Origin of the sequence: Microbacterium sp. LMI1x-1-1.1, from assembly GCF_040676205.1 — a bacterium.
In the GTDB taxonomy this organism is placed as follows: Bacteria; Actinomycetota; Actinomycetes; order Actinomycetales; family Microbacteriaceae; genus Microbacterium; species Microbacterium aquilitoris.
This window is the reverse complement of record NZ_JBEGHM010000001.1, coordinates 942123-999793: the sequence shown is the minus strand read 5'-3', so window position 1 is coordinate 999793 and position 57671 is coordinate 942123. Positions and strand designations below refer to the sequence as shown.

48 protein-coding genes (2 of these 48 cut by a window edge) are annotated in these 57671 nt (G+C 71.0%); 24 read left to right on the top strand and 24 right to left on the bottom strand.

The window, feature by feature from the left end:
- On the bottom strand, window positions 1-106 hold the start of the coding sequence (locus tag MRBLMI1x_RS04810) for a carbohydrate ABC transporter permease (protein WP_018185588.1). 830 nt of this gene lie to the left of the window's left edge; 106 of the gene's 936 nt are visible here — the first part of the coding sequence; its start codon is at window positions 104-106; its stop codon lies off the left edge, out of view.
- Complete coding sequence (locus MRBLMI1x_RS04805) at window positions 103-2118, bottom strand: beta-galactosidase (protein WP_311868983.1); 2016 nt, start codon at window positions 2116-2118, stop codon at window positions 103-105. The genes MRBLMI1x_RS04810 and MRBLMI1x_RS04805 overlap by 4 nt, the downstream gene beginning before the upstream one ends.
- A 223-nt stretch (window positions 2119-2341) precedes the next feature.
- On the opposite strand from MRBLMI1x_RS04805, the gene MRBLMI1x_RS04800 reads away from it, so the two are divergent.
- From MRBLMI1x_RS04800 to MRBLMI1x_RS04790, 3 genes are all read left to right on the top strand, one after another.
- Window positions 2342-3376: a LacI family DNA-binding transcriptional regulator gene (locus tag MRBLMI1x_RS04800; RefSeq protein ID WP_018185590.1), complete on the top strand. Its 1035-nt coding sequence runs from the start codon at window positions 2342-2344 to the stop codon at window positions 3374-3376.
- Between the two features lie 165 nt (window positions 3377-3541).
- Window positions 3542-6025: an alpha/beta hydrolase-fold protein gene (locus tag MRBLMI1x_RS04795; RefSeq protein ID WP_363456651.1), complete on the top strand. Its 2484-nt coding sequence runs from the start codon at window positions 3542-3544 to the stop codon at window positions 6023-6025.
- A 52-nt stretch (window positions 6026-6077) separates the two neighbouring features.
- Complete coding sequence (locus tag MRBLMI1x_RS04790) at window positions 6078-7121, top strand: LLM class flavin-dependent oxidoreductase (RefSeq protein ID WP_363456648.1); 1044 nt, start codon at window positions 6078-6080, stop codon at window positions 7119-7121.
- Window positions 7122-7145: 24 nt separating this feature from the next.
- Here the strand turns inward: MRBLMI1x_RS04790 and pheA are convergent, their stop codons facing one another.
- Both pheA and MRBLMI1x_RS04780 read right to left on the bottom strand, forming a co-directional pair.
- Window positions 7146-8108, bottom strand: coding sequence for a prephenate dehydratase (gene pheA / locus MRBLMI1x_RS04785; protein WP_363456645.1), 963 nt, complete (start codon window positions 8106-8108; stop codon window positions 7146-7148).
- Window positions 8105-9028, bottom strand: coding sequence for an EamA family transporter (locus MRBLMI1x_RS04780; RefSeq protein WP_363456642.1), 924 nt, complete (start codon window positions 9026-9028; stop codon window positions 8105-8107). Before MRBLMI1x_RS04780 ends, pheA begins: the two co-directional genes overlap by 4 nt.
- A 73-nt stretch (window positions 9029-9101) precedes the next feature.
- Here MRBLMI1x_RS04780 and MRBLMI1x_RS04775 point away from each other — a divergent pair, with 73 nt between their 5' ends.
- From MRBLMI1x_RS04775 to galE, 3 genes are all read left to right on the top strand, one after another.
- Window positions 9102-10037: a LysR family transcriptional regulator gene (locus MRBLMI1x_RS04775; protein ID WP_018185594.1), complete on the top strand. Its 936-nt coding sequence runs from the start codon at window positions 9102-9104 to the stop codon at window positions 10035-10037.
- 62 nt (window positions 10038-10099) lie between these two features.
- Window positions 10100-11740 (top strand): phosphoglucomutase (alpha-D-glucose-1,6-bisphosphate-dependent), encoded by a 1641-nt coding sequence (pgm, locus tag MRBLMI1x_RS04770; protein WP_363456638.1) that lies wholly within the window; start codon window positions 10100-10102, stop codon window positions 11738-11740.
- 62 nt (window positions 11741-11802) lie between these two features.
- On the top strand, window positions 11803-12780 hold the full coding sequence (gene galE, locus MRBLMI1x_RS04765; protein WP_363456635.1) for a UDP-glucose 4-epimerase GalE: 978 nt from the start codon (window positions 11803-11805) through the stop codon (window positions 12778-12780).
- Window positions 12781-12802: 22 nt separating this feature from the next.
- Here galE and MRBLMI1x_RS04760 read toward each other — a convergent pair whose 3' ends face one another.
- Window positions 12803-13741: a LacI family DNA-binding transcriptional regulator gene (locus tag MRBLMI1x_RS04760; protein WP_311858837.1), complete on the bottom strand. Its 939-nt coding sequence runs from the start codon at window positions 13739-13741 to the stop codon at window positions 12803-12805.
- Window positions 13742-13862: 121 nt separating this feature from the next.
- On the opposite strand from MRBLMI1x_RS04760, the gene galT reads away from it, so the two are divergent.
- From galT to MRBLMI1x_RS04745, 3 genes are all read left to right on the top strand, one after another.
- Window positions 13863-15053 carry a galactose-1-phosphate uridylyltransferase gene (gene galT / locus MRBLMI1x_RS04755; RefSeq protein ID WP_018185598.1) on the top strand — a complete coding sequence of 397 codons (1191 nt, stop codon included), beginning with the start codon at window positions 13863-13865 and terminating at the stop codon, window positions 15051-15053.
- Window positions 15050-16228, top strand: a complete 1179-nt coding sequence (galK, locus tag MRBLMI1x_RS04750) for a galactokinase (RefSeq protein ID WP_363456631.1) — start codon at window positions 15050-15052, stop codon at window positions 16226-16228. Before galT ends, galK begins: the two co-directional genes overlap by 4 nt.
- Before the next feature lie 80 nt (window positions 16229-16308).
- On the top strand, window positions 16309-17970 hold the full coding sequence (locus MRBLMI1x_RS04745) for an ABC transporter ATP-binding protein (protein WP_363456628.1): 1662 nt from the start codon (window positions 16309-16311) through the stop codon (window positions 17968-17970).
- A 248-nt stretch (window positions 17971-18218) separates the two neighbouring features.
- Here MRBLMI1x_RS04745 and MRBLMI1x_RS04740 read toward each other — a convergent pair whose 3' ends face one another.
- The 3 genes from MRBLMI1x_RS04740 to MRBLMI1x_RS04730 all read right to left on the bottom strand — a co-directional run bounded on the left by MRBLMI1x_RS04740 (window position 18219) and on the right by MRBLMI1x_RS04730 (window position 21935).
- Window positions 18219-19178, bottom strand: a complete 960-nt coding sequence (locus MRBLMI1x_RS04740) for an ABC transporter permease (RefSeq protein ID WP_020097904.1) — start codon at window positions 19176-19178, stop codon at window positions 18219-18221.
- Window positions 19175-20179 (bottom strand): ABC transporter permease, encoded by a 1005-nt coding sequence (locus tag MRBLMI1x_RS04735; protein ID WP_363456623.1) that lies wholly within the window; start codon window positions 20177-20179, stop codon window positions 19175-19177. The genes MRBLMI1x_RS04740 and MRBLMI1x_RS04735 overlap by 4 nt, the downstream gene beginning before the upstream one ends.
- Window positions 20180-20264: 85 nt before the next feature.
- Window positions 20265-21935, bottom strand: a complete 1671-nt coding sequence (locus MRBLMI1x_RS04730) for an ABC transporter substrate-binding protein (protein WP_336125866.1) — start codon at window positions 21933-21935, stop codon at window positions 20265-20267.
- Window positions 21936-22084: 149 nt separating this feature from the next.
- Here MRBLMI1x_RS04730 and MRBLMI1x_RS04725 point away from each other — a divergent pair, with 149 nt between their 5' ends.
- The 3 genes from MRBLMI1x_RS04725 to MRBLMI1x_RS04715 all read left to right on the top strand — a co-directional run bounded on the left by MRBLMI1x_RS04725 (window position 22085) and on the right by MRBLMI1x_RS04715 (window position 24096).
- Window positions 22085-22948 carry a spermidine synthase gene (locus tag MRBLMI1x_RS04725; RefSeq protein ID WP_363456619.1) on the top strand — a complete coding sequence of 288 codons (864 nt, stop codon included), beginning with the start codon at window positions 22085-22087 and terminating at the stop codon, window positions 22946-22948.
- Window positions 22949-23036: 88 nt separating this feature from the next.
- The gene (locus MRBLMI1x_RS04720) at window positions 23037-23564 is read left to right on the top strand and encodes a hypothetical protein (protein WP_363456616.1); all 528 of its coding nucleotides are present in this window, start codon (window positions 23037-23039) and stop codon (window positions 23562-23564) included.
- Window positions 23565-23607: 43 nt separating this feature from the next.
- The gene (locus tag MRBLMI1x_RS04715; protein WP_018185607.1) at window positions 23608-24096 is read left to right on the top strand and encodes a SprT-like domain-containing protein; all 489 of its coding nucleotides are present in this window, start codon (window positions 23608-23610) and stop codon (window positions 24094-24096) included.
- Here MRBLMI1x_RS04715 and MRBLMI1x_RS04710 read toward each other — a convergent pair.
- Together MRBLMI1x_RS04710 and MRBLMI1x_RS04705 are read right to left on the bottom strand one after the other, a co-directional pair.
- Window positions 24083-24742 (bottom strand): 2-phosphosulfolactate phosphatase, encoded by a 660-nt coding sequence (locus tag MRBLMI1x_RS04710; protein ID WP_020097901.1) that lies wholly within the window; start codon window positions 24740-24742, stop codon window positions 24083-24085. The two genes, MRBLMI1x_RS04715 and MRBLMI1x_RS04710, sit on opposite strands and share 14 nt — an antisense overlap.
- Window positions 24739-27198, bottom strand: coding sequence for a glycoside hydrolase family 3 protein (locus MRBLMI1x_RS04705; protein ID WP_363456611.1), 2460 nt, complete (start codon window positions 27196-27198; stop codon window positions 24739-24741). The genes MRBLMI1x_RS04710 and MRBLMI1x_RS04705 overlap by 4 nt, the downstream gene beginning before the upstream one ends.
- A 91-nt stretch (window positions 27199-27289) precedes the next feature.
- On the opposite strand from MRBLMI1x_RS04705, the gene MRBLMI1x_RS04700 reads away from it, so the two are divergent.
- The gene (locus tag MRBLMI1x_RS04700) at window positions 27290-27796 is read left to right on the top strand and encodes a hypothetical protein (RefSeq protein WP_020097899.1); all 507 of its coding nucleotides are present in this window, start codon (window positions 27290-27292) and stop codon (window positions 27794-27796) included.
- Between the two features lie 55 nt (window positions 27797-27851).
- On the opposite strand, the gene MRBLMI1x_RS04695 is transcribed toward MRBLMI1x_RS04700, so the two are convergent.
- The 6 genes from MRBLMI1x_RS04695 to MRBLMI1x_RS04670 all read right to left on the bottom strand — a co-directional run bounded on the left by MRBLMI1x_RS04695 (window position 27852) and on the right by MRBLMI1x_RS04670 (window position 33544).
- The gene (locus MRBLMI1x_RS04695) at window positions 27852-29318 is read right to left on the bottom strand and encodes an FtsX-like permease family protein (protein ID WP_363456608.1); all 1467 of its coding nucleotides are present in this window, start codon (window positions 29316-29318) and stop codon (window positions 27852-27854) included.
- Complete coding sequence (locus MRBLMI1x_RS04690; protein ID WP_311858819.1) at window positions 29315-30076, bottom strand: ABC transporter ATP-binding protein; 762 nt, start codon at window positions 30074-30076, stop codon at window positions 29315-29317. Before MRBLMI1x_RS04690 ends, MRBLMI1x_RS04695 begins: the two co-directional genes overlap by 4 nt.
- Before the next feature lie 89 nt (window positions 30077-30165).
- Entirely contained in the window at window positions 30166-30807 is a 642-nt protein-coding gene (locus MRBLMI1x_RS04685) for a response regulator (protein ID WP_018185613.1), read from the bottom strand.
- Window positions 30804-32003, bottom strand: coding sequence for a sensor histidine kinase (locus tag MRBLMI1x_RS04680; RefSeq protein ID WP_363456603.1), 1200 nt, complete (start codon window positions 32001-32003; stop codon window positions 30804-30806). The genes MRBLMI1x_RS04685 and MRBLMI1x_RS04680 overlap by 4 nt, the downstream gene beginning before the upstream one ends.
- A gap of 58 nt (window positions 32004-32061) precedes the next feature.
- Window positions 32062-33003, bottom strand: a complete 942-nt coding sequence (locus MRBLMI1x_RS04675) for a diacylglycerol/lipid kinase family protein (protein WP_116228059.1) — start codon at window positions 33001-33003, stop codon at window positions 32062-32064.
- Between the two features lie 82 nt (window positions 33004-33085).
- Window positions 33086-33544 (bottom strand): Lrp/AsnC family transcriptional regulator, encoded by a 459-nt coding sequence (locus MRBLMI1x_RS04670; RefSeq protein WP_018185616.1) that lies wholly within the window; start codon window positions 33542-33544, stop codon window positions 33086-33088.
- 129 nt (window positions 33545-33673) lie between these two features.
- On the opposite strand from MRBLMI1x_RS04670, the gene MRBLMI1x_RS04665 reads away from it, so the two are divergent.
- Entirely contained in the window at window positions 33674-35086 is a 1413-nt protein-coding gene (locus MRBLMI1x_RS04665) for a DUF6421 family protein (RefSeq protein WP_363456598.1), read from the top strand.
- 68 nt (window positions 35087-35154) lie between these two features.
- On the opposite strand, the gene MRBLMI1x_RS04660 is transcribed toward MRBLMI1x_RS04665, so the two are convergent.
- Window positions 35155-36576 (bottom strand): MFS transporter, encoded by a 1422-nt coding sequence (locus MRBLMI1x_RS04660; protein ID WP_363456595.1) that lies wholly within the window; start codon window positions 36574-36576, stop codon window positions 35155-35157.
- Window positions 36577-36641: 65 nt separating this feature from the next.
- Between MRBLMI1x_RS04660 and MRBLMI1x_RS04655 the strand changes: the two genes are divergently transcribed.
- Window positions 36642-37709 (top strand): threonine aldolase family protein, encoded by a 1068-nt coding sequence (locus tag MRBLMI1x_RS04655; RefSeq protein ID WP_020097891.1) that lies wholly within the window; start codon window positions 36642-36644, stop codon window positions 37707-37709.
- An 18-nt stretch (window positions 37710-37727) separates the two neighbouring features.
- On the opposite strand, the gene MRBLMI1x_RS04650 is transcribed toward MRBLMI1x_RS04655, so the two are convergent.
- Complete coding sequence (locus tag MRBLMI1x_RS04650; protein WP_020097890.1) at window positions 37728-38354, bottom strand: NUDIX hydrolase family protein; 627 nt, start codon at window positions 38352-38354, stop codon at window positions 37728-37730.
- 84 nt (window positions 38355-38438) lie between these two features.
- Between MRBLMI1x_RS04650 and MRBLMI1x_RS04645 the strand changes: the two genes are divergently transcribed.
- The 4 genes from MRBLMI1x_RS04645 to MRBLMI1x_RS04630 all read left to right on the top strand — a co-directional run bounded on the left by MRBLMI1x_RS04645 (window position 38439) and on the right by MRBLMI1x_RS04630 (window position 46588).
- Window positions 38439-39098 (top strand): alpha/beta hydrolase, encoded by a 660-nt coding sequence (locus MRBLMI1x_RS04645; protein WP_336125852.1) that lies wholly within the window; start codon window positions 38439-38441, stop codon window positions 39096-39098.
- A 284-nt stretch (window positions 39099-39382) separates the two neighbouring features.
- Window positions 39383-41059, top strand: a complete 1677-nt coding sequence (locus tag MRBLMI1x_RS04640; protein WP_363456590.1) for an ABC-F family ATP-binding cassette domain-containing protein — start codon at window positions 39383-39385, stop codon at window positions 41057-41059.
- A gap of 59 nt (window positions 41060-41118) precedes the next feature.
- Window positions 41119-45822 (top strand): ATP-dependent helicase, encoded by a 4704-nt coding sequence (locus MRBLMI1x_RS04635; RefSeq protein WP_363456587.1) that lies wholly within the window; start codon window positions 41119-41121, stop codon window positions 45820-45822.
- Window positions 45815-46588 carry a DNA-formamidopyrimidine glycosylase family protein gene (locus MRBLMI1x_RS04630; protein ID WP_116228053.1) on the top strand — a complete coding sequence of 258 codons (774 nt, stop codon included), beginning with the start codon at window positions 45815-45817 and terminating at the stop codon, window positions 46586-46588. The genes MRBLMI1x_RS04635 and MRBLMI1x_RS04630 overlap by 8 nt, the downstream gene beginning before the upstream one ends.
- A 12-nt stretch (window positions 46589-46600) precedes the next feature.
- Here the strand turns inward: MRBLMI1x_RS04630 and MRBLMI1x_RS04625 are convergent, their stop codons facing one another.
- Window positions 46601-46900 carry a putative quinol monooxygenase gene (locus MRBLMI1x_RS04625; protein WP_231370926.1) on the bottom strand — a complete coding sequence of 100 codons (300 nt, stop codon included), beginning with the start codon at window positions 46898-46900 and terminating at the stop codon, window positions 46601-46603.
- On the bottom strand, window positions 46900-47547 hold the full coding sequence (locus tag MRBLMI1x_RS04620) for a YitT family protein (protein WP_376716646.1): 648 nt from the start codon (window positions 47545-47547) through the stop codon (window positions 46900-46902). Before MRBLMI1x_RS04620 ends, MRBLMI1x_RS04625 begins: the two co-directional genes overlap by 1 nt.
- A 114-nt stretch (window positions 47548-47661) precedes the next feature.
- On the opposite strand from MRBLMI1x_RS04620, the gene MRBLMI1x_RS04615 reads away from it, so the two are divergent.
- From MRBLMI1x_RS04615 to MRBLMI1x_RS04600, 4 genes are all read left to right on the top strand, one after another.
- Window positions 47662-48069 carry a UDP-3-O-(3-hydroxymyristoyl)glucosamine N-acyltransferase gene (locus MRBLMI1x_RS04615; RefSeq protein ID WP_018185630.1) on the top strand — a complete coding sequence of 136 codons (408 nt, stop codon included), beginning with the start codon at window positions 47662-47664 and terminating at the stop codon, window positions 48067-48069.
- Between the two features lie 78 nt (window positions 48070-48147).
- On the top strand, window positions 48148-48660 hold the full coding sequence (locus MRBLMI1x_RS04610) for a thermonuclease family protein (RefSeq protein ID WP_363456581.1): 513 nt from the start codon (window positions 48148-48150) through the stop codon (window positions 48658-48660).
- A gap of 59 nt (window positions 48661-48719) precedes the next feature.
- Complete coding sequence (locus MRBLMI1x_RS04605; protein WP_363456578.1) at window positions 48720-49454, top strand: LysR family substrate-binding domain-containing protein; 735 nt, start codon at window positions 48720-48722, stop codon at window positions 49452-49454.
- Between the two features lie 42 nt (window positions 49455-49496).
- Entirely contained in the window at window positions 49497-50222 is a 726-nt protein-coding gene (locus tag MRBLMI1x_RS04600; RefSeq protein WP_363456575.1) for a glutamine amidotransferase-related protein, read from the top strand.
- Between the two features lie 4 nt (window positions 50223-50226).
- Here MRBLMI1x_RS04600 and MRBLMI1x_RS04595 read toward each other — a convergent pair whose 3' ends face one another.
- Entirely contained in the window at window positions 50227-51045 is an 819-nt protein-coding gene (locus tag MRBLMI1x_RS04595) for a tryptophan-rich sensory protein (protein ID WP_363457818.1), read from the bottom strand.
- Window positions 51046-51244: 199 nt separating this feature from the next.
- Here MRBLMI1x_RS04595 and MRBLMI1x_RS04590 point away from each other — a divergent pair, with 199 nt between their 5' ends.
- On the top strand, window positions 51245-52561 hold the full coding sequence (locus MRBLMI1x_RS04590) for an HNH endonuclease signature motif containing protein (protein ID WP_363457815.1): 1317 nt from the start codon (window positions 51245-51247) through the stop codon (window positions 52559-52561).
- A gap of 189 nt (window positions 52562-52750) precedes the next feature.
- On the opposite strand, the gene treZ is transcribed toward MRBLMI1x_RS04590, so the two are convergent.
- The 3 genes in view from treZ to glgX are tightly spaced (each overlapping or abutting the next) and all read right to left on the bottom strand, a layout consistent with a single transcriptional unit that may run on beyond the window.
- The gene (treZ, locus tag MRBLMI1x_RS04585) at window positions 52751-54469 is read right to left on the bottom strand and encodes a malto-oligosyltrehalose trehalohydrolase (protein WP_363456572.1); all 1719 of its coding nucleotides are present in this window, start codon (window positions 54467-54469) and stop codon (window positions 52751-52753) included.
- Window positions 54466-56814, bottom strand: a complete 2349-nt coding sequence (treY, locus tag MRBLMI1x_RS04580; RefSeq protein ID WP_363456569.1) for a malto-oligosyltrehalose synthase — start codon at window positions 56812-56814, stop codon at window positions 54466-54468. Before treY ends, treZ begins: the two co-directional genes overlap by 4 nt.
- Window positions 56814-57671, bottom strand: the 3' portion of a protein-coding gene (gene glgX / locus MRBLMI1x_RS04575) for a glycogen debranching protein GlgX (RefSeq protein WP_018185638.1). 1353 nt of this gene lie beyond the right edge of the window; 858 of the gene's 2211 nt are visible here — the last part of the coding sequence; its start codon lies beyond the right edge, outside the window; its stop codon occupies window positions 56814-56816. The genes treY and glgX overlap by 1 nt, the downstream gene beginning before the upstream one ends.

Genomic DNA, 57671 nt, shown 5'->3' with positions numbered 1-57671 from the left:
GGAAGACCGCGATCGCCCCCTTGTGCGGGGTCTTGGCCCGCGGGATCCGCTTCGCGCGCGGCGGCTTCGCCGTCGAACGCGTCACGAGGACTTCCGTGGCGGTCATACGGCCGCCTCCTCTCTGATGATGCGCACCGCGCCGGCGGGCACGATGGCGCGACCGGCGACGGACGTGCCGGTCACGAGGTCCACACCGTCGGAGTCGACGTGGACGTCGGTCTCGCCGTGATTGATCACGAAGAGATAGGACGCGAGCTCGCCGCGTCGGCGGACGATCTCGAGATCGCGCGTACGGGGCTCGACGACGGCGGCAGGAGCGACTCCGGCCTCGTCGGCGAGGCGCGCGACGAGGTCACGGTAGTCGGCTTCGCTGGGAAGAGTCGCGAGGTACCAGGCCGCACCCTCACCCGAGGCGTTGCGGGTGAGCGCCGGCATTCCGGCGGCGGGACCGTCGGTGAAGGATGCCTGGACCTCGGCGGTGGTGGTGCGGGACCGCTCGGACCACAGCCGCGCGGTCGACCCGTCACTCAGGGTCAGCGCCGCCTCCGGGGCGACGGGGGCGAACTCCTCGATGTGGAGGCCGATCGCCTCGCGGAGGGGTCCGGCGTAGCCGCCGGTGTAGACGCGGTCGTTCTCGTCGACGATCGCCGTCGAGAAGGTGATGAGTGCGGTGCCGCCGTCGGCGATCCACGAGGTGAGGACCGCGGCATCCGCTTCGGTCATGAGGTGAAGGCCCGGGACGACGACGAAGCGGTAGTCCGACAGGTCGGCGCCCGGGGCCACCACGTCGACGGTGAGCCCGTTCGCGTGGAGGGCGCGGTGCGCCGCGTGCACCTGGTCGAGGTAGCCGAACGCTTGGCTCGGGCGGGTCTCGCTCTGGGTCGCCCACCAGGACTCCCACGAGAAGAGGAAGGCGACGTCGGAGACGACGCGGGAGCCGGCGACCTCGCCGAGGCGCTCGACGATGCCGCCGAGCTCGACGACCTCGCGCCAGACGGCGGAGTCGGTGCCGGCGTGGGGAAGCATCGCGGAGTGGAACTTCTCGCTGCCCTGCACCGAGGCACGCCACTGGAAGAAGCAGACCCCGTCGGCGCCGCGTGCGACGTGCGTGAGCGAGTTGCGGATCATCTCGCCCGGAGCCTTGGGCTTGTTGAGCGGCTGCCAGTTGACGGCGCCGGTCGAGTGCTCCATGAGGAGCCACGGCGACCCCTGCGCGAGACCGCGGGAGAGATCGGCGGCGAAGGCGAGCTCGGACCGGGGGTCGCCGAGGCGATGGTCGAGGTAGTGGTCGTTCGCGATGATGTCCATCTCGGCCGCCCACGACCAGTAGTCGAGGTTCTCGATGTGCGCGGTGACCATGAAGTTCGTCGTGATCGCGACATCGCTGTGCGCACGGATGGCGTCGGCTTCGGCGCGGTAGTGAGCCAGGAGGGCGTCGCTGCTGAAGCGGTGGTAGTCGAGGACCTGGCCGGGGTTGCGGCTGGAGAGCGTCGCCTTCGGGGTGAGGATCTCGTCCCACTCGTAGTAGGTCTGGCTCCAGAACGCGGTCCCCCATGCGCGGTTGACCTCGGCGACCGTGCCGTAGCGCGCCTGCAACCACTCGCGGAAGGCCGCGGCGCTCTCGTCGCAGTGGCAGAGCGCGTTGTGGCAGCCGAGCTCGTTCGACACGTGCCAGAGCGCGACGGCCGGGTGCGAGCCGTAGCGCGCCGCGACGGCGTCGACGAGGGCGAGGGCGGCCTCGCGGTAGACGGGCGAGCTCGGGCACCACGCCTGGCGTCCACCGGGGTAGCGGCGCGTCCCGTCCTCGACGACGGGCAGGATCTCGGGGTGGGCGGTCGTCAGCCATGCGGGGGTGGAAGCGGTGCCGGTGCCGAGGTTGATCCGGATGCCGGCGGCGTGGAGGCGCCCGATGATGTCGTCGAGACGGGCGAAGTCGTGCTCGCCGGCGCGCGGCTCGATGTGCGCCCAGCCGAAGATGTTGATGGCGACCAAGTCGACACCGGCTTCGCGCATCAGCGCGATGTCCTCGTCCCAGACGTCCGGCGTCCATTGTTCGGGGTTGTAGTCACAACCGAACGCGATGCCGTCGTGCGCGAAGGGGCGGGCGGGGGCCGACATGTTCTCCTCAGATCCTGTGAACGTGCACAGGTCTGCGCGGTGTTCCTCCGCGTTGAGGCTCTGTGAACGTGTACAGAGTAGGCAGACGCGATTCGGATGTCAACACGACCCCGCAGGGCGCCTGGGTTCCCGGGACTCCCGGGGATCACGGGCATCCGTACCCTCGGCGGGCGGCGCGGGCGGTGCGTGTGAGCAAGTGTGTGCGTGCACATACGATGAACGCGTGAGCAGCGACCGCACGGATGTCATCGGCCGACGTCGGCGTGCGACCGTGAAGGACGTCGCCAACGAGGCGGGTGTCTCCCGAGGGACGGTCAGCCGGGTTCTCAACGGGCAGCCGTACGTCTCCGACGAAGCGCGCGAGGCCATCGAAGCTGCGATCGCGAAGGTCGGATTCGTCCCCAACCGGGCCGCGCGCAGCCTCGTCATGCAGAGCTCGCAGGCCATCGGACTGATCGTCCACGAGCCGCATTCGCTCTTCGTCGAAGACCCCAACATCGGCTCGATCCTGCTCGGCGCGAACGCGGCGCTGTCGGAGGCCGACTACCAGCTGTCGTTCATGATCGCCGACACCACCCGCGACATCGAGCGACTCGCGCGCTATCTGAGCGGCGGACTGATCGACGGCGTCATCATCGTCTCGGCGCGCGTCGGCGACCCGATCACACGGGCGATCGCCGACCTGGGCCTGCCCGCCGCATTCGTCGGCCACCCGCGCGACATCGGCGACGCGGCCTACGTGGCCATCGACAACCGGGGCGCGGCACGCGAGATCACGCGCCGACTGATGGACACCGGTCGCTCGCGGATCGGGATGATCGCGTCGGCCCTCGACCGCGACTCGGGTTCCGACCGCCTGGCGGGTTTCGTCGACGCCCTCGGCAGCCGCTTCGACCCGCAGCTCGTGGAGCCGGTGCCGCTGTACTCGTACTCGGACGGACAGGCGGGCATGCGTGCGCTGCTCGAACGTGCACCCGACATCGACGGCGTCTTCGCCTCGAGCGACGCCGTCGCCGCGGGCGCGATGGACGTCCTGCAGGCCGCCGGTCGCGTCATCCCCGACGACGTCGGCATCGTCGGGTTCGACGACAGCTCGTGGGCGTTGCGCTGCGATCCCCCGCTGTCCACCGTGCATCAGCCGGCTGACGAGCTCGGACGCGCCGCGGCGGAATCCGTCCTCCGTCAGCTCCGCGGCGAGGACCCCGGCAACGGCGGGCGTGTCCTCGACTGCCCCGTGGTCTGGCGCGACTCCGCCTGACCGGCGTGCACGTATGCGCATGAGGCGCGCACCGCGTTGACATCGCCGACGTGACGGTGCGACTCTCTGTGTGCACGTTCACAGCATTCTCATCAGTGATTCCGTGAACGTGCACAGTCACAGCCGGGCAGAGACGCCCGGCATCCCACAAGGAAGTAGGAGTCCGTGCATTCTCACGTTCCGCGGCGGCGCCTGGCCGCCGTCACCGCAGTGGCCGCGGTCGCGGCATCCCTCTGCATCGCCGTTCCCGCTTCGGCGGCGACGCCGGTGGCGACCGCCGTCGCGGCAGCCAGCGACGCTCCCGCCTCCGCCGGTTCGACCGTCTCGCTCGACCTCGCCGGCACCTGGAAGTTCGCGAAGGGGGACGACCCGTCCTACGCGTCGCCGGAGTTCGACGACGCGGCCTGGCAGGACATCACCGTCCCCCGCGACGGCACGCCCTTCGACGACTACGACGGCTTCGCCTGGTACCGGCTCGACTTCACCCTCCCCGCGGACGCCTCGGGGACGAACCTCGTCGCCTCGCTCGGGTTCCTCGACGACGTCGACGAAGCCTTCCTGAACGGACAGCGCATCGGCGGCTCGGGCACGATGCCGCCGGCTGCCAGCAGCCAGTGGTTCGAGAAGCGTCTCTACCCCGTTCCGGCCGACGCACCGAACTTCGGCGGCGAGAACACCCTCGCGGTGCGCCTGTACGACATGAACGGCGGCGGCGGCTGGTACGAAGGACCCGTCGGGATCTACTCGAAGGATGCCGTCCGCGCGAACGTCTACGGCATCACCGGGCCCCGCGCCTCGGCCGCGCAGTCGGCCGCCGTGGCGGATGTCCTCGAGGCGCAGAAGACCGCTCTCGCGGCCGGCGATGTCGACGCGTACCTGAAGACGCTCGACAAGAGCTACTTCCACGACGGCCGGTCGAAGGACCGGCGCGCCCGCGAGCTGCGCGACTGGATGAAGGAGTCGGGCTCCCTCACCCTCACCGACAGCGAGGTCGAGGTCGTCACCGGCGAGGACGGCGCCCTCGTCGTCGACACCAACCGGACGATCACGGGCACGCGTGACGGCGAGCCGTACACCTTCCAGCCGGCATCCCAGCAGTTCCTCCACATCGACGGGACCACGCTCCGCGAGACCGGCAACGATTCCCGGTTCTTCCGCGAGACGGTGGATTCCGACCTCGAGGGTCAGCCGCGCGAGTTCGCGACCTACCTGCCCCCGTCCTACCTGAGCGAGCCGAACCGCGAATACCCGGTCGTCTACCTGCTGCACGGCATCAACGGCGGCAGCCGCGAGTGGGAGCCGCGCGACATCGACGACGTCCTCGACGGACTGTGGAAGCAGGGTCTCGCCGAATCGATCGTCATCATGCCCGACGGCGAATCGCTCTGGTACTCCGACCAGCCGAACGGCGGCACGCCGTGGCGCAGCATGTTCCTCACCGAGATGGTGCCCCTCGTCGACAAGGAGTACCGCACCCTCGAAGGCCGCGATTTCCGCGCCCTCACCGGCGTCTCGATGGGTGGCTTCGGCGCCTGGTCGCTCGGCCTCTCGAACCCGGGGATGTTCTCCTCCATCGCGTCGCACATCGGCTCGCTGAGCTACTCCGGCTCGGCTCTGCCCACGCCGCTGAAGCAGGCCGGCGACATGACCACGAAGCAGCTGAAGAAGTTCGACTTCTACTTCGACGCGTGCGAGTTCGACGAGTACCGCTTCGACGACGCCGCGCGCTCGATGAACACGATCCTCACCGACAAGGGCGTGCCCCACACGTGGGCCGTCTACCCCGAGGGACGTCACAACGACGCCTGCTGGATGCCGCACCTGAAGGACTCGTTCGGCATGCACTCGACGCACTTCCGCGAGGCGGGCCTGCGCGAGGACTACGTGAAGCCGGTGATCAGCGCCCCGGCATCCACCACCGTCCGCTTCGGATCGGCGTTCGACGCCCTCGCCGGCGTGACCGCGCGCGACGAGGTCGACGGCGACCTGACGGCTTCGCTGAAGGTCCGCGGCACGGTCGACACGAAGAAGCTCGGCACGTACACCCTCCAGTACACGGTGAAGGATGCCGCCGGCAACCGCGCCCGCGTCGACCGAACCGTCACCGTGGCACCCGTCACCCTGACGGTCGGCACCCCGACCATCGGCGGCACCACGACCGTGGGCTCCACCCTCACCGCGAAGCCGGGCACGTGGACGAAGGGCACGGCCTTCTCGTACCAGTGGATGCGGGACGGTGCGCCGATCAGGGGCGCCGTCACCGCGACGCACCGCCTGACGGCATCCGACCTGCGGGCTCGCATCTCGGTGCGGGTCACGGGAACACTGACCGGCTACACGACGGCCGCGAAGACGTCGGCCGCGACCGTCAAGATCACCGCGGGCACTCTGCGGGCGGCGACCCCGACGATCACCGGCGCCGCGAAGGTCGGCGCGACGCTGACGGCGCGCACCGGCACCTGGACCGAGGGGACGCGCCTGTCGTTCCAGTGGCTGAACGACGGCACGGTGATCCGCGGGGCGACGGCGGCGACCTACCGAGTGACCTCCGCCGACCGCGGCGACGCGATCTCGGTGCGGGTGACCGGCAGCCTCGGCGGATACGAATCGTCGAGCCGCACGTCGAAGACGGTGCGGCTCGCCCGCTGAGTCCACCGCGGCGCGGAATGCGCCGCCCCCGGCCGGGGTTGCAGTTCTCGATATGAGCACTGCGACCCCGGCCCTTTCCGTTCTCGACCTCGTCCCCGTCCGCACGGGACAGACCAGCAGCCAGGCGATCACCGCCTCGATCGCGCTGGCGCAGCGCGCCGACGACCTCGGCTATCAGCGCTACTGGTTCGCGGAGCACCACAACATGCCGGCCGTCGCCTCGACGACGCCGCCCGTGCTCATCGCCGCGACCGCTGCCCGCACGCGCCGCATCCGGGTCGGGTCGGGCGGCGTCATGCTCCCCAACCACTCCCCCCTCGTCGTCGCCGAGCAGTTCGCGGCGCTCGAAGCCCTCGCACCGGGACGCATCGACCTCGGCATCGGACGGGCGCCCGGCTCCGACCCGGTGATCACGCAGCTGCTGCGCCAGTCGGGCACCACGAGCGACGTCGAGCGCTTCCCGAACCACGTCACCGACATCCGCTCGCTCGTCTCGTCCGAGGGTGCGACGCTGCGGTTCACCTCTGGTGGGACCTACGACGTGCACGCGACGCCCGCCTCGACGAGCGCGCCCGAGGTGTGGCTGCTCGGATCGAGCGACTACTCCGCGCAGCTGGCGGCCGGGATGGGCCTGCCGTACGTCTTCGCCAACCACTTCTCGGGCGACGGGCTCGAGCGCGCGCTCGACCTGTACCGGGGCCAGTTCCAGCCGTCCGAGACGCTGTCGGCGCCCCGGACCTTCGTCACGGCCAATGCCGTCGTCGCCGACACCGACGAGCAGGCCCGCGCCGCGGCCCTGCCGCAGGCCCGCATGATGGCACGCCTGCGCGGCGGCAAGCCGCTCACGGCGCTCGAGACCGTCGAGCAGGCCGCATCGGCTGAGGCATCCGACGGCCTGGCCGCACCCGTCTTCGACGCGATGATGTCGCGCTGGTTCGTCGGAACCGGCCAGGACGTGCGTGCGCGCCTCGCCGAGTTCGCCGCCCGCCACGGCGTCGACGAGGTCATGGTGTCGCCCGTCGCCGGTGCGACCGACGCCGAGCCGATGGACGCCGCGCCGTCCCGCCTCCGGACCCTGGAGCTCCTCGCCGCTTGAGCCTCTCGCCGCGGGCGGGCGGGGTCAGGCCCCGGGCTCGCCCGAGACGAGGCCGCGCAGCCAGTCGCGGGCCTCGACGAACACCTCGTCGGAGTACCGCTCGGGGTAGCGGACGATCGCGCGGTCGGCGCGGGGGTACGAACCGAGGTACAGCACGCGGGGCGAGAAGCGCCGGAGCCCGAGGAGGGCATCGGCCATGCGCTCGTCCTCGATGTGCCCGTCGGCGTCGATGACGAATCGGTAGCGACCGAGCTCGTCCCCGATGGGGCGCGACGCGAGCAGCGACAGGTTGATCCCCCGCGTCGCGAACTGCTCGAGAAGCTCGAGCAGGGCACCCGGGTGGTCCTCCGGCAGCTCGACGATGAGCGACGTCTTGTCGGCACCGGTCGGCGCGGGCGGCGGCGCGGTGCGGCTCACGAGCACGAACCGCGTGACGGCGTGGGCGTTGTCGCCGATCTTGTCGGCCAGCAGCTCGAGGTCGTGGAGCTTCAGGATGCCGGGAGGAGCGATCGCGGCATCCGCGGTGATCGTGCCCTCGACGACGCCGACGGCCGCTGCGACGTTGCTGGCCGCCGGGATGTGCGAGTGCTCGGGAAGGGTCGCCGTCAGCCACGCGAGGCACTGCGCGTAGGCGACCGGGTGGGCGGCGACGACCGACACGTCCTCGAGCCGGACGCCCGGCTTCGCGACCAGCACGAACTCGACGGGGACGAGGTACTCCCCCACGATCCGCAGGCCCGGAACCGTCGCAAGGGCGTCCTGCGTCGTCGAGACGCCGCCGTCGACCGAGTTCTCGATGGCGATCATCGCGGCATCCGATCGCCCGTCGATGACATCGGCGAGTGCTTCGCCGACGTTGCGGACGGGACGCCAGTTCTGGTCGCGGGCTTCGGGGACCTGCGCGAGGGCGGCCTCGGTGAAGGTTCCGGCGGGGCCGAGGAAGCTGTACGTGCGACGGGTGGGGGCGGCCGGGGGCTCGGATGTCACGCGGACAGCCTAGTGGGCACCCCCATGGGCACGACCGCCCGCGGCTGACCCTGACGACGACGGATGCCGCTGACCAGCACGCCCGCGACGAGCAGGGCTCCGCCCACCACCTCCCCGACGCTCGGCGCCTCGCCCAGAAGCAGCGCGGCGGCGGCCATCGCGACGACGGGGGCGAGCAGGATCCACGGCACGACGGCCGCCGACGGATTGCGTCCGAGCAGCCCGTTGAAGACGGCGTAGGCGAACAGGGTGCAGAGACCTGCCGTGTAGAGGGTGGAGATCACGGCCTGCGGGCCGATGGCGGCGAGCCCCGCGCCGATCGCGGCGGGCCCGTCGATGACGAACGACAGGGCGAGCGCGGGGACCGGCACGACGAGCGACGACCACACCGTCAGCGACAGCGTGCCGCCGCGGCCGACACCGGTGACGACGCCGGCGCGTCGCGAGATGACGTTGCCGACGGCCCACGACAGCGCAGCGGCGAGCGCGAGGCAGACGGCGAGGACGGGGGCGTCGCCCCCGCGGAAGAGAGCTACGATCGCGAGGCCGACGACGCCGAGACCCACGCCGACGACCTGCATGGCAGAGGGGCGCTCACGCAGGGCGATCGCGGCGATCACGATGGTGAAGACGGCCTGAGCCTGCATGAGGAGCGCAGCGAGCCCGGGGCTCAGCCCGAGCGCGAGCGACGTGTAGAGCAGGGCGAACTGGCCGAGGCTCATGAACAGGCCGACCCCGACGATCACGCGCCACCCCGTCTGCGGCCTCGGCACCACGAGGACGGCGAGCGCGACGACGGCGAACCGGATCGCGGCGAACAGCAGGGGCGGGATGCCGCTCATCCCCCAGTCGATGACGACGAAGTTGAGCCCCCACAGCGAGGCGACGAGGGCGGCGAGGAGCATGTCACGGCGGGTCACGTGACCAGTCGACCGCACGGCATCCATGAAGGACAAGCGATCATTCTACGCCCAGAATCGGTAGCATCGCTTCATGATCGATCTGGAGGCCGTCGTCTCGCTGCGCGCCGTGGCGACCGAGGGCAGCGTCGCCGCCGCGGCCGCGGCGCTCGGCTTCACCCCGTCGGCGGTCTCGCAGCAGATCAAGCGCCTCGAACGCGACACCGGCGTTCCGCTGCTCGAGCGCGTCGGCCGCGGTGTCGTCCTCACCGAGTCCGCGACGCGTCTCGTCGTCTCGGCGACGCCGATCCTCGCCGACCTCGAGCGGGTGCGCGCCGACCTCCACGGCGCCGGTGAACCCGACCGGGTCGCCGGCGAGATCCGTATCGGGGCCTTCTCGACGGTCGTGCGCGGCGTCATGGTGCCTCTGCTGGCGGACCTCGGCCGGCGGCATCCCGACCTGCGCCTCCCCCTGCGCGAGAGTGAGCCCTGGGAGACGGTCGCCCTCGTCGCGTCGGGCCAGCGGGACCTCGGCATCGTGCACCGCTGGGGGAATGTGGCTCTCGCGATCCCCGACCACCTCGTCGAGGTTCCACTGTTCACCGACGTCGCCGATGTGATCCTCCACCGCGACCACCCGCTCGCGGCCCGTGCCGAACTGCGGCCCGAGGAGATCGGCGGCGAACCGTGGGTCGCGACGTTCGAGTCGACCATCTGCCGTCAGTGGCTGCGCCGCCTGTTCGACGGCGTGGGTGGAGCGCCGAGGATCGTGCACGAGTCGATGGAGTTCGAGAACCACCTCGAGATCGCCCGCGCGGGCATCGCCGTCGCACTCGTCCCGCGACTGGGGCGCCCGCCGCTCGGGCCGGACCTCGTCGCGATCCCCACCGTCTCGCCCGAGTCGATCCGCGAGGTGTCGGCGATCCACCGGCGGACGATGGCGGACTCGCCGGCCCTCCGGACGGTGCTCGACGAACTGGCCGAGCACGCAGCGGGTATGACGACCGACTCGGGACGCCTGCCAGCCTGAACAGCCGGTGCGGATCCGCGACACGCAGGCGCCGTCGCCGCGTTCCCTGGCAGACTGGGCGGATGAGCCGCGCAGGACAGCCCGCCGAATCCTCTGATCTCATCGATGTGGACGCGCTGATCAACGCGTACTACGACCTGAAGCCCGACCCCGCCGTCGCCGCCCAACGGGTCGCGTTCGGCACGAGCGGCCACCGCGGCTCCTCACTGTCGCGCAGCTTCAACGAGGTCCACATCCTCGCCACGACGCAGGCCATCGTCGACTACCGCGCCGCGCAGGGCATCTCGGGTCCTCTCTTCCTCGGTCGCGACACGCACGGACTCTCGCTGCCCGCGGAGCACACCGCGATCGAGGTCCTCGTCGCGAACGGCGTCGACGTGCGCGTCGACAGCCGCGACTCCTGGGTGCCGACGCCGGCCCTCAGCCACGCGATCCTCACCTACAACCGGGGACGGGACGAGGCGGATGCCGGTCGTGCCGACGGCATCGTCGTCACCCCCTCGCACAACCCGCCGCGCGACGGCGGGTTCAAGTACAACCCGCCGCACGGCGGCCCGGCCGACACCGACGCGACCGGCTGGATCGCCGACCGCGCGAACGAGCTCATCGAGGCGGGCCTCGAGGGCGTCAAGCGGGTCCGCCACGCGGACATCGACGACTCGACCCTCGGCGAGTACGACTTCCGCGAGGGCTACGTCGCCGACCTCGCCTCGATCATCGACGTCGAGGCGATCGCCCGCGCGGGCGTCCGGATCGGCGCCGACCCGCTCGGCGGCGCCTCGGTCGAGTACTGGGCCCTCATCGGCGAGCGCTACGGCCTCGACCTGACGGTCGTGAACCCCGAGGTCGACCCGACGTGGAGGTTCATGACGCTCGACTGGGACGAGAAGATCCGAATGGATCCGTCCTCGCCCTCGGCGATGGCCTCCCTCGTCGCCCGCCGCGACGAGTTCGACATCCTGACGGGCAACGACGCCGACGCCGACCGCCACGGCATCGTCACGCCCGACGCCGGCCTCATGAACCCGAACCACTTCCTCGCCGTCGCGATCGACTACCTGTACGCGCACCGCGAGGGATGGCCGCAGGATGCCGCGATCGGCAAGACCCTCGTCTCCTCGATGATCATCGACCGCGTCGCCGCGTCCCTCGGTCGGACCCTTCTCGAAGTCCCCGTCGGGTTCAAGTGGTTCGTCCCGGGGCTCCTCGACGGCTCCGTCGCCTTCGGCGGCGAGGAGTCGGCCGGCGCCTCGTTCCTCCGCAAGGACGGCACGGTCTGGACGACCGACAAGGACGGCATCCTGCTGTGCCTGCTCGCCGCCGAGATCCTCGCAGTCACGGGCAAGACCCCCTCGCAGCGCTACGCCGAGCTCGAGGCCGAGTTCGGGGCATCCGCTTATCAGCGCGTCGACGCCCCCGCCTCTCCCGAGCAGAAGGCTGCGCTGTCGAAGCTGTCGGGCGACGCCGTGTCGGCGAGCGAACTCGCCGGCGACCCGGTGACGGCGAAGCTGTCGCATGCCCCGGGCAACGGTGCCGCGATCGGCGGCCTCAAGGTGCAGACCGAGTTCGCCTGGTTCGCCGCGCGCCCCTCGGGCACCGAGGACGTGTACAAGCTCTACGCCGAGAGCCTGAAGGGCCCCGAGCACCTCGCGCAGGTGCAGGAGGAGGCTCGGAAGGTCGTCGCCGCAGCGCTGGGTTCGTGAGGCCCGCGGCGCTGGGTTCCTGACGTCCGGTCGGCCGGTCCCGCGCCAGTAGGCTCGGGATCATGAGTTGGCTCGTCACCGGAGGCGCCGGGTACATCGGCGCGCACATCGTCCGCGCTCTCGCCGAGGCGGGTCTCGACCCGGTCGTCCTCGACGACCTCTCGAGCGGGGACGCCTCGTTCGTCCCCGAGGGAGTGCCCTTCGTCCAGGGCACGATCCTCGACCGCGAGCTCGTCGCGAACACCCTGCGCGAGCACGGCGCCGAGGGTGTCATCCACGTCGCCGGCTTCAAGTACGCGGGAGTCTCGGTGCAGCGCCCCCTCCACACCTACGAGCAGAACGTCGAGGGCACGCGCGTCGTCCTCGCGGCGATGGCGGATGCCGGTGTCTCGAGCATCGTGTTCTCCTCCAGCGCCGCCGTGTACGGCACCCCCGACGTGGCGCTCGTGACCGAGGATCTGCCCAAGCGTCCCGCCTCGCCCTACGGGGAGTCGAAGCTCATCGGCGAGTGGCTCCTCGCCGCGCAGGGCGTCGCCACGGCGGCATCCGATTCGCCCCTGCGCCACACGGCCCTGCGGTACTTCAACGTCGTCGGCTCGGGAGACCCGTCCGTGTACGACATGAGCCCGCACAACCTGTTCCCGATCGTGTTCGAGATGCTCATCGAGGGCAAGACGCCGCGCATCAACGGCGACGACTACGACACCCCCGACGGCACGAACGTCCGCGACTACGTCCATGTGTCGGACATCGCCGCAGCGCACGTCGTCGCCGCTCAGCGCCTGAGCGCCGGCGAGCCGGTCGAGCCCGCCTACAACCTGGGGTCGCAGAACGGTCTGTCGGTCCGCGAGATCATGGATGCCGTCGCCCGCGTCACCGGCATCGACTTCACACCCGAGATCGCCCCCCGCCGCGCCGGCGACCCCGACCGCATCGTCGCCACCGGCGAGCTCGCCGCCCGCGACCTGGACTGGCAGATGCGCTACACCCTCGACGAGATGGTGCAGAGCAGCTGGGAAGCCCGCCGCAACGCCGGCTGACCGCTCTTCCCGGTCGCCCGCGTCAGCCCGATGCGCGGGCGATGAGCGTCGTCGGGACGACGGTCCGCGTCGCGGGCGCGCCGTCCAGCGTCGCCGCCAGTGCGGCGACGGCGGCCTCGCCGAGTGCCGTGAAGTCCTGCCGGACTGTGGTCAGCGGCGGGCGGTAGTCGGCGGCATCCGCCACATCGTCGAACCCGATGACGGCGACGTCGTCGCGACCGGCCTCCGCGAGCGCGCGCAGCACTCCGAGCGCCATCTGGTCGTTCGCGGCGAAGACGGCGTCCACGGCAGGATCCGCCGCGAGCGCCCGGCCCGCCGCGTGACCGGATGCCGCGCCCCAGTCCCCCCGCAGCGGTTCGGGCACGCGCGCACCGTCGTGCGCCGCGCGCCAGCCGCGCTCGCGTTCGTCCGCCGCGAAGGAGCCCGCGGGGCCGGCGACGTGCGCGATCGTCCGGCGCCCGGCATCCCGCAACCGTCGGGTGGCCGCCTCGGCGCCTCCCGCGTGATCGGACTGGACCGTCGCGAACCCTCCGCCGGGCGAGTCGACCGCGACGAGGGCGAGACCCTCGGGCCGCGTGACGCCCTCGGCGATCGCCGTCGCCTCGTTGAGCACGATCGCGCCGTCGACGCCGAGGTCGTGCAGGCGGTCGAACGCGGCGGCGATGTCGGCGGGCCCGGTGAGGGCGACGAGGGTGACCGCGAGTTCGCGACGGGCGGCGGCGGATGCCACGGCCTCGAGCATCCGCGAGTTGCCGACGGTCGCGAGGGTCGCCACGATCACGCCGATCGTGCCCGAGCGCCCGGTGCGCAGGGTCCGCGCGGCGCGGTGGGGTCGATAGCCGAGGTCCGCCATCGCGGCCTCGACGCGGGTGCGGGTCTCGGGGTCGACGCGCGGGCTGCCGTTGACGACGCGTGAGACGGTCTGCCCCGAGACGCCGGCAGCCGCGGCCACGTCGGCCATTGAGACGCGTCGCTGCACGGCATCCCCTCCCGCCCCGGATCTCGCTCCCGCGAATGCGCGCTGATCTCCGGAGGCTCGCGTGATGTTGACGATAACATAGCCGTTCGGCTACCGTGTTGACGTGAACACACCGGAGAACGGCACGCCGACGCACGCCCCCGCCGAGACGAGCGATCTCGGCGCCGGCGTCGTCAAGCGCAGCACCCGCCTGGCCGACGGCCGCGAGCTGATCTACTTCGACGATCCCGGGACGACCCTCGGCGCCGACCGCGCCGTCGACACCCGTGACCTGGGTGGGCGGCCCGAGACCGCCACGATGCGGCAGGACATCCTCACCGGCGACTGGGTCTCGGTCGCCGCGAACCGGCAGAACCGCGCGTTCCTGCCGCCCGCCGAGCTCGACCCGCTCGCGCCGCAGACCGATACGAACCCTTCCGAGATCCCGTCGGTGTACGACGTCGCCGTCTTCGAGAACAAGTCGCCGTCGTTCGGGCCCGCCCTCGCCGAGGCCACGGACGACGTGCCCGCGGCGATCGACCCGCCGCGCGGCCTCGACGACCTCACGCACCTCGGCCTCGGCCGCACCCGCACGAGCGTCGGCCGCACCGAGGTCGTCTGCTTCTCTCCCGAGCGCACCGGCTCGTTCGGCACGCAGTCCGTGACACGTGCTCGCACCGTCATCGAGGCGTGGGCCGACCGCACCGCGGCCCTCTCGGCCCTCCCCGGCATCGAGCAGGTCTTCCCGTTCGAGAACCGCGGCGAGGCCATCGGCGTGACCCTGCAGCACCCGCACGGGCAGATCTACGCCTACCCCTACGTCACGCCCCGGACGACCCGCCTGCTCGACTCGATCGATCGGACCGCCCCCGATCTGTTCCAGCGCATCCTCGAGTTCGAGCAGGCCGGGCCCCGCGTCCTCCTCCGCGGCGAGCACTGGACCGCGTTCGTGCCGTTCGCCGCCCGCTGGCCGCTCGAGATCCACATGCTCCCGCACCGCCACGTCGCCGACTTCGCCGGCCTGACCGGCGAAGAGAAGGACGAACTCGCCCCGCTGTACCTGCGCCTGCTGCGCGGAGTCGACGCGCTCTACGAGTCCGAGACGCCCTACATCGCCGCCTGGCACCAGGCGCCCGTCCACGTCGGCCGTGACACCGTGCGCCTCAGCCTGCAGCTGACGAGCCCGCGTCGCGCCGCCGACAAGCTCAAGTTCCTCGCCGGATCCGAAGCCGCCATGGGCGCCTGGATCGGCGACGTCCCCCCGGAGGACGCCGCCGCGCGCCTCCGCACCGCCATCGAAGGAGTCACGCTGTGACCGCTGCCGACGAGGCCCAGGGCCTCTTCTCCACTCTCACCGGCTCGGCGCCCGTCGGCCTCTGGTCGGCGCCCGGTCGCGTCAACCTGATCGGCGAGCACACCGACTACAACGACGGCTTCGTCTTCCCGTTCGCGACGCCGCACCGCACGCACGTCGCGCTCGGCCGCCGCACGGACGGCCGCATCCGCGTCGTGTCGACCTTCGACGAGACGCCGGTCGAGGTCGACCTCGCCGATCTCGACGCGCTCTTCCCCGCGCGCCGCGACGAGGTCGTCGAGTGGGCCCGCTATCCGCTCGGAGTCGCGTGGGCGCTGCTGCAGGCGACCGGGACGGATGCGGCATCCGTCACCGGTGTCGACCTCGCGTTCGCCTCGGACGTCCCCGTCGGCGCCGGACTCTCGTCGTCCGCGGCCATCGAGGGTGCGACGGGTTCGGCCCTGAACGACGTGTGGGAGCTCGGCCTCGACCGCATCGCCCTCGCGCAGGCGGGACGCCGCGCCGAGAACGAAGCCGTCGGCGCGCCGACCGGGATCATGGACCAGATGGCGTCGATGCTCGGTGAGACGGATGCCGGCACCTTCCTCGACTGCCGGAGCCTTGACGCCCAGGTGGTAGAACTCGGCTTCGACGCCGCCGGACTCGAGCTCATGGTGATCGACACCCGCGTCGCCCACGCCCACTCGACGGGCGGCTACGGCGAGCGCCGCGCGGCGTGCGAGCGCGGCGCCGAGGCGATGAACGTCCCGGCGCTCCGCGACGTGCGGGTCGACCAGCTGCCCCGCGTCGAGGAGCTCGTCGACGAGAACACCTACCGCCGCGTGCGCCACGTCGTCACCGAGAACCAGCGCGTGCTCGACACCGTCCGCACCCTGCGCGAGCAGGGACCGCGCGCGATCGGCGACCTGCTCTACGCCTCGCACGCCTCGATGCGCGACGACTTCGAGATCTCGGTGCCCGAACTCGACCTCGCCGTCGAGACCGCGCGCGAGAACGGTGCCGTCGGCGCCCGCATGACCGGCGGCGGATTCGGCGGCTCGGCGATCGCCCTCATCGACCGTGATGCCGTGCCCGCGGTGCGCGAGGCGATGCTGGCGGCCTTCGCCGCCGCGGGCCACATCGAGCCGCACGTCTTCACGGTCCGGCCCTCCGAGGGCGCACGCCACGACGGCTGAACACCCCCGCGTCGTTACGGCTGGGTAAAGCCGGGCGATCCACCCGTGCGCAGGCGACGGGCGGAGGGCAGGATGGGAGAATGCCCTTCCAGACCTCCCCCGCCGCCGGCGCGCCCCTCCTGCAGGTCCGCGACCTCGCCGTCGAGTTCCAGACCATCGACGGTTCCGTGCGGGCGGTCGAGGGCGTCGACCTCGACCTCGCCGCCGGTGAGACCGTCGCGATCGTCGGCGAGTCCGGCTCGGGCAAGTCGACGACGGCGATGGCCGTGATCGGGCTGCTCGCCGGCAACGGCCGCATCGCGGAGGGCAGCATCCGCCTCGACGGCCAGGAGCTCGTCGGCGCTTCCGAGTCGACGATGCGCGGCGTCCGCGGCGCCCAGATCGGGCTCGTCCCGCAGGACCCGATGTCGAACCTCAACCCGACGTCGAGGATCGGCACGCAGGTCGCCGAGACGCTGCTCGCCCACGGTCTGGCCACCAAGAAGGACGTCGACCGCAAGGTCGTCGAGACCCTCGCCGCCGCGGGCCTCCCGAACGCCGAGGACCGCGCGAAGCAGTACCCGCACGAGTTCTCGGGCGGCATGCGCCAGCGCGCACTCATCGCGATCGGCCTCGCCTGCAACCCGCGCCTGCTCATCGCCGACGAGCCCACGAGCGCGCTCGATGTGACGGTTCAGAAGACGATCCTCGACCAGCTCGGGCGTATGACCACCGAGCTCGGCACCTCGGTCCTCCTCATCACGCACGACCTGGGGCTCGCCGCAGAGCGCGCCGCGCGCGTCGTCGTCATGCACCGCGGACGCATCGTCGAGCAGGGTCCGGCACGACAGATCCTCGAGGACCCGCAGCATCCCTACACGCAGTCCCTTGTCCAGGCGGCGCCATCGGTCGCCGTCGCGCGGTTGCGCCCCGAGGCCTTCAGCGCGCCGACTCCGGATGCCGCACCCAAGCCGGTCGACAACATCGTCGAGGTCGAGGGGCTCACCAAGCTCTACAACGTCCGCGGTCAGAAAGAGGACTTCGCCGCAGTCAAGGACGTGTCGTTCTCGATCCCGCGCGGCGAGACCGTCGCGATCGTCGGCGAGTCCGGCTCGGGCAAGACGACGACCGCGCGGATGCTGCTGAAGGTCGTGGACCCCACGGAGGGTGTCATCCGCTACGACGGCACGGACGTGGCATCCCTCAAGGGACGTCAGCTGCGCGAGTTCCGCCAGAAGGTGCAGCCGATCTTCCAGGACCCGTACTCGTCGCTGAACCCCATGTTCACGATCGAGCGCATCGTCCAGGAGCCGCTCGACTTCTACCACCGGGGGTCCGCGAAGGACCGTGCGGCCCGGGTGCGGAAGCTCCTCGACGACGTCGCCCTGCCCGAATCGGCGCTGCGTCGGTACCCGTCGGAGCTCTCGGGCGGTCAGCGTCAGCGCGTCGCGATCGCGCGCGCCCTCGCGCTCTCGCCCGAGCTCATCGTCTGCGACGAGCCGGTCTCGGCGCTCGACGTGCTCGTGCAGGACCAGATCCTGACACTGCTGCGCGACCTGCAGACCGAGTACGGCCTCAGCTACCTCTTCATCTCGCACGACCTCGCCGTCGTGCGGCTGATCAGCGACTACGTCTGCGTCATGAAGGACGGCGCGCTCGTCGAGGCTGCCTCGAGCGAAGAGATCTTCACCAACCCGCGCGACCCGTACACGCGCAACCTGCTCTCCTCGATCCCCGGCAACGAGCTCGACATCGCCGTCTGACCCGCCGAGGCGGGTCCCGTCCACGTTCCGTATTCAGTCCCCGCACCACCGCGCGTCAGCCGCAGGCCCGGAATCGTGCAGTGGGCGCCCCGGTGGCTCGTCGTAGGGACTGAATACGGCACACCGTCCCACCCTTGCTCACGGAACGGCGGCGTTGCCCAAACAGCCCGCGCCGTATCCCGCGAACAGCGCGACGACCACGACGACGAGCAGCACGATCACGACGAGGAGCACCCGCCGGCTCATGGTCAGCGCCCGCGGGTCCGCGGATCCATGGCCTCGCGCAAGGCCTCGCCGAACAGTGTGAAGCCGAGCGCGGTGATGGCGATGCAGATGCCGGGCAGGAACGCGAGCCACGGCGCGATGGCGAGTTCGGCCTGCGCGTAGGTGAGCATGCGCCCCCACTCCGCTGTCTCGGGGCGCCCGCCGCCGAGGCCGAGGAACGACAGCGCCGCCGCGTCGATGACGGCCGTCGCGAGCGACAGCGTGCCCTGAACGATGACCGGCCCGACCGCGTTCGGAAGGACGTGGGTCATGGTGATGCGTCCGCGTCCGAGGCCGAGGGTCTGCGCTGAGAGGACGTAGTCGGCCGAGCGTTGCTGCAGCATCGAGGCGCGCAGCAGGCGCGCGAAGATCGGCACCTGCGCGACACCGATGGCGATCATGACCGAGTTCTGGTTCTGGCCGAGGATCGCGGCGATCGAGACCGCCAGCAGCAGGCTCGGCACCGACAGCAGGATGTCGACGAGGCGCATGATGACGTTGTCGACCCAGCCGCCGAACGTGCCGGCGACGAGGCCCAGCAGCATCCCGCCGATGAGACCGTAGGCCGTCGACACGACGCCGATGAGGAGGGATGCCTGGGCTCCCCAGATGAGCTTCGACACCACGTCGCCGCCGAAGCGGTCGAGGCCGAGCGGGAACGCGGCGATCTCACCGGGCCCGGGGATGTACGTCGGGGTGATGTCCCGTGCGCCGGGGAGGTCGGTCTCGGGGTACGGCGCGAGCACGGGAGCGAGGAGGGCGACCACGACGAACAGCAGAACGATCGCCAGGCCCACCCACGCGGTGGGGCTTCGTCGCAGGCGGCGGAAGACGTCGTGCCAGAAGCCGCCGCGCGGGGCGCCGCCGGTGCCCGCGGTGAGCACGGCGACGGTGGAGTCATCAGCGGCGCTGCCGCCGGCTGCGGGGGGAAGGACGGTGCTCATGAGACCCTCACTCTCGGGTCGATCAGGCTGTACGAGACGTCGACGAGCAGGTTGATGAGCGCGTAGACGATCGCGATGAAGATGATGAAGCCCTGCAGGACGGCGAAGTCGCGGGCGAAGATCGCACCGGACAGGAACGACCCGATACCGGGGAACGCGAAGACCGTCTCGGTGAGGATCGCCCCAGACAGCAGCAGACCCGCCTGCAGACCGATCGTCGTGATGACGGGGAGCATGGCGTTCCGCAGGATGAATCGGTTGCGCAGCAGAGAGCCCGGCACGCCCTTCGCCTTGCCGGTGCGGACGTAGTCGGCGTTCTGCACTTCGAGGACGGATGCCCGGGTGATGCGCACGATGATCGCCAGAGGGATCGTGCCGAGCGCGACGGCCGGCAGGATCAGGTGCAGGATGGTGTCCCACGCGGCGTCGAATTCACCGGTGATCAGGCCGTCGAAGACGTAGAAGTTCGTGTAGTGCGTCGCGTCGATGCGCGGGTCCTGGCGACCCTCTGACGGGAGCCAGCCCAGCTGGACCGCGAACACGTACTTGAGGATGAATGCCAGGAAGAACACCGGGACGACGATGCCGAGCAAGCTGAAGACGACCGCGGTGTTGTCGGCGGCCTTGCCGTGGCGCCGTGCGGCCCAGTAGCCGAGTGGAACCCCGATGCCGACGGCGATGATGAGTGCTGCGACCGAGAGCTCGATGGTCGCCGGGAACCGGCGCAGGAACTCGTCGACCACGGGCTGACTCGTCTGCAACGAGTTGCCGAAGTCGCCGCTGAGCAGACGCCCGATCCAGGTGGCGTACTGCTCGATGAGAGGACGGTCGAAGCCGTAGAGCTCGTTGATGCGAGCGACGGCTTCGGGGGTGGCCTTCTCGCCCAGGAGCGCCTGGGCGGGACCGCCGGGAAGGGTTCGGACCCACCAGAAGAGCAGGATGCTCAGGCCGAGGAGGGTGGGGATCAGCAGCAGGAGCCTTTTGCCGATGGTTCGCAGCACGGGTGTCGCTTTCGTGGAGGTCGGTGCGGGGCGGGAGGTCTTCCCGCCCCGCACCGGTCAGACGGCCGGAGCCGCCTCGATCGGCTTACTTCGTGAGGACGATCTGGTTGAACACCTCATCGTTCACGGGGCTCGCCGGGTAGCTCTCGACCCGGGAGTCGAAGGCCAGCGTCGGAGCCGGGTGAGCGAGCGGGACGCCGGGGATGAACTCGGCGACCTCTTCGCTGATGTCGGAGTACAGCTTCGTCTGCTCGTCGAGGTCCGCGACACCACGGGCGTCGCTGAGGTCGGTGAAGAGCTGGGGGTTGTCGAAGCCCCACTCCGCCGACTTCTGACCGAAGAAGACGCCGAGGAAGTTGTCGGTGTCGTTGTAGTCACCGGTCCAGCCGAGCAGGTGGATGCCGTGATCCGTGCCGGCCGTGATGCGGTCGAGGTATTCACCCCATTCGTCGGACTTCGGGGTGGCCTCGACTCCGACGGCCTTCAGCTGCGACGACAGCACCGTGAAGATCTGCTCGGGGTCCGGCATGTAGGGACGCGAGACGTTGACCGGGTAGTTGAACGTCAGCTTCAGCGGGTTGGCCTCGGTGTAACCGGCTTCGGCCAGGAGAGCCTTGGCCTTCTCGGGGTCGTAGTCGTACGTCGTGACGTCGGCGTTCCAGCCGTTGACGCTCTGGGGCATGAACTGGGTCGCCTTCTCGGTGCCCTCGGGGAGGACCTGCGAGATGAGTGCGTCCTTGTCGACGGCGTACGAGAGCGCCTCGCGGACCTTCGGGTCCTGCAGTTCCTTGACCGCCTGGTTGAAGGCGAGGTACAGGATCGTGAACGGCGGGCGCGAGACCATGGTGAAGCCGGCCTTCTCGAGCGCGCCGGTGTCGGCGGGGCCCACCAGGTCGTAGCCGTCGATCGAGCCGGACTCGAGTGCCTGGCGGCGCGCGGTGGGGTCTTTGATCGTGCGGAAGATGATCTTGTCGACCTGGCCCTTGTCGCCCCAGTAGTCGTCGTAGGCGCTGAGGGTGACCTGCTCGCCGCGGGCCCACTCGTCGAACTTGTAGGGACCGGTGCCGACCGGGTGGCTCGTGGCGTACTCCGTGAGCTCGGGAGACTCGGCGGTGCCGCCGACCTCGTCGGCCTTGTACTCCTCGAGCGCTTTCGGCGACTGCATGGAGAAGGCGGGCAGCGACAGCGCGGCGACGAAGCCGGCGAAGGGCTTCTTCAGCTTGACGGTGGCCGACAGGTCACCGTCGGCAGTGCACGAATCGAACACAGCCGCGTCGGGGCTCGAGGCGTATCCCTTGAAGAGCTTGTTGTAGTAGTAGCCGAGCGCCTCGCTGGCGGCGGGGCCCTCCCAGTTGTACCAGCGGTCGAAGTTGTAGCAGACGGCCTCGGCGTTGAACGGAGTGCCGTCCTGGAACGTGACGTCCTTCTTCAGCGCGAACGTGTACGAGAGGGAGTCGTCCGACGTCTCCCACGACTCGGCGAGGAGCGGCGCGGGGTCGGGCGTGCCGGGCTTGGTGCCCACGAGACCCTCGAAGATCTGGCGCGAGACGCGGAACGTCTCACCGTCCTGTGCGAAGGCGGGGTCGAGGCCGAGCGGGTCGGACGAGGCCGCGAAGACGAACGTGCCGTCGACGTCCGCGGGTCCTTCCGCGTTGTCGTCGCCGCCGCGCTGGCTGGCGCACGCGCTGAGCGCGAGCGCACCGATGGCGAGCGTCGCGGCGGCCGCGAACACCCGCTTCCGGGAAATGGGGAGCATTGCTGTGCACCTTCCGATGGGGCTCGTCGGCGGCACGCCACGGGGGCGGCGCTGCCGAAGGGATGCGGCTGACGCTACCGTCCGCACTGCCGGTAAGCGATTACAGCTGTATCTCGATCGTGTTTCTTCCTGCGGGCTACCGTAGTCGGATGGCCCGTTCCCGCGACCCCATCGACCCGCCCGCGGCGAAGCTCTCCGACGGGCGACAGGCGCGCATCATCCCGAGCCGCTTCGCCGGGGGCTGGGAACTGGTCGTCGAAACGACCCCCCAATCGCACGTCGACCTCGACGATCCGTCCCACCTGCACTTCGAGTACATCGCCCGCATGGGCGCCGTGATCGACCAGATCGGGATGCCGGGGGAACCCCTCACCGCGGTGCACCTCGGCGCGGGCGCCATGACCCTCCCCCGCTACGTCGAGCACACCCGACCGGGGTCGCGGCAGCAGGTCATCGAACTCGAGCAGGCGCTCGTCGACCTCGTGCGCGAGCACCTGCCGCTGCCGCGCACCGGCCAGCTGCGCGTGCGGATCGGCGACGCCCGCGACGTCGCGGGACGCCTCCCCCCGGGCATCGTCGGCAAGGTGGACCTCGTCGTCTCGGACGTGTTCGCGGGGGCGCAGACGCCCGCTCACATCACGAGCGTCGAGTACTACCGCATCCTCGCGGGGCTGCTGGCGCCGGCCGGCATCCTTCTCGTCAACATCGCCGACGGCAGCGGACTCGCCTTCGCGCGGCGTCAGGTGGCGACCGTCCGCTCCGTGCTGGAGCACGTCGTGATCCTCGCCGAGGTGGGCACCCTCAAGAGCGGCCGGTTCGGCAACATCGTGATCGCCGCCTCCCCGTCGCCGCTGCCCATGGACTGGCTCCCCCGTCTGATGGCAGCCGGCCCCCACCCCGCGAAGGTCGCCCACGGCGCCGAGCTCGAGGCGTTCGCGCGCGATGCGCGGATCATGACGGATGCCGATTCCACCCCGTCGCCGAAGCCGGCGGCATCCGTCTTCGACCGCTGAGGCCACGACGCGCGGCGCGCCCTCAGCCCATTCCGGGCGAGGCGCGGCGACACTGGAGACACACGTCGCGGGGTCGGAAGGAACAGCTGTGGGCTTCATCAAGGGGTACGACCCGGAGACACTCCGAGAGATCGTCGACCTCGACGAATGCCAGACCCGGCTCACCGAACTCGGCGGCCAGCGGAGTCTGGCCGCCATGCTCGAGAAGGTCTGGCTGCTGAAGGTGCTGGGCCGCCTCGACGAGGCGCTCGTCGTCTCGGAGGAGTCGGTGCGCCTCGCCCGGATGGCGGGCACCCGCAAGGACCTGCTGCGCGCCCGGATGCTGCACGCCACCGTCCAGCAGTTCCGCGGCGCATACGCCGCCGCGATCCACGAGCTGAATACGTGCGTCGAGGAGGCCGAGGGGCAGGGGTGGTCGGCGGTCGCCGCTTTCGGCTGCCAGCACCGCGGCAAGGTCCACTTCGACGCACACGACGACGCCGCGGCGCGCGCCGACTTCAAGAAGGCGCTGTTCCTGCGGCAGGAGGCGGGTGCTCCCGAGGATCAGCTCGAGTCGACGCTGCTCGCCATCGACGCCGTCGACCGACGTCGCAACAGCACGACGGTCGCCGGCTGAGGCCATCGGCCCGAGTGTCGTACCTGCGTCCTATCGTGCTGGCATGAGCGACCTCATCGACGTGCGCCGCGAGGCGGAGTCACTGCTGCGGCAGCTGCTCGACGACTCGTGGAGCTTCGCGTACGACAACGCCAAACGCCGTGCCGGCGCGTGCGACTATCTGCGCAAGCGCATCACGCTCTCGCGCTATCTCGCCGCCCGGTACGACGCCGAGACGAACCGGCAGACGATCCTGCACGAGATCGCCCACGCGATCGCGGGCTCGGCCGCGGGGCACGGCGCCGAGTGGAAGCGCGTCGCGCGGTCGCTCGGCTACACGGGCGGCGTCACCCACCGCGGCGAGACGGCCACGGAGCTCGCGCCCTGGGTCGGCGTGTGTCCCGCCGGACACGTCGCGTACCGTCACCGCAAGGCGACACGGGCGACCTCGTGCGCGCGGTGCGCGCCGACGTTCGATGAGCGCCACCTGATCACCTGGCGGCGGCGCGAGATCACCGCCGCGACCCGGCGCGAGGCCCTCACTCCGCGTTGATCGCCTCGTAGGCGCGCCACACGCCGTCGCGGAGGACGGGGACCGTCTCATCGGCGTCGTGGACCGCGGCGGCGAGCACCTCGTCGCGACGACCGGCGTCGAGGAGCTCCTGTCCCGAGCCGCTCGCCGTGAGGAGGTGGCGGACCGCGGATCGCAGACCACGGAACGCCTCGGATGCCGCTGCGGCCTCCGGCGAGGAGTGGTCGAGGCCGATCGCCTCGAGCGCCGCGAAGACCGCCCCGGCACCGAGCTGATCCTCGACGGAGAAGCGCAGGACCGCGGCATCCCCCGGCCCGTTCAGCTCGCCGGCGGCGATGATGCTCACGCTCGTGCGGGCCGCGCGGCGGTTCTGCTCGGCGAGCACCGCCTGCGCGACGGCGGTGGCATTGCGCAGGCTCCCGAGGAACACGACGGCGCCCGTCGCCGCGGCAGCCGAGGCGACGGCCGCGCCGTTGCGCGACACGGCGTGGGCGGCCTCGTCGTGGGCCACCGTCTCGCCGCCCGCGACCCGCGCCGACACCGTCGACGAGAACCTCAGCACGTCGACGACGACGACGACGTCCGCGGGCGCGAGACGGGTCAGCCCGTCCCGCCCCCAGTCGAAACGCAGCTGGTAGCGGGACTGATCGAACGGGCTCGCGGTCATCCCTCCAGCGTACGAGCGTCGACGATCGGCTTCAGCGAGATGACGAGACCGAGGACGTTCCGGGCCGTCCGCTGGAGTTCGCCGCGGGTGATCCCGCCTTCACGGGCGAGGGAGTCGAGGATCGTCGTGTCGGCCTGCGCTTGAGGCGCGGCATCCCGTTTCACACCGCCCGGCATGAGGACGTCGACCTGCGCACGGACGCGGTAGGCGTTGTCCTCGAGGGCGGGGAAGTCCGGGTCGACGGCATTCTCGATCCACCAGTCGGTGATGACGACCCCCTCGTAGCCCCACTCGTCCCGGAGGACGACGGTGGCGAGGTCGTGGTGGTAGTGCGCCCACACGCCGTTGATCTGGTTGTAGGACGTCATGATCGTGCGGGGAGCGGCCTCGCGGACGCAGATCTCGAACCCGCGCAGATAGATCTCGCGGAGCGCCCGCTCGGAGACGCGCGAGTCGTTACGGGTGCGGTTGGTCTCCTGGTTGTTCGCGGCGAAGTGCTTGGGGCATGCCGACAGTCCCGTGCTCTGCACCCCGCGCACGACCGCCGCGGCGATCCGTCCGGTGACGACCGGGTCCTCGCTGAAGTACTCGAAGTTGCGGCCGCACAGCGGGTCGCGGTGGATGTTCATGCCCGGGCTCAGCAGGACGTCGGAGCCCTTCCGGAGCATCTCCTGTCCGTGCAGTGCGGCGAGCTCCTCGATGAGGGCCGTGTTCCACGTCGACGCGAGCGCCGTTCCCGAGGGGAGCAGCGACGCGTACGCCGACAGACGGATGCCGCTCGGCCCGTCCGTCGTCGTGACGGGCGACACGCCCTTCGCGCGCAGCGACGCCGAGACCCCGCCGAGCACGCCCGCATTGCCGGGAGCACCCAGCGGGCTGTCCATCGTGACGTCGCCGCGGGCGAGGAGCGAGAGCTCCTCGTCGGTGAGCTGTGCGACGAAGTCGTCGAGGGATGCCGCGCCGCGTGCGACGTCAGCGAGATCGATGCCCCGGTCCCCGGTCGGCGCGAGCTCGGCCGGCAGCGATCCGAGCACCCGCTCGGCGCGCGCGACGGTGCGCGTAGGGACGGGCTCGCGCGCGGCGACGGCGGAACCGTCGTCGCCGCGACGCTGGACGAGCCGATCGAACGCGTCGGCGGGCGCGGCGACCTCGGCGGCGTGCCGCACGACCTGCGTCTCGGGCACCTCGAACGCGGCGACCTCCGCCGCACGGCGGACATCGGTCCCGACGAAGACGGGATACGCACCGGCCTCGAGGACCCACGCGCTCCGGTGCCCTGCCGCCCCGCCGTCGTCGTACGACGCGAGGTCGTCGAGATGCACGTCGAGGCGCACCGTCTCGCTCTCGCCGGGGGCGAGCAGACGCGTCTTGGCGAAGGCGGCGAGGTGACGTGCCGGCTTGCCGAGGGCACCGTCGGGCGCCCCGGTGTAGACCTGCACGACCTCCTTGCCGGCTCGGTCGCCGGTGTTGGTGACGACGACCTCGAGGCGGAGGGCCGCGGCATCCGTCGTCGCCTCGGTCGTCAGCTCGAACGTCGTGTACGACAGCCCGTGGCCGAAGGGGAACAGCACCCGGTCGGGGGCGAAGGTCTCGAAGTAGCGGTAGCCGACGAAGACGTCCTCGGCGTAGACGTTGACGTCGAGATGGCCGAAGTTGGGTGCGCTCGGGTAGTCCTCGTAGCTGCGTGCGATCGTGTCGGTGAGCTTGCCGCTCGGCGCCTGCTCGCCCGCGAGCACACCGGCGACGGCGCGAGCGCCCTCCATGCCGCCCTGCCACGCGAACAGGACCGCGCCGATCCGGTCGCCGTAGTCCGCGACCCACGACAGGTCCATGACGTTGCCTGCGTCGACGACGACGACGGTCCGCGAGAAGTGCGCCGTGACGGTGTCGAGGAGCGTCCTCTCGTCGGCGGTGAGGTAGTAGCTGCCGGGCTCGAGGATGCTGTCGCGCGCTTCGCCGGCGGCGCGACCGATCGCGACGACGGCCGTGTCCGCCCGGGATGCCGCGGCTGCGACATCCGCCGCGTCGATCGCCATCTCGGGGAAGTGGTGCGGCCACTCGCCCCACGTGGCGGCGAAGGCGGGGCGATTCGCGGCGGACCACGTCGAGTACCGCGTCGCGAGCTCGTCGTCGACGCGGACACCGGCGTCGCGGAGACCGGCCAGCAGGTTCCAGATATAGGGCACCTTCACGTCGCCGCCCGAGCCGTAGCCGACGGCGAACCAGTCGATCTGAACACGGCCGAAGACGGCGACCGGGCGCTTCCCCAGCGGAAGCGTGCCGTCGTTCGTCAGGAGGACGACGCCTTCGGCGGCGGCGACCCGGGCCTTCTCGGCGAGGGCCGGATCGAGCGTCGGATCGGTGTCGAGCAGCATCGAGGAGATCTGCGCGACCGACTCGACGGGGGCCAGGGTGTGCGAGCGGTCGCCGGATTCGATGGCGGGTTCGAGAGGCATAGCGGTCTTTCCGAGGGGTCGACGATGACGCCGAGAGAGTGGGAGCGCTCCCAACGTATCGAGTGCCGCGGAGGAATGCGAGAGTGGTCCGATGCGGATCCTCTTGAAGCTCGAACTCGACTGCACCGCGGATGCCGCCTGGCGAGCCCTCCACTCGCCTCGTGCGGTCACCGAGCTCTACGGCCCGCTGCTCGCGATGGCGCCGATGGCCGGCGAGCTCCCGACCTCGTTCGAGCCGGGGACCGACGTGCCGGTCGAGATCCGCGCCCTCGGGATCATCCCCGCCGGCCAGCAGCTCATCCACGCGAGCGACCGGTACACCGAGGACACGAACGGTCCGGTGCGGATCTTCCGCGACAGCGGCATCCCGCTGACCGGTGCGCTCGCCGCCCTCGACGTCTGGGACCACCAGATGGCGGTGAGCCCGCTGCCGGGTGATCCCGCGCGGACGCTCTGGCGCGACCGCCTCACGATCGGCGGAGCCGCGGCCCTGCCGCTGTGGCCCGTCCTGTGGGCCGCGTGGCAGTACCGCGGCATGCGCCTGCGCTCACTCGCACCGACGTGGTCGTACGAGCCGCCCGCCGCCGAGGACCACTGACGACGGATGCGTCCCTCCGCGCGGCCCGGGCGGGTCGCGCGGAGGGACGACGGGGTCACTCGGCGAGCGCCTCGACGGGTGCCGTCCGAGTCGCGATGCGCGTCGGTGCGACGGCGGCGCCCAGCGTGAGGGTGGCGGTCGCGACGATCACGATCGCCACCGGGAGCAGCGGGATCGCGGGGGCGACGAAGGTCGGCGACATCCACAGCGGCGGCATGGCTACCGACCCGAGCAGCGACTGCGCCGCGACCCAGCCGTAGAGAACGCCCAGCACGAGACCGAAAAGAAGCGCGGTCACCGTGACGTGCGCCGCCTCGATGAGCACCATGCGGCGGATCTGCGCCGACGTGAGACCGAGCGCCCGCAGCAGGCCGAGTTCGCGCTTGCGCTGCACGATGCCGATGGTGAGGAGGTTCACGAGACCGACGGCGGCGATCACCGCGCTGACGGCGACGAGGCACATCATGACCGTCGAGAAGGTGTCGATCATCTCGTTGAAGGCCGCATCCGGCTCTCCACCGCTCGACGCCGCGACGAGGGATTTGACCGACTCCGCTGCGACGGCGAACATCACGACGAGCGCGACGCCCATGACGACGCCGATGGCCATGCGACTCGATCGCTCCGGGTAGCGGACGGCGTTCTCCGCGGCCAGCCGCGCAGTGACCGACGTCCCGAACAGACGCCCCGTCGCCTTCAGGAGCGGCGGCATGACCGACACCGCACTGATCGAGACCGCGGTGAAGGAGAACAGGCCGCCGAAGAAGGCGACCAGCACGCCGACGGGATTGAGGAGACCGATCAGGATGCCGCCGACGAGGAGTACCACCCCGATGGCGCCGAGCACGATGGCGCCCGCCTTGCGGCCGCGGGCTCCCGCGATCTCCTCCCGGGAGCGCTCGACCGAGCCGCCCAGCGCCTCGAGCGGGGTGACCGTGAGGACCCGCCGCGACCCCGACCACGCCGCGATCCACGTCGTCAGCACGACGGCCACCGCCGGGATGACGAGGACGGCCTGGACCGGTGACCAGTCGGAGGTCGCGTCGAGCGCGCCATCGAGCAGGGGAAGGGCGAGGACGACCGCGGGCGTCGTCGTGACGAGACCGACGACTGCTCCGATCGCGCCGACGATGAGCCCCTGCGTCGCCACCTCGCGGCGCTGGGAGCGAGCCGTCGCTCCGATCAGACGCATCAAGGCGATCCGGCGGGTGCGTCCCGCGATGATCGTCGAGAAGGTGTTGGCGGTCACGATGGCGCCGACGTAGACCGCGACGGCGAGCAGGATCCCGCTCAGCAGCGCGAGGACGGCAACCATGGTGCCGGAGCCGCCGTATTCCGCGTTCGAGCTGAACGCCTGGGAGATGTACCCGGTCGCCGACAGGAGCACGACACCGAAGGCCGTCGAGATGGCCGAGACGAGGATCGTCGCGCCCATGCCGCGCTCGCGCAGCCACGCGAACCGCGACGTCCGTGCGGGTTCGGGGACGATCGTGTGCACGGCGGACGGGGCGAGGGCGGTCACGCGGACACCTCGGTGCTGAGCATGTGAGCGGAGATCTGCTCGGCGCTCTGACGGGGCTTGTCGGCGACGATGCGCCCGTCGCCGAGGAACAGCACGCGGTCGGCGTACGACGCGGCCACGGGGTCGTGGGTGACCATGGCGATCGACTGACCGTGCTCGCGACTGGCGGCGGCGAGGAGGGACAGCACCTCGCGACCCGACCGCGAGTCGAGGTTGCCCGTGGGCTCGTCGGCGAAGACGAGGTCGGGCGCCGTCGCGAGGGCGCGGGCGATCGCGACGCGCTGCTGCTGGCCGCCCGACAGTTGGTGCGGACGGTGGCGCAGGCGCGGCCCGAGGCCGAGGGTCGCGACGAGGCCGTCGATGCGCGTCCTCTCCTGGGACGTGGGACGCCGGCCATCGAGGTCGAAGGGCAGCAGGATGTTGCCGATCGCGTCGAGGGTCGGGACGAGGTTGAACGACTGGAAGACGAAGCCGACCCGCCGGCGGCGGAGGATGGTCAGCTCGACGTCCGAGAGCCCGGTGATCTCGGTGTCGCCGATCCAGACCGAGCCGGAGGCCGGCGCATCGAGGCCGGCCATGATGTGCATGAGCGTCGACTTGCCCGAGCCCGACGGGCCCATGATGGCGGTGAACTCGCCACGACGGATGCCGACGGTGACGTCGTCGAGCGCGCGGACGGCGTTCTCGCCGCCGCCGTAGGTCTTCGTGAGGTTCTGGACGCGGGCGGCGAGGCCCATCTCGGTGGTCGTGATCTGCATGTCTCCGACGCTACGGAGCACCCCCGGGGCGCCGCGTCGGCCGCTCGTCGCGACCGTCTACATCGGAAGGATGACGGCGCGTGCGCCGATCAGGCGAGGCCGTGCTCGAAGGCGAAGACCACCAGCTGCACGCGGTCGCGGAGCGACAGCTTCGCGAGGATGCGCGAGACGTGGGTCTTCACGGTCGCCTCCGAGAGGAACTCCCGCGCGGCGATCTCGGCGTTCGAGAGCCCGCGGGCCGCGAGCGCGAAGATCTCGCGCTCGCGGTCGGTGAGCTCGCCGAACGTCGCCGGGACGGCGCGGACGGGTTCGTTCAGCTGCGCGAAGAGCTCGCGGGTCGCGGCAGCCGCGATGACCGACGAGCCCGCGTGCACCGTGCGGATGGCGGCGAGCAGGAACTCGGGATCGGCGTCCTTCAGGAGGAACCCGCTCGCTCCGCGCTGGATGGCGCGGGCTGCGGCCTCGTCGAGGTCGAACGTCGTCAGCATGACCACCTTGGGCGGATCGGCATCGGCGAGCAGGGCCTCGGTCGCGGCGAGCCCGTCCATCACCGGCATCCGGATGTCCATGAGGACGACGTCGGGGCGCGTCTGGCGGACGACTTCGATCGCCTGCGCACCGTCGGAGGCCTCCCCCACGACCTCGAGGTCGGGTTGCGAGGCGACGACCATGCGGATGCCGGCGCGGAACAGGGACTGATCGTCGACGAGGACGACGCGGATGACGCTCACCGAGCGCTCCTCTCGAGGGGGTCGGGGTTCTCGGACGCGGCTCCGGTCGGCAGGGACGCCTCGACGGTGAAGACGCCGTCTGCGGCCGCGGCATCCAATCGACCGCCGATCAGCTGCGCGCGCTCGCGCATGCCGATCAGGCCGTGGCCGCCGGTGCGGCGTTCCGCTCCGTCGGGGACGGGGGCGACGTCGTTGCGGACGCGCAGCTCGACCCGGTCGGGGTGCCACGCCAGCGAGACGTCCACACCGGTGGGGGTGCCGTGGCGGAGGGCGTTCGTGAGCGCCTCCTGCAGGATGCGGTAGACCGACAGCTGCACGGATGCCGCGACCTCGCCGCGCGGCGCGGGGTCGACGTCCACGCGCAGCTCGACGCCTGCCGCTCGCACCTGGGCGTAGAGCTGTTCGAGATCGGCGAGCGTCGGCTGCGGACCCTCCGCCTGGGAATGGCGGAGCTGCGTGAGGAGCAGGCGCACGTCCGAGAGGGCTGAGCGCGCCGTCGACGAGATCGTGCCGAGCGCCGCGGCCTGGGCCTCGGGATCGGATGCCGCGGCGTACCGCGCGCCGTCCGACTGCGCGATGATGACCGCGAGCGAGTGGGCGACGATGTCGTGCATGTCGCGGGCGATGCGCGTGCGCTCCTGCTCGGCGACCGTCTGCTCCTCGGCGCGTGACTGCGCGGCACGGTTGGCGCGGGCGCGCATCGCAGTGCGGACGAGCGCGCCGGCCGTCCACGAGAGCCCCAGTGCGAACAGTGCCGCGAGCAGGACGAAGATCAGCGTCGGGACGTCGGAGAGCGCACCGCTCCCGACGAACGCCCACCGAAAGAGGTAGATCGTGATGGTGCCGGAGCCGACGATGACCGAGGTGAAACCGAGCCAGAACACGAGCCGAGACCCGTAGGCCGCGGTGGCGAAGAGGACGGCGAAAATCGCGATGTCGGCGAACCCGGGACCGCGACCGAAGCCCATCTGCACGATGGCCCCGAGCCAGGCGACACCCAGGGCGAGGCCGGGCGAGTAGCGGCGGAGTCCGAGCGCGCCGGCCATGAGCAGCACGACCGGGATCGCCGACACCGGGCCGATGTCGTAGGACGAACTGGTCGATGTGTTCAGCTCATAGGGCAGGGACACCAGCGCGAACAGCACCGCGACGGCCGCGTCGACAGCAGCCTGGTAGGGGCGGAGCGGGCGGAACACCCTTGAACGCTACGCGGTCGGGGTGGGACGGGGCATCCGTCTCGCGATGTATCCGGCCCTACCGGGCGGGCAGGTAGACCCGGAGACCGTCGCCGACGGCGCGCACCCGCAGACGGAAGCCGTCCTCCCCGACCTCTTCGAGCTCGCCGTCGTGCACCCAGATGTCAGGGGCGCTGCCTGCGCGGACCTCGATCTCGAAGTCCTCGTCGAGGATCCGTTCGATGTCGGATGCCGGGGGCATCACCCGGAGCGCACGGAGGACCGCGACGGTCTTCTCGCCGAACGCGAGCGAGGCGATGGCGCGGGCGCGCGTGCCGCGGGCGTGGTGCACGCGGACGTCGATGACCGGCTCGTCGAGCGTGGCGCGCTGCATCGTGGCGATGCGGTCGGGGTCGTTGGGGCCGACGCCGGCGAACACCGACCAGACCGAGGCGCGTCGGCCGCCTCGCACGACGTCGACCGCGTGGGCGCCGTGCATCTCGCGCCAGGCGGCGACGGCACCGCCCCACCACTTGCCGAGGCTGGTGCGGCGTTCGCGCTCGGCCAGGAACTCGGGGTACGCCCCGAGCGAGACGGCGTTCAGCACCGTGATCGGTTCTCCGTCGTCCACCGAGGCCTCGGCGACGGCGACGGGTCGGACGTTCGCCGCGGCGTAGGCGTCGAGCCCGGCGTCGACGTCGGGGATGCCGACCGACCGCGCGAAGTGGTTGAAGGTGCCGTTCGGGAGGACGAGGAGGGTCAGGTCGTGGCGGCGCGCGAGGTGCGCCGCCCGAGAGACCGAACCGTCACCGCCGAGGATCGCCAGCACGCTCGGCGGGTTCTCGCCGGCCATCGCGTCGGCCACGACGTCGTCGAGGGTCTCGCTCTCGCCGAGTTCGCGCACGGTCGCACCCGGCATCCGCCTGCGGACGTCGGGGACGCGGTCGGGACGGCCGAGCGAGGCGCCGGAGCGGCTGTTCGCGACGACGAGGACCTCGCCGCCGATGGGGGTGTCGGTCATGCCTCCCACGCTATGCAGGGCGAGACGCGACCGCCTCCCCTTGACACATACCTCGGGCTGTCACGTCCCCCGGGTGCGGCGCTCAGACGGGCGAAATCGGGCGGTGCTCGAAGAAGGTCTGCAGGACGACGGTCGTGCGGGTGTTCACCGAGGCTGCGGCGCGGATGTCGCGGATCAACCTCTCGAGGTCACGCGGCGTCGCGACGCGCACGAACAGCATGTAGGCCGCGTCGCCCGCGATCGAGTGGCACGCCTCGATCTCGTCGAGGTGCGCGATGAGCTCGGGCGCGTTGTCGGGCTGAGCGGGATCGAGCGGCGTGATCTCGACGAAGGCGGCGAGCGGCTTGCCGGCCACCTCGGGGTCGATGACGGCGCGGTAGCCGGAGATCAGGCCGCGGGCCTCGAGCCGGCGGACGCGCGCCTGCGTGGCAGACACCGACAGCCCCGCGACGGCGGAGAGTTCCGCGAGCGTCGCGCGGGCGTTGCCCGACAGTGCGGCGATGATCGCGGAATCGGCGGGGTCTGTCTCGTCTGCGGGCACGCCTCGACGGTACCGCAGCGGTACCGCAGCCGCCTTGCACACGCGATCCTTACGGCCTTAGGCTGGAAAAACAGGAATTCTTCCCGCCATGGCGCGAGGAAGCCGTGAGGAACCGATAGGAGGTCCACCATGAGCACCGTCACCACCGCGTCGACGATCATCGGAATGCCCGAGGTCGTCGAGGACGCCCGCCGGGCCGAGACCTCCGCCGCCTGGGCGATGCTGCGGGATGCCGCGACCGCCCTCCAGGGTCTGCAGATCACCGACGGGTCGGTGCCCGACGCCGCCGACCACGACGCCGCCCGCGCGCACGTCGAGGCGATCACGGCCGGCATCCGCGCCCTCTCCTCCGCCTTCCCGCACGATGCCGCCTATCTCGAGGCGAGCGTCGCGGACTTCGACCGCTGGGTCTCGGAGGGCTTCGGCGTCCCGGACTTCCTCGATTCGCTCATGGCGTTCCAGCCGCAGGAGAACCGCATCGACGGCCTCCGACACCTCGTCGTGTTCCCGATGTACACGCAGAACGGCACCCGCGACCGCAAGGTCGAGGCCGTCCTCGTCGAGACGATCTGGCCGGAGTTCATCGCCGAACTCGAGCAGACCTACACGAACCGTCTGTTCGTCTCCTTCCGCCTGCTGGACTTCACGCCCGGGTACGACACGAACTCGGCTGTCCTCTTCCCCGAGACGGTCGCCATGCGCGAAGTCCCGACCTTCACGTGGGGCGCGATCTTCCAGGACCGCGAGGCCGCACGCTACCGGCGCGTTGTGCGCGCGGCATCCGAGATCACCCGTCTCGACCTGCCCGAGGCGGCCGCTCGCCTGCTCGACGACCAGCGTCTGGCCGAGAAGACGTTCGTCATGTGGGACCTCATCCACGACCGCACCCACATGCGCGGTGACCTGCCGTTCGATCCGTTCATGATCAAGCAGCGGATGCCGTTCTTCCTGTACTCGCTCGAAGAGCTCCGCTGCGACCTGACCGCCTTCCGCGAGTGCGTGGCGATCGAGAAGGACCTGTCGGCGAAGGCACAGCTGACGGATGCCGAGGGCGAGATGCTCGAGCACGCCGGCCTCGTGCAGTACGCCGTGCTGTTCGACCGCATTTTCCGCTTCGCGATCACCGGCACCCGGGTCCGCAACTACGACGGCCTGGGCGGGCAGCTGCTGTTCGCCTGGCTGCACCAGCGCGGCGTCCTGCACTGGACCGACACATCGCTCGCGTTCGAGTGGGACCGCGTCGCCGACGCCGTCATCGCCCTGAGCGACGCGATCGACCGGCTCTACTGGGAGTCGATCGACCGCCCCAAGGTCGCGCACTGGCTCGCCGCCTACGACCTGGTCCGTCAGACCGTCACGCCCCACCCCGCGTCGCAGTGGGCCCGCGGACTGTCCGACGAGATCCTCGCCGGCCCGCCGAAGGGGTACACCGACGCGGTCCTCGACGACGAGTTCCCGCTGTCGATGTTCTTCGAGGCGCTCGAGAAGAAGATGCGCCCCGTCATCGCCGGCGTCGCCGGCATCCGCGCCACCGACGCCTGACGTCGGAACGCCACTTCGGCGCCTGGGCTCTCTGGGGGGCTCGGGCGCCGAAGCCGGTTCCGGCGCCGTCAGTCGCCCGCGACGCCTCCCGCCGCTTCGCGCGAGGACGACGGGATGCCGGGCGCCGGGGGCGCCGCATCCGCTTCGGCCGTCTCGGGTGCCTCGCGGTACTCGGCCGAGAGCGTCCGGTACGACCGGGTGAGGAACGCGGCGAGCGAGGCGGCGACCATGATGAGTCCGCCCACGAGGAAGATGAGCGCGATGCCCCGCATCTCGCCCTCGCCGAGGAGCCAGGACCACGCCCGCTCACCCTCGTCGGTGCGGAAGTACGGGAGGATCCAGAACTCCGCGATCGGGGCGATCGCGAACGACGTGATCGGGCCGGTCGAGACCTCCAGCGCGGTCGCCGCGCCGAAGACGCGGCCCTGGCGCTCGAAGGGGACGACCTTCTGGATGACCGTCTGTTCGGCGGACTCGATCACGGGCACGAGGGTCATGTAGGCCCAGATGCCGACCGCATAGAGCCACCACCATTCGCGCAGCGTGAAGACCGCACCGAGTAGACCCATCACCGCCACGGCGAGCAGGAGCGTGCGGATGGGGTTCTTGCCGAGCCCCTTCGCGGCGACGATGCCACCGCCGATGAGGAAGCCGGTCGCCGTGACCGCGAGGACGACACCCCAGATCTTCACATCGAAGAGCTCGAGCCCGTAGGGATCCATCAGCGCCATGTAGAGGCCGCCGATGAGGTTGTTGAACGTCGAGAAGAGGATCAGTGCGAAGAGTCCCGGAACGGCGCGGATCGCGGCGGCCGCGCCGCGGATGTCGAGGATCTTCGACCCGGGATCGGGAGTCGGTGCGTCCTCGGGGATGCGCACGAACAGCAGGTGGATGAGTGGCACCGCGGTGAAGGCAATCGCGACGGCGAGTGTCCACCCCATGCCCACCAGTCCGATCGCGAGGCCCGACAGCGCGCTCGTCACGATGAAGGCGATGCCCTGCACGGTCCCCACGAGGCCGTTGGCATTCGCGTGGCGCTCGGTCGGGACGAGCAGGGTCACCGTCGTCGACAGGGCGATGTTGCGCAGATTCTCGACGACGGCGCCGGCCAGGATGATGCCCGAGAACAGCCAGAACCACGGTCCGCGGAGGTCGAGGATCGCCGACTCGGGCTGCGACACGTAGATCGCGCCGGCCGCGAGGAACGCGACGAGGGTGAACACCCCCGAGAAGACCATGACGGCGTGCTTGCGGAAGCGGTCGACGAGCGTGCCGAAGACCATGCCGAAGATCGCCAGCAGCAGCATGTAGGCGCCGCCGATGATGCCCGTGGCGAGCACCGACTCGGTCTCGAGGTACACCCAGAAGGTGAGCGCGAACCACAGGAAGCTCGTCGTGACGTTCGCGACGGCCGTGTTCACCAGGACGTGCAGGAACGTGCGCATCCCGCCCGGAGGGACGGTGCGCGGCGACGGCGTCGCTTCACTCATGCGGTGAGGGTATCGCCGGGGTCGGACACGGGGAAGAGCACCTCCGCGCGACCTAGGCTTAAGAGGTGACGACGCTCCACGACCCGATGATCCGCTCCTTCGCCAGCGACAACTACTCGGGGGTCCACCCCGAGGTTCTCGCGGCCATCGCCGCCGCCAACGACGGCCATCAGATCGCCTACGGCGAGGACGTGTACACCGCGCGTCTGCAGGAGGTCTTCGCGCACCACTTCGGCGAGGGGTCGCAGGCGTTCCCCGTCTTCAACGGCACCGGCGCGAACGTGACGGGACTGCAGTCGATGCTCCCCCGCTGGGGCGCTGTGGTCGCGGCATCCACCGCCCACATCAACGTCGACGAGGGCGGCGCTCCCGAGAAGGTCGCCGGCATCAAGATCCTGAACGTCCCGACCGACGACGGCAAGCTGACCCCCGAGCTCGTCGACATGGAGGCCTGGGGCTGGGGCGATGAGCACCGTGCGCAGCCGCTCGTCGTCTCGATCACGCAGTCCACCGAGCTCGGCACCCTCTACACGCCCGACGAGATCCGCGCCCTCGCCGACCACGCCCACTCGCGCGGCATGCGTCTGCACCTCGACGGCGCACGACTGTCGAACGCCGCTGCGGCGCTCGACCTGCCGATCCGCGCCTTCACGAAGGATGCCGGTGTCGACCTCGTCAGCGCCGGCGGCACGAAGAACGGCGCGCTCGCGGCCGAAGCGATCGTCGTGCTCGACCCGGCGGCATCCCAGGGTCTCCCCTACCTGCGCAAGCTCAACATGCAGCTCTCGTCGAAGATGCGCTTCGTCTCGGCCCAGCTGATCGCGCTGTACGAAGGCGACCTGTACCTGCGGAACGCCCGCCACGCCAATGCCATGGCGGCGCGACTGCGCGCCGCCGTCGAGGCGGGGCTGGCCGACGGATCGATCGACGGCGTGCGCTTCAGCCAGCCGACGCAGGCGAACGGCGTCTTCGCGATCCTTCCCGACGGCGTCGCCGAGAAGCTCCGTGAGTCGTTCCGCTTCTACGACTGGGATGCCTCGAAGAACGAGGTCCGCTGGATGTGCTCGTTCGACACGACGGAGTCCGACGTCGACGCCTTCGTCGCAGCGCTGTCGCGCCTGACCCGCGGCTGAGGTCGCGGCAAGCGCGGGTCAGCGCAGGGCGCCAACCGAGGCGAGGGCCTGCCGTACGAGCGTCGAGCGGCCGCCCTCCATCTCGGCCGCGAGCGCGTCGGACGAGGCCTCCTCGGGCGACATCCAGGTGACCTCAAGCGCGTCCTGACGCGGCTCGCACGTTCCGGTCACGGGCACGACGAACGCGAGCGAGACGGCGTGCTGCCGGTCGTCGTGGAAGGCGCTGACACCGGGGATCGGGAAGTACTCCGCGACGGTGAACGGCGCGGGCTGCGGCGGCAGCATCGGGAACGCCATCGGTCCGAGGTCGTTCTCGAGGTGGCGGAACAGCGCGTCGCGCACGGTCTCGCCGTAGCGGACGCGGCCCGACACGATGGTGCGGGAGATCTCGCCCATCGGCGTCGCCCGCAGCAGGATGCCGACCTCGGTCACCGCGCCCATACCGTCCAGACGCACCGGGACGGCCTCGACGTAGAGCATCGGCAGCCGGCGTCGCGCCTCGGCGAGCTCGACGTCGCTCAGCCACGCGGGGTTGCCCGCGGAACCCGGACGGCCCATCGACGACCCGAGCCCGCGAAGCGGATCGCTCCCGCTTCCCTCGTCGTCACGCTCGTTCGGGTCGGGGTCGGGAGTGCGGACGGCCATGCCTCCATGTATACCCGAGCGGATGCCGCGGCGCCCCGTGTCGGACGTGTCACCCGTGTCAGGGGCCTGGGGCAGGATGGACACATGGTGGCCGCCTCCCCGCTCGATCCCGACGCCGTCCTGTGGTCCGCGCCTGCCGAGGAGCGCGGCGATCGGCCGCTGCTGGTGCTTCTGCACGGCTACGGGTCGAACGAGGCGGACCTCTTCGGCCTCACGCCGCACCTGCCCGGGGAGTTCGTGGTCGCCGCCGTGCGCGCGCCGCTCGCCCCCCGCTTCCCGATGCCCGGGTACTCGTGGTTCACGATCGACGGCGTCGAGAGCCGCGACCACGACGAGGTCGTCGGCTCGACCCGTGCCGTCTGGGACTGGGTCGACGGTGTGCGGGGGGATGCGGCATCCGTCGGTCTTCTCGGCTTCTCGCAGGGCGGCGTCATCGCGCTGCAGATGATGCGGATGCGGCCACAGGGTGCGGCATTCGCCGTGAACCTCGCCGGCTACGCGTTCCCCGAACCCGCGGACGGAGATGCCGAGCTGGCCGAGGTGCGCCCGCCGGTGTTCTGGGGACGCGGCGCGCGCGACGAGGTCATCCCGCCGCGTTTCGTCGACCACACCGCGCAGTGGCTGCCGGGGCACGTCGACCTCAGCGGGCGCGTCTACCCCGACCTCGCGCACAGCGTGTCAGCAGAGGAGCTCGGCGACGTGCGGGTGTTCCTCGAAAAGCAGCTGGCCGCACCGAAGAGCTGAGTCGGCCTCTGGCATCCGCTCACCGACGTGGCTACGATGATCGACGTCCTGTCCCGAGTGTGAGGAAGAGCCGTTGAAGGTTATCGACGCGATCGCGCTGTGATCCCGCGCTGACCCGTCGACGCTCCCCGAGGACGATTCGACGGTCCGCCCGGTGATCTATTCACCGACCGGCGCGGACCGTCATCCTTCGACCGCAGCACATCGTGCTGCCCGGCCGCACCGAGCGCTGCGGACCGGCCCGTCGACGCAGACGTCCGCGCACCCCTCAAGGGAGGCGCCTCATGCCCACCACACTCACCTCCGCGGTCACCCTCGACCGCGTCACCTTCGCCTGGCCCGACGGCACCGCCCTGCTCAGCGAGGTCACCGGAGCCTTCGGCGGCGGCCGCACCGGCCTCGTCGGCCGGAACGGATCCGGCAAGTCCACGCTGCTGAAACTGATCGCCGGGACCCTCGCACCGGCATCCGGCTCGATCACCACAGCGGGGCGGGTCGACCTGCTGCCGCAACAGCTGACGCTCGACACCGGACGCCGCGTCGCGGACCTGCTCGGGATCGGCGAGGTCCTGGGCGCCGTGCGGGCGATCGAGCGCGGCGACGTCGACGAGCGCCACTTCGACACGGTCGGCGACGACTGGGACGTCGAGGCGCGGGCCACGGCGGCCCTCGCCGAGGTCGGACTGCCGGAAGGCGCCCTCGACCGAGCGGTCGGTGAGCTCTCGGGCGGCGAGGCGGTCCTGGCGGCCCTCGTCGGCGTCCGGCTCCGCGGGGCCGAGATCGCCCTGCTCGACGAGCCGACGAACAACCTCGACCGCGACGCGCGAGCCCGCGTGCACGATCTCGTGCGGACCTGGCGCGGCACGCTCATCGTGGTGAGCCACGACACGGCGCTGCTCGAGGAGCTCGACGACACCGCCGAGCTCTACGGCTCGGAGCTGTCGGTGTTCGGCGGACCGTACTCGGCCTGGAAGGCGTGGCTCGACACCGAGCAGTCCGCCGCCGCTCAGGCCGAGACGACGGCCCGGCAGGTACTGAAGCGGGAGAAGCGAGACAGGCAGCAGATCGAATCGGCGATCGCCACACGCGATGCGCACGGCAAGAAGCTCGCCGCGCGGAAGGCGGCACCGAAGATCGTGCTGGGCGCCATGAAACGCTCCGCGCAGGTGACGGCGGGCAAGCTCCGCGTCGAGGCGAACGAGAAGGTGGATGCCGCCCGTGCCGCGGTCGACACCGCCGGGCGTCGCGTGCGCGACGACGAAACGGTCCGCATCGACCTGCCCGATCCGGACGTCGGCACGGGCCGCCGCATCGCGACGATCGGCGACGGCGAGCGCTCCTGGATCATCCAGGGACCGGAGCGGGTGGCGCTCATCGGGCCGAACGGCGCGGGCAAGACGACGCTGCTCGAACGGCTCGTCGCGTCGGCCGGGGCGGCGCCTCATGTGCCGAGTGCAGGTTCAGCTGACGGCGGCGGGCCGAAACCGGGGTCGGATGCCGCATCCACCCTGCACTCGGCACCGTCGGACGCCCGCGCCGAGGCGCACACCGACCGGATCGGCTACCTGTCGCAGCGGGTGGACGGGCTCGAGGAGGATGCCGCGGTGCTGGCGAACATCCGCGCCGCGGCACCCGGCGTCGGTGACGTCGAGCTGAGGAACCGCCTTGCTCGGTTCCTCATCCGCGGCGATACGGTGCACCGGCCCGTCTCGGCGCTCTCGGGCGGCGAGCGGTTCCGGGTGGCTCTGGCCCGTCTGCTGCTCGCCGACCCGCCGCCGCACCTGCTGGTGCTCGACGAGCCGACGAACAACCTCGACCTCGACACGGTCGACCAGCTCGTCGAGGCTCTGTCGGCCTACCGGGGAGCGGTCCTCGTCGTCAGTCACGACGATGCGTTCCTCAGCCGGGTCGGCGCCGACCTCACCCTGGAACTCCGGGAGGGTCGGATGACGGAGGTCTGACGACCGGGCCGGGGCGCAAGCCCCGGCCCGGTGTCGGTGGTCCGCGCGATGATGGAACCATGGCGGACGTCCTCGAGCGGTTCAGCCCTGCGACGCAGGACTGGTTCCGCAGCGCGTTCCACGCACCCACGGCTGCGCAGGCCGGCGCCTGGCAGGCGATCTCCGCCGGCAAGCACGCGCTCGTGGTCGCCCCGACCGGCTCAGGCAAGACGCTGTCGGCGTTCCTCTGGGCGCTCGACCGCATCTTCCGCGACCGTGTGGCCAAGAAGCCCGCGGCCGACGACGAGAAGCCCGCCCGAGGCAGGAAGAAGCGGGCGGATGCCGCGCCTCCCCGCACGCGCGTCCTCTACGTCTCGCCGCTCAAGGCGCTCGGCGTCGACGTCGAGCGCAACCTCCGCTCCCCGCTGGTGGGCATCGGGCAGTCGGCCCGTCGTCTCGGCATGCCCGCGCCCGATGTGACCGTGGGTGTCCGCTCCGGCGACACGCCTTCCGGGGACCGTCGGCGCCTGCTCGCCGACCCGCCGGACATCCTCATCACGACGCCCGAGTCGCTGTATCTGATGCTGACCTCGCAGGCAGCCGAGACGCTCCGCGGCATCCACACCGTCATCGTCGACGAAGTCCACGCCGTCGCGGCGACCAAGCGCGGCGCCCACCTGGCCGTGAGCCTCGAACGCCTCGATGCGCTGCTCGAGACCCCGGCGCAGCGCATCGGCCTCTCGGCGACGGTCCGCCCGATCGATGAGGTGGCCCGGTTCCTCGGCGGAGCGGCTCCGGTCGACATCGTGGCGCCCAAGGCGACGAAGGCGTTCGACCTGTCCGTCGTCGTGCCGATCGACGACCTCACGAACCCGCCGCCCCCACCCGGTGCACCCGAGGAGGAGGAGCCGGTCGCCGTCGATCCGGACGACGACGGGGATGGGGGCAACTGGTACACGCCGCCGCAGTCGTCGGAGATGACCGGATCGGTCTGGCCGCACGTCGAAGAGGCGATCGTCGATCGCATCCTCGCCCACCGGTCCACGATCGTCTTCTCGAACTCGCGCCGCCTCGCGGAACGTCTGACGGGACGGCTCAACGAGATCTACGCCGAGCGGGTAGGCATCGACGTGCCAGATCCGACCGTGCCGGCGGCGATGATGGCGCAGGCGGGGTCCTCAGCCGGGGTCGAGGCGATCCTCGCGAAGGCGCACCACGGCTCGGTGTCGAAGGAGCAGCGCGCGCAGGTCGAGGACGAGCTGAAGTCCGGGGCGCTCCGCTGCGTCGTCGCGACGAGCAGCCTCGAGCTCGGCATCGACATGGGCGCCGTCGACCTCGTGATCCAGGTCGAGGCGCCGCCCTCGGCGGCATCCGGTCTGCAGCGCGTCGGTCGCGCCGGTCACCAGGTCGGCGAGGTCAGCCGCGCCGCGCTCTTCCCCAAGCACCGCGGCGACGTCCTGCACACCGCCGTCGTGACCGAACGGATGCTCGCGGGGCAGATCGAGGCGATCTCGGTGCCGCAGAATCCGCTCGACATCCTCGCCCAGCACACGATCGCCGCCTCCGCCGTGGCCGTGCTCGACGTCGAGGGCTGGTTCGAGACCGTCAAACGCTCGGCCCCGTTCCGCTCCCTCCCCCGCTCGGCCTATGAAGCGACACTCGACCTGCTCGCCGGCCGCTACCCGTCCGATGCCTTCGCCGAACTGCGTCCCCGCGTCGTCTGGGATCGGGATGCCGGGACCATCACCGGCCGGCCGGGTGCGCAGCGCATCGCGGTCACCAGCGGCGGCACGATCCCCGACCGGGGACTGTTCGGCGTCTTCATCTCGGGCGAGGCGCGCAACGCCCGTGTCGGCGAGCTCGACGAGGAGATGGTCTACGAGTCCCGCGTGGGTGACGTGTTCACCCTCGGCACGACGAGTTGGCGCATCGTCGAGATCACCCACGACCGGGTGAACGTCCTCCCCGCCTACGGTCAGCCGGGCAAGCTCCCGTTCTGGCACGGCGACGGTCTCGGCCGTCCCGCGGAGCTCGGCGAGGCCCTCGGCAAGTTCTCGCGCGAACTCTCGACGGCGAAGCCCGAGAAGGCGGTCGCGCGGCTGCGGGAATCCGGCCTCGACGACAACGCGATCGGCAACCTGCTCGCCTACATCGGCGAGCAGCGCGAGGCGACGGGCAGCCTTCCGACCGACAAGACCCTGACCGTCGAGCGCTCCCGCGACGAAGTCGGCGACTGGCGCGTCATCCTGCATTCCCCGTACGGCATGCATGTGCACGCACCGTGGGCGCTGGCCGTCAACGCGCGGATCCGCGAGCGTCTCGGCGTCGAGGGTGCCGCGGTCGCGAGCGACGACGGGATCATCGCCCGCGTGCCCGACACGGATGCCGAGCCGCCCGGAGCCGAGCTGTTCGTCTTCGACGCGGATGAGCTCGAACAGCTCGTCACCTCGGAGGTCGGCGGGTCGGCGCTGTTCGCCTCGCGGTTCCGTGAGTGCGCGGCTCGGGCACTCCTGCTCCCCCGCCTCAACCCGAACAAGCGATCGCCCCTGTGGCAACAGCGCCAGCGTTCCGCGCAACTGCTCGAGGTCGCCAAGGAGCACCCGACCTTCCCGATCATCCTCGAGACCCTCCGCGAGGTCCTGCAGGACGTCTACGACCTCCCGGCCCTGCTGCGGATCGCGCGGAGCATCGCGGACCGCCGCATCCGTCTCGTTGAAACGACGACGAGCTCGCCGTCGCCGTACGCGCGCGACCTGCTCTTCGGATATGTCGGCGCGTTCATGTACGAGGGCGACTCGCCCCTCGCCGAGCGCCGAGCGGCAGCGCTGTCGGTCGATCCTGCCCTGCTGAGCGAGCTGCTCGGCAAGATCGAGATGCGCGAGCTGCTCGACCCCGGCGTCATCGAACAGTACGAACGCGAACTCCAGCGACTCGACCCGACGAGGCGCGTGCGCGGCGTCGAGGGTGTCGCCGACCTCCTGCGGCTGCTCGGTCCGCTCTCGGTCGCCGAGGTTGCAGAACGCCTCGAGGGCGCGGCGACGGACCCGGACGCGCCCGCTCTGGCAGCGACCGAAGCCGATTCCGCGGCTCTGCTCGACGAACTCGTCGACACCCGCCGCGCCATCCGCGTCACGTTCGGCGGCGCCCCCCGCGTCGCCGGCATCGAGGATGCGGGCCGCCTGCGCGACGCCCTCGGCGCGGCGCTGCCCGTCGGCATCCCGACGGCCTTCCTCGAACCCGTCGCCGATCCGCTCGCCGACCTCGTCGCGCGGTACGCCCGCACGCACGGACCGTTCCGGACCTCCGACGTCGCGACGCGCCTCGGCGTGGGCGGCGCCGTCGCCCGTCAGACACTGCAGCGGCTCGAAGCGCAGGGCCGGCTCGCGAGCGGTTTCTTCCTGCCCGCAGACTCCGCACACCCGGACGACCTCGAATGGTGCGACAGCGAGGTGCTGCGCCGCATCCGGATGCGTTCGCTCGCCGCGATCCGCGGGAGCGTCGAACCCGTCGAGCCCGAGGCGCTGGGGCGTTTCCTGCCCGTCTGGCAGCACCTGACGCGTCCGCTCGAGGGGGTCGACGGGGTGCTCGCCGTGGTCGAGCAGCTCGCCGGTGTCCCGCTCCCCGCAAGCGCGTGGGAATCGCTCATCCTGCCGTCGCGCGTGCGGAACTACTCCCCCGCCCTGCTCGACGAACTGACAGCGACCGGCGAGGTGCTCTGGTCGGGTCACGGTTCTCTGCCCGGACGCGACGGCTGGATCGCGCTGCACCCCGCGGATGCCGCGACGCTCACGCTGCAGATCCCCGAAGACGAGGTGACGCCGTTCGAGCAGTCGCTCCTCGACGCGCTCGGCGCCGGCGGCGCTTACTTCGCCGGTCAGCTGGTCGGCATGGTCGAGGCGCCGAACGAGCAGTCCGTCATCGACGCGCTCTGGAACCTGACCTGGTCGGGGCGCGTCACGAACGACACGTTCGCGCCCGTCCGAGGGCTCCTCGCCGGCGGATCGCAAGCGCACCGGGTGACGCGGCGTACACCCCGCACCCGCATGTTCCGCGGGGCGCCGATCGCCGCCGTCGCGCGGCCCGCACCGCAGCGCCCGGCCATGGTCGGCGGCCGCTGGTCGCTGCTGCCCGTCCCCGATGACGATGCGACCCTGCGGGCGACCGCGACGGCGGGCATGCTCCTCGAGCGCTACGGCGTCGTCACCCGCGGCTCGGTCCAGGCCGAGGGGGTCCCGGGCGGCTTCGCGCAGGTGTACCGGATCCTGGCGGGATTCGAGGATGCCGGGCACTGCCGGCGCGGCTACTTCGTCGAGAAGCTGGGGGCCGCCCAGTTCGCGACCTCGGCGACCGTCGACCGGCTCCGCGAGTTCGCGTCGGTGCCCGAGCCCGCACCGCTCACCGCGCGGACGCTCGCCGCCACCGATCCCGCCAACCCCTACGGCGCGGCGCTGAACTGGCCGTCGATCGAGGGAGTGAACCACCGCCCCGGCCGCAAAGCCGGCGGACTGGTCGTGCTGGTCGACGGCACCCTCGTGCTCTACCTCGAGCGCGGCGGGCGCACCGCGCTCGCCTTCACCGACGACGAGGACGTCCTGGTCGCCGCCGCGCGCAGCCTCGTCGAGACCTCGCGCGCCCGTGGCCTCGACACCCTCACGATCGAGCAGGTGAGCGGTGCGTTCGTCTACACGACCGCCGCCGGCCGCGCCCTCCGCGACGCCGGTTTCGTCGAGTCGCCCAAGGGCCTCACCCTGCGGCGCGGCTCACGGGAGCCTCAGCGTGCCTGAGGGCGACACCGTCTTCCGAGCCGCGCGGAAGCTGCACGAGGCGCTCGCGGGCCACGAGGTCACGCGATTCGAGGTGCGTGTGCCGCGGAGCGCCACGGTCGACCTGCGCGGTGAGACGGTGCGCGAGGTCGTGCCGCGCGGCAAGCACCTGCTCATGCGCATCGGGGCGCAGACCCTGCACTCCCACCTCAAGATGGAGGGCCGCTGGCACGTCTACAGGCCGGGCCAGAAGTGGCGCGCCCCCGCGTTCCAGGCCCGCGCGATCGTCGGCACGAGACCCGCGGACGCCGTCGGCTTCGAGCTCGCGATGGTCGAGGTCCTGCCGACCGCCGAGGAGGACCGCGTGGTCGGGCACCTCGGGCCCGATCCGCTCTCCGCCGACTGGGACGCGGCGCAGGCGGTGGCGAACGTCGCAGCCGACGAGCGTGCGATCCACGTGGCGCTCCTCGATCAGCGGAACGTCGCCGGGTTCGGCAACGAGTACGCGAACGAGCTGTTGTTCGTGCGCGGCGTCCGTCCCACCGCACTCGCGACGGAGGTCGACGTCGCGGGTCTCATCGACACGGGTGTGCGGATGATCCGCGCGAACCGGGATCGACAGGGGCGCACGTTCACGGGCGACAACCGCCCGGGGAAGCAGACGTGGGTCTACGGACGCGGCGGCAAGCCGTGCCGACGCTGCGGCACGCTCATCGAGGGATCGGAGCTCGGGGCGCGTGCGACGAGCGAGCGGATCGTGTTCTGGTGCCCCGTCTGCCAGCCGTGACCGGCCGACCGGTCATTCGTCCGGCGTGAGTCCCTCGACGCGGTAACGGCGTTCGATCCCCGCCGTCGCGCGACCCCATTCGCTGTCCGCGGCGCGTCGCTGGTGCTCCCGGAACGTGGACGCATCGGTCCAGAGCTCCTCGACCGACCACGCACGACCGCCGCCGAGCGGTGTGATCTCGAACAGCAGGCAGCCGTCCTCGGCCCGCGTGCGCTCGATGTGCGCGTCGAGGTGGCGCCGCACGGCATCCGCTTCGTCCTTCGTCGCGCAGATCATCCTGCCCGACAGGCGTACTCCTCCGATGTCGACCATCAGTGACCGATGTACCGGCCGGGCCGGTGGTTCAGAGCGAGGACGAGGTTCAGCACGACGGCCCCCGCCGCGCTGAGCAGAACGAACTGCCAGGGGACGACCAGGAGGGCGAGCAGGATGACGAGGACATCGAAGACCATCATGGTCCACCCCACGCGGATTCCGGTCGCATCCTGGATCACGAGGGCGACGACGTTGATCCCACCGAGGCTCGCGCCGTGCCGGAAGACGATCAGCAGGCCGATCCCGGCGAGGAGGTTGCCGGCGATGGTCCCGAAGACCGGGTCGATCCTCTCGATGAGGAACAGGTGCTCGATGAGGACGGAGAATCCGGAGACCGCCCCGATGCACACCAGGGTGCGGAGGGCGAAGTTCCACCCGCGCTTCCAGACCGCCAGGACGCCGAAGGGCAGGTTGACGACGGCGAACAGCGCCGCGAACGGCCAGTCGAGCGCGTAGTTCAGCAGCAGGGACAGGCCCGCGGTGCCGCCGGTGACGGCCATGCTCATGTGCAGCAGGAACAGTCCCAGGGAGACGGTGAACGTTCCGGTCGCGAGTCCGACGATGTCGTCGAGCCAGGTGTGCGGTGCGGCCTTCTCTTCGAAGACGAGCGACGGGCCCGTCTCGGGGGCGGCGGGGTCGACCATCTCTTCGTGCGCTGTCACCGAATCAGGTTACCCAGCCGCGGTCAACCCCGTGATTTCGGGTGCCATTCGGGAATGAAATGCCCTGTGGGACGTTGTATCCGTCAAGGAGGACCCGTGGGCAAGAACTACATCGACATCGAGAACGACCGAGGCGAGACGCTGCGCTACCGCAAGCACGCCAACGGACGTGGCTTGATCGCGAACGGAGCCAAGGTGCACCCGAGCGCGATCGTCGAAGCAGGAAGCTACGTCGAACCCGGGGCGCAGATCGCCGCAGGCGCCCGCATCGGACGCGGAGTGTGGATCGAACCGGAGGCCGTCATCGGCCCGAACGCAGAGATCGCACCCCACGCGCACATCGGACCCGGAGCAGCCATCGGTGCCGGCGCGAAGATCGGCGTCCGCTGTTTCGTCGGCGCCGGAGCGCGCGTCGCACCGGAGTCCCTCATCGGCGACGACGAGAGCATCCCCGAAGGCGAGCGCGTCGCGACCGACCGTCGTGGTCTCCGCCTGGCGGCCTGACCCCCCCCTCACACGTCTGCAAGGCCCGATCCCTCCAGGGGTCGGGCCTTCGTCTGTGGCTGGGGCTAGCCTCGGCGCATGACCACCCCGCGCCGCTCGACCCGCGCCGTCGTTGCGGGGTTCGTCGGTGCGCTCCTGCTGGCGGGGATCTGGGTCGCGGCATCCGCTCTGCGCGGGTCGACGGGTGAGGGGATGCCGGCGGGAGCCGACGTGATCACGGTGCAGCGCGTGGTCGACGGCGACACCCTCGTGACTGCGGACGGTACTCGAGTCCGTCTGATCGGCATCGACGCTCCCGAGGCGCATCCCGAACCGGAATGCGGAGCGGATGCCGCGACCGCCCGGCTGCGCGAGCTCGCGCCCGAGGGCGCCCGCCTCCGGGCCGTCGCCGACCGGGAGGACCTCGACCGGTACGACCGCGAACTCCGCTACCTGTGGACCGCGGACGGGACGTTCGTCAACGAGGCGCTCGTGGCGGAGGGCCACGCTGCGACGCTCCGCATTGCACCGAACACCCGGTACGCGGAGCGGTTGGCCGCTGCCGAATCCGCCGCTCGGGCCCAGGGCGCCGGACGGTGGGGCACCTGCTGAGCCGCGGCATCCCCGTGGCATCCCGAAGCGTCCCGAGGCGCGCGGCTACGCTGGCAGGCATGGCGACACGCGGCGGACCCCAGCGCAAGGGCGGCCGTCCAACGCCGGGGAAAGGCCGCGCGGGGGGCGCCAAGCCGACTCCGAAGCCCACGGCGAAGCGGAAGCCGGCACCCACGCAGGCCGCGCCGGTACCCGCACCGCCGCCCGGCCCGTTCCGCCTCGGCGCGATCCCGGGGGCGACGCCGGGCAAGTGGATCGACATCTGGAAGACCCGGATGCCGCGCAACCCGCTCGAGCTCGTCCCCCTCACGGTCGCGGAGCAACACGCGGCGTTCGCGCGGGGCGATGTGGATGCGGCGATCGTCCGGCTGCCGATCGACCGCGACGGTCTGAACGTCATCCCGCTCTACGAGGAGACGACGGTCGTGGTGTGCGCTACCGACTCCGCTCTGACGGCGGCGGACGAGCTGACCGCGGAAGACCTTCTCGGCGAGGTCCGCATCGTGCCGGGCGACGACGTCCTGTCCTTCGATGTCGCGGGGACCGCGGAGCCGCGATTCGCGGCGCCGGCCACGACGGGCGAGGCGGTCGAGATCGTGGCCACCGGCGTCGCGATCGTCCTCGTGCCCATGTCGCTCGCCCGACTGCATCACCGCAAGGACGTGACGTTCCGGCCGCTCGTGGAGGCCCCGGCATCCGCCGTCGCACTCGCCTGGCCCGCCGAGGGGGCGAGCAAGCTGGTCGACACGTTCGTGGGTATCGTCCGGGGGCGCACCTCGAACTCCTCGCGCTGACGCACGGCGTTCGGCCCCGGACCGGGCATTTAGACTCGAGGAATGGCTCCGCTCGTCTATCTGTGCGTTCGCCCGCAGGTGGATGCCGCGGACGGCGAGTACGCGTCGTTCCACCAGGCGATGGGTGTCGGTGAGAGCGGGCTGGAGCGCTGGAACCTCGTCGACGACGACCTGCCCGCGGATGCGTTCGAACGCTGGCGCGGCTTCGTGGTCGGCGGCAGCCCGTTCAACACGACGGATGCCGACGACACCAAGTCCGCGGAGCAGGTGCGGATCGAGGCGGGGCTGCAGGCCGTGGCACAGGCTGCCGTGGCGGGGCGGACCACCGCGCTGTTCACGTGCTTCGGGATCGGTGTCGCTTCACGCGCCCTCGGCGGCGAGGTGACGCGGGAGTACCCGGAGGGGACGGGGCCCACCGGCATCCGTCTCACCGATGCGGGTCAGCAGGATCCCCTGTTCGGCGGCTTGGAGGCCGAGTTCACCGCCCTGACGGCGCACAAGGAGGCCATCGAGCGGCTGCCCCAGGGCGCCGTGCTCCTCGCGACGAACGATGAGTGCCCCGTGCAGGCGTTCCGGATCGGCGACCGGCTGTACGCGACGCAGTTCCACCCCGAGCCGACCGGGGTCGCGTTCACCGAGCGGATGACGATCTACCGCAACCACGGGTACTTCGACGCCGACGAGTACGACACCGTCGCCGCGGTCGTGCTCGCGGCCGATCTCGACGAGCCGCAGCGGCTGCTGCGCCGATTCGCCGAGATCTTCTGACCGCTCAGCTGCGCGCGAGCGAGAGTTCCCCGCGACGTCCACGCGCCCAGAGCACGAGCGGGACGATCACGACGATCGCCGCGGCGATCCACGCCGTGATCGCGATCGGCGTGGACTGAGGTTCGGTCGCGAACCGGCCGATGCCGATCCACAGCAGTCCCCACGCGGAGGCGAGAGCCGGTGCGAGGCGTCCGCCGGTGCGGATGGCGCTCGCGGCGGCGATCAGGACGACCACGATGATGACGGCGATCCCCCACGCGGTGGCGGCGTCGCCCCACGACGTCGGCGCGACCTCAGCGGTCAGCCAGGCGGTCGTGTTCGCGACGGTGGCGAGTGTGACCCAGCCCAGGTGCAGTCCGACGGTGACGTCGGTGAAGAACGTCTCGGCGAACGTGCGCGGCGGATTGAGCACCAGGATGCGGATGGTCCAGCCCAGCGCGACGAGCAGGGCGACGATCGTCAGGACGGTGACGAGGAGCGTCGTGTACTGGGCGGCCAGCAGCCAGAGCCCGTTGACGACGGCCGTGAGGGCGATCGGGTAGCCGACCTTGCGCTGCCGGTCGCTGCCGCGCTGCGACGGGAGTGCCTGCCAGATCGTGTACGCGATCATGAACAGGTAGATGACGCTCCAGATCGAGAACGCCTGGGCCGCGGGAGCGAGCACCGTGGAGGTCGCCGAGAGCGCGCCGTTCTGCAGGTCCTGAACCGGAGTCCCGCCGAGGACGCCGGCCCCGAACAGGGCGGCGATCAGCATGAACGTCACCGCCGAGATCACGACGATCTGGCGGGTGAGGTCCGACGAACGGGATGCGGTGGAGCTCATCATGCCGTCACGGTACGTCCCCGTGGCGCGCGGCGGCGACCTCTTGACAGGCTTCGAGCGGGGCTTGAGGGGGGTGAAGGTCGGGTGCGTCGGGTGTCGATTCGCGAGTGAGAGGTTCCTCATTTTGGATCTGTTCGCGGCGCCTGAGTTCCGCAGTTTTCGGGGTCTCGATGTCGGAGGCTGGTGCGATAGTTCAGGTATGACAGAAGCGATGGAAATCCCTGGTGGCGATGCGTATCTCGCCGCCATTGCGGGCATCGTGGCGGACGTCGAGGACGTGGAGCGGCGGATGGCCGCGGTGCAGATCGCGCAGCTCCGTACGCTCGCTGCTGCGGGCCGACTGGCGGAGGAACAGGGCGCGCCCCCGAACGCGAAAGTGACCCTGCACGACATGGTGCTGCGGTCGATCGCCGCAGAGATCGGCGGAGCGATGCGGACCACCGACCGCACCGTGCAGCGTCGGATCGGGGAAGCCCGGGTGACGATCGAAGGATTCCCCGCCGCGGTGGCCGCGTGGGAGGCCGGACGGATCGTCCGCGGGCACGTGAAGGCGATCGTCGAGACCGGGCTGAACCTACCCGCAGAGATGTGGGCTGAGTTCGAAGCCATTGCGATCGAGCGATGCGAAGGCGAGACCCCGAACCGAGTGCGGGGTGAGCTGGAGATCCTGGCGCACCGGATGCATCCGCGATCGTTCGCCGAGCGGCATGAGGAAGCTGCGGCGCGGCGGTGCGTCAGGTTGATCCCGGGCCGGGACGGGATGTCGGATTTGATCGCGACCCTGCCGACCGTGATTGCGGAGGGGATCCACGACCGGCTCACACAGCAGGCGCGGGCGATTGTCGACACCCGCGAGGAGCGCTCGGCGCCCTTAGGTGTGATCGCGACCGACGGGAGATCGACCGATCAGGTCCGCGCCGACGTGCTCGCCGACCTGCTCCTCGCCGGCACGCCGTCGCTTGATGACACGCGCGACACGACCGCCGGGCCACTGGGCGCGATCCGCGCGCGCGTGCAGGTGCTGATTCCCGCAGCGACTCTGACCGGTGCCGATGATGGACCGTGCGATCTGACCGGCCGCTCCCCCATTGACCCGGCCACCGCTCGCACACTCGCCGGCGCGACGCACGTGTGGGAGCGCCTGTTTCACGACCCCACCACCGGAGTCACCGTCGCCACCGACTCGTACCGTGTCCCATCCGGGATGCGACGGTTCCTGCAAGCCCGGGATCAGCACTGCCGGTTCCCCGGATGCCGCGTCGCTGCGATCCGGTGTGAAGTCGACCACACCCACGACCACGCGCTCGGCGGGCGCACCGAACTTTCCAACCTCGCCCACCTGTGCCAACGGCACCATTCGATGAAGCAATTCACCGCCTGGAAAGTGCGCCAACTGAGGGGTGGAGTCCTGGAATGGACCTCACCCCTCGGCAGGATCTACCGCGAAGACGCACCCACCCCGGCCGTCGCCTTCACCCCTGCCGCCACACATCCCGGAGACCCGGCACCCTTCTGACCAGACACAGGCCTGAACCGGGGCCGATCCTGCGCGCGCTGCGCCACGCAGAACACCGCGCCACAGCCACAGCCCCAGCCCCAGCCCCAGCCCCAGCCCCAGCCCCAGCCGATGATCGACCCCCGGCATCCCACTTCCCCTGTCGCGGACGGCGAGCGCGCACGGCGCGTCGCGACAGGGGAACGCGGACTACGCCCCGACGACGACCGCGGACTCCGGGGCCACGACAAGCCGCTCGCCGGCCGACGTCGGCTTGACGGACGCGATCCAGACGTCGCCGCCGGCGACCTCCCACGGCTCGGACGACAGGTTCACGAGAACCCGCGCCGCGCCGCGGTGCAGCACGTACCGGGGACCCGTCGAGGTGGTCTGCACCTCGGCATCCCGCCCACCGGGACCCGGGTGCGTCAGCTCGGGCCGCGAGCGCCGCAGATCGGCCAACTGCCGGTAGAGATCCAGCAGCCGCGCGTGATCGCCCTGCGACACCTCGGACCAGTCCAGCTTCGACCGCTCGAACGTCGCGGGGTCGTTGGGGTGCGGCACGATGCTCTCGTCCCAGCCCATCTTCACGAACTCCGCGATCCGGCCCTTCGCCGTCGCCTCGGCGAGTTCCGGCTCGGGGTGCGAGGTGAAGAACTGCCACGGCGTCGACGCACCCCACTCCTCGCCCATGAACAGCATCGGCGTCCCGGGCGCGGTCAGCGTCAGCACGGCGGCGACCGCGAGCCGATCGGCCGACAGCGTCGCCGTCAACCGGTCTCCCGCCGCGCGGTTGCCGATCTGATCGTGATCCTGCGCGTAGGTCACCAGTCGCCAGGATGCCGCGTCGTCGGGCACGGGCTTGCCGTGATCCCGCTCGCGGAACGACGAGTAGGTGCCGTTGTGGAAGAAGCCCTCCGTCCACACCTTCGGCAGCGCCTCGGGGTCGGCGAAGTCCTCGTAGTAGCCGACCCCCTCGCCGGTCAGTGCGACGTGCACGGCGTGATGCCAGTCATCCGACCACTGCGCCGTCAGGCCGTACCCGCCGGCCTCGCGCGGCAGGAACATCACCGGGTCGTTCAGGTCGCTCTCGGCGATCAGCGTGAGGGGCCGCCCGACGTGCGCGCTCAGCGCGTCGGTCCGCTCCGCGATCTCCTGCAGGATGTGCACCGGCTGCTCCCCGGACTCGTGCAGCGCGTGCACGGCATCCAGCCGCAGACCGTCGACGTGGAAGTCCCTCATCCACATCAGCGCGTTCTCGACGATGAACGACCGCACGGCCGCCTCGTCGAGGTTGAGGCTGTCGCCCCACGTGTTCCGCGACCCGTCGCGCAGGTACGGACCGTACTCGGGCAGGTAGTTCCCGCTCGGCCCCAGGTGGTTGTAGACGACGTCCTGGATCACCGCGAGGCCCGCCGCGTGCGCGGCATCCACGAAGCGCTGATACGCGGCCGGACCGCCGTACGTCTCCTGCACGGCGTACCAGAGCACGCCGTCGTAGCCCCAGTTGTGGGTGCCGTTGAAGGCGTTCACCGGCAGCAGCTCGATGTGCGTCACGCCGATGTCGATCAGGTGGTCGAACCGGGCGATCGCGGCATCCAGCGTCCCTTCGGGCGTGAACGTCCCGAGGTGCAGCTCGTAGATCAGCCCGCCGGCGAGCTGACGGCCGGTCCACGCCTCATCCGTCCACGGGAAGGATGCCGGGTCCACCCACGCCGACGCGTCGTGGACGCCTCGCGGCTGCCGCCGCGACCGCGGGTCGGGACGGAGGTCGCCGCCGTCACCGAGGACGAAGCCGTACTCGTCGCCGTCTGCCAGCGCGACGTCGGTGCGCCACCAGCCGTCACCGGCGGCGGTCAGCGCGACGTCGTCCGCATCGGGGCGGCGCAGCCGCACCCGCTCGACGCGCGGAGCCCAGACCTCGATCACGATGCGTCCCCTTCGATGACGTCCGCCGGCGCGAGCAGCGCGACGGGGTAGGTGTCCAGCAGGTCGGCGAGCCGCAGACGACCGCCCTCGAACCGGCGCCCGGTCAGCACGTCGACCGTCGGGCCGACGTGCGTCAGCACCTCGGTGTCGCCCCAGCCGCCGCGAGCGGCGAGCCCGGCCGGCAACCGCGTCGCCACCGCCACGACGCCGCCGCGGTCGAAGGCGACCGCGTGGTCCGCGGCCTCCCCCGCGACCGTCATCGGCGTGTACCGCGTGAACAGCTCCGGATGGTCGCGCTTCAACCGCAAGGCGCGCGACACCACGAGCAGCTTCGCCGCGCCCGACGCGTCGACCGGCGGCATCCACCCCTCGTCGAGACGGGCGAGCAGGCGCCGGCGTTCCGCGAAGTCGACCTCGCGACGGTTGTCGGGGTCGACGAGCGAGTGGTCCCACAGCTCGGTGCCCTGGTAGACGTCCGGGACGCCCGGGCCGGCCAGCTGCAGCAGCTTCAGCGAGAGCGAGTTCGACCGGCCGAGCGGCGTGATCTCGTCCACGAAACCCTCGACGATCGCCCGCGCATCGCCGAAGGCGGCATCGACGAGGTCGTGCATCTTCTCTTCGAAGGCCTCATCAGGGTCCGACCAGGTCGTGCCGTTCCCCGCTTCGCGCGACGCCTTCTCGGCGTACGCGTGCAGACGCTCTCGCGATGCGGGCCACGCGCCGACGATCGCCTGCCAGAGCAGGTTGTCGAACGGGCCGTCACCGGTCGAGGCGACCTGGCGCAGCTCGCCGAGGACCTCGGCCCACCGCTCCGGCATCTCGGCCAGCACGGACAGGCGCGCCCGGACGTCCTCGCTGCGCTTCGTGTCGTGCGTCGACAGCGACGTCATCGCCGCCGGCCACGAAGCCTGACGACGAGCGGATGCCGCATGGAACCCGTCGACGTCGACCGCGAACTCGGTCGGGTCGCCGCCCACCTCGGTGAGCGTGCCGAGCCGGGTCCAGCGGTAGAACGTCGTGTCCTCGACGCCCTTCGCCATGACGGGACCGGTCGACTGCATGAACCGCCTCGTGAACTCGCTGTCGGGGCCGGCCGTCAGGCGCGCCGCGATCGTCTCGAACGCGTCGCCCAGCTCGGGACGGCGCGACGAGGCCAGCGCGACCGCCTCATCGACCTCTTCGACGCCGGCGGGAAGGTAGGCGCGGTACACCGGGAACGCCGCGAGCAGCTCGGCGAGCGCGTCGAGCCACTGCTCGTCGGACGCGCCGTTCCGCTCACCGGCGGGGATGAGCGCCGCGAGCCGCAGCACCTCGGCGTGCAAGCCGTCGGTCGCCCATGCGAGCTTGGCCTCGTGCATCATGTCGGCGTAGTCGGCTGCCGCACCGTCTCGCAGCTGCGTGTCGAGCGAGGTGAGGCCCTGCTCGCCGGACGGGTCGACGAGCACGCGGTCGAGGACCGCCATCGCGTCGTATCCGGTCGTGCCCTCGGTCGCCCACCACGACGGCAGGTCCTCGCCGTGCTCGAGGATCTTCTCCACCAGCACGTACGCACCATCCGTGGCATCCGCCAACAGGTCGAGGTACCCGCCCGGGTCGGCGAGGCCGTCCGGGTGGTCGACCCGCAGACCGTCGGCGAGATCCTCGTCGATCCACCGCACGATCTCGACGTGGCTCGCATCGAACACGGCCGGGTCCTCGACGCGGACGCCCGCGAGCGTCGTCACGGCGAAGAAGCGACGGTAGTTGAGTTCCGCGTCACCGCGGCGCCAGAACAGCAGCTCGTAGTGCTGCGCCGCGAGGACGTCGCGGACGTCCCCCTCGCCGGTGCCGTCCGCGAGCGGGAACTCGTGGTCGAAATACCGGACGACGCCCGCCTCGGCGTCGATCGTGATCTCGCCCGCCTCGACGGCGGCATCGAGCTCCGACCCGAGCACGGGCAGCCGCAGCCGTCCGCCGAGCGCCCAGTTCACGTCGAACGCCGCCGCGTGGGGCGACGCCTGTCCCTGGCGCAGGACGTCCCACCACCACGGGTTCTGCCGCGGATCCGCGACGCCCTGGTGGTTCGGAACGATGTCGATCAGGATGCCGAGCCCCGCCGCGCGCGCCGCGGCGGCGAACCGCGACAGCCCCTCGGGGCCGCCGCGCTCGGGGTCGACGACCGTCGGGTCCACGACGTCGTAGCCGTGGTCCGATCCGCTCGTCGCGGCCAGGATCGGCGACAGGTAGGCCCAGTCCACACCGAGGTCCCGCAGGTAGTCGGTGAGCTCGGCCGCGGCATCCAGGTCGAAGCCGGCCCGGATCTGCAGCCGATACGTCGAGCGCGGCGCCTTCTCGGGACCGGTCATCAGCGGGGAAGCTCGCTCTGCGGCGCCTGCGCGGGGATGACGTCGATCGTGCCCGTCATCGCGGCGAGCGACGCCGCCACCGACGGGTCGGACTCGACCGCCTCCGCCTCGTGGTCGCGGAGGACGACGAGAGCCCGCGCCCCGACGCTCACGCTCCCGCCCTGCTCGACCACCGGCGAATCCGCGGCCCCGCCGGCCGTGTCGACGATGATCTCCCAGGCCGGGCTCGCCGACGCGGTCGGCACCGTGAAGTCGACCGTCTCGTCACCCGCGTTGAAGAAGACGAAGAAGTGGCGGTCGTGGATCTCCTCGCCGCGGCGGTCGCGCTCGCGGATGCCGTCGCCGTTGAGGAAGACGCCGACCGCACGGCCGAAGCCGGAGTCCCAGTCCTCGGGCTGCATCTCGGAGCCGTCGGGACGGATCCACGCGATGTCGGGGAGTGGTGCGCCCTCTTCGCGACGCACCGGGCGTCCGTCGAAGAACCGGCGACGTCGGAACGTGGGGTGATCGCGACGCAGGCGGGCGAGCACCGACGTGAACTCGATGAGCGGCTGGTCGATGGACGTCCAGTCGATCCAGGTGAGCTCGTTGTCCTGCGCGTACCCGTTGTTATTGCCGTTCTGCGTGCGGCCGAGCTCGTCGCCGTGCGAGATCATCGGCACGCCCTGGCTCAGCAGCATCGTCGCGAGGAAGTTCCGCTGCTGACGTGCGCGCACCCGCAGGATGTCGGGGTCGTCCGTGGGGCCTTCGACACCGTGGTTGTACGAGCGGTTGTGCGATTCGCCGTCGTTGTTGTCCTCGCCGTTGGCCTCGTTGTGCTTCTCGTTGTACGAGACGAGGTCGCGCAGGGTGAACCC

Coding starts and splice junctions, on each gene's coding strand:
- MRBLMI1x_RS04675 (WP_116228059.1), bottom strand. CDS start 33,003: ATGACCGACACCCCCATCGGCGGCGAGGTCCTCGTCGTCGCGAACAGC.
- treY (WP_363456569.1), bottom strand. CDS start 56,814: ATGACCGGTCCCGAGAAGGCGCCGCGCTCGACGTATCGGCTGCAGATC.
- MRBLMI1x_RS04610 (WP_363456581.1), top strand. CDS start 48,148: ATGACCACCCCGCGCCGCTCGACCCGCGCCGTCGTTGCGGGGTTCGTC.
- MRBLMI1x_RS04730 (WP_336125866.1), bottom strand. CDS start 21,935: ATGCTCCCCATTTCCCGGAAGCGGGTGTTCGCGGCCGCCGCGACGCTC.
- MRBLMI1x_RS04690 (WP_311858819.1), bottom strand. CDS start 30,076: ATGCAGATCACGACCACCGAGATGGGCCTCGCCGCCCGCGTCCAGAAC.
- MRBLMI1x_RS04725 (WP_363456619.1), top strand. CDS start 22,085: ATGGCCCGTTCCCGCGACCCCATCGACCCGCCCGCGGCGAAGCTCTCC.
- MRBLMI1x_RS04595 (WP_363457818.1), bottom strand. CDS start 51,045: ATGAGCTCCACCGCATCCCGTTCGTCGGACCTCACCCGCCAGATCGTC.
- MRBLMI1x_RS04760 (WP_311858837.1), bottom strand. CDS start 13,741: ATGGCCGACGTGGCCGCGGCTGCCGGCGTCTCGGGGCAGACCGTCTCA.
- MRBLMI1x_RS04640 (WP_363456590.1), top strand. CDS start 39,383: ATGCCCACCACACTCACCTCCGCGGTCACCCTCGACCGCGTCACCTTC.
- MRBLMI1x_RS04745 (WP_363456628.1), top strand. CDS start 16,309: ATGCCCTTCCAGACCTCCCCCGCCGCCGGCGCGCCCCTCCTGCAGGTC.
- MRBLMI1x_RS04660 (WP_363456595.1), bottom strand. CDS start 36,576: ATGAGTGAAGCGACGCCGTCGCCGCGCACCGTCCCTCCGGGCGGGATG.
- MRBLMI1x_RS04805 (WP_311868983.1), bottom strand. CDS start 2,118: ATGTCGGCCCCCGCCCGCCCCTTCGCGCACGACGGCATCGCGTTCGGT.
- pgm (WP_363456638.1), top strand. CDS start 10,100: ATGAGCCGCGCAGGACAGCCCGCCGAATCCTCTGATCTCATCGATGTG.
- MRBLMI1x_RS04665 (WP_363456598.1), top strand. CDS start 33,674: ATGAGCACCGTCACCACCGCGTCGACGATCATCGGAATGCCCGAGGTC.
- MRBLMI1x_RS04620 (WP_376716646.1), bottom strand. CDS start 47,547: ATGGTCGACCCCGCCGCCCCCGAGACGGGCCCGTCGCTCGTCTTCGAA.
- MRBLMI1x_RS04710 (WP_020097901.1), bottom strand. CDS start 24,742: ATGACCGCGAGCCCGTTCGATCAGTCCCGCTACCAGCTGCGTTTCGAC.
- MRBLMI1x_RS04605 (WP_363456578.1), top strand. CDS start 48,720: ATGGCGACACGCGGCGGACCCCAGCGCAAGGGCGGCCGTCCAACGCCG.
- MRBLMI1x_RS04740 (WP_020097904.1), bottom strand. CDS start 19,178: ATGAGCACCGTCCTTCCCCCCGCAGCCGGCGGCAGCGCCGCTGATGAC.
- MRBLMI1x_RS04590 (WP_363457815.1), top strand. CDS start 51,245: ATGACAGAAGCGATGGAAATCCCTGGTGGCGATGCGTATCTCGCCGCC.
- MRBLMI1x_RS04705 (WP_363456611.1), bottom strand. CDS start 27,198: ATGCCTCTCGAACCCGCCATCGAATCCGGCGACCGCTCGCACACCCTG.
- MRBLMI1x_RS04790 (WP_363456648.1), top strand. CDS start 6,078: ATGAGCACTGCGACCCCGGCCCTTTCCGTTCTCGACCTCGTCCCCGTC.
- MRBLMI1x_RS04625 (WP_231370926.1), bottom strand. CDS start 46,900: ATGGTCGACATCGGAGGAGTACGCCTGTCGGGCAGGATGATCTGCGCG.
- MRBLMI1x_RS04700 (WP_020097899.1), top strand. CDS start 27,290: ATGCGGATCCTCTTGAAGCTCGAACTCGACTGCACCGCGGATGCCGCC.
- MRBLMI1x_RS04775 (WP_018185594.1), top strand. CDS start 9,102: ATGATCGATCTGGAGGCCGTCGTCTCGCTGCGCGCCGTGGCGACCGAG.
- MRBLMI1x_RS04645 (WP_336125852.1), top strand. CDS start 38,439: ATGGTGGCCGCCTCCCCGCTCGATCCCGACGCCGTCCTGTGGTCCGCG.
- MRBLMI1x_RS04635 (WP_363456587.1), top strand. CDS start 41,119: ATGGCGGACGTCCTCGAGCGGTTCAGCCCTGCGACGCAGGACTGGTTC.
- MRBLMI1x_RS04715 (WP_018185607.1), top strand. CDS start 23,608: ATGAGCGACCTCATCGACGTGCGCCGCGAGGCGGAGTCACTGCTGCGG.
- MRBLMI1x_RS04600 (WP_363456575.1), top strand. CDS start 49,497: ATGGCTCCGCTCGTCTATCTGTGCGTTCGCCCGCAGGTGGATGCCGCG.
- galE (WP_363456635.1), top strand. CDS start 11,803: ATGAGTTGGCTCGTCACCGGAGGCGCCGGGTACATCGGCGCGCACATC.
- MRBLMI1x_RS04650 (WP_020097890.1), bottom strand. CDS start 38,354: ATGGCCGTCCGCACTCCCGACCCCGACCCGAACGAGCGTGACGACGAG.